Source organism: Rhodobacter sp. SGA-6-6 (assembly GCF_011043545.1).
GTDB lineage: Bacteria > Pseudomonadota > Alphaproteobacteria > Rhodobacterales > Rhodobacteraceae > Pseudogemmobacter.
Genome location: NZ_JAAKGP010000006.1, coordinates 52,464 through 108,248, shown reverse-complemented (window position 1 = coordinate 108,248; position 55,785 = coordinate 52,464). Strand labels below are relative to the sequence as shown.

At 68.4% G+C, this 55,785-nt stretch carries 54 protein-coding genes (2 of these 54 running past the window's edge); 17 read left to right on the top strand and 37 right to left on the bottom strand.

The annotated features are described in order from the left end of the window. The 3 genes from G5B31_RS12820 to G5B31_RS12810 all read right to left on the bottom strand — a co-directional run. Positions 1-984 carry the 5' portion of a tyrosine-type recombinase/integrase gene (locus G5B31_RS12820; protein WP_346763914.1) on the bottom strand. Its footprint begins 30 nt before the window's first position, so 984 of the gene's 1,014 nt are visible here — the first part of the coding sequence; its start codon is at positions 982-984; the stop codon falls past the left edge of the window. A 92-nt stretch (positions 985-1,076) separates the two neighbouring features. Next, complete coding sequence (locus G5B31_RS12815) at positions 1,077-1,265, bottom strand: hypothetical protein (protein WP_165018254.1); 189 nt, start codon at positions 1,263-1,265, stop codon at positions 1,077-1,079. Further along, positions 1,265-1,429, bottom strand: coding sequence for an Arc family DNA-binding protein (locus tag G5B31_RS12810; RefSeq protein ID WP_165018252.1), 165 nt, complete (start codon positions 1,427-1,429; stop codon positions 1,265-1,267). The genes G5B31_RS12815 and G5B31_RS12810 overlap by 1 nt, the downstream gene beginning before the upstream one ends. A 105-nt stretch (positions 1,430-1,534) precedes the next feature. On the opposite strand from G5B31_RS12810, the gene G5B31_RS12805 reads away from it, so the two are divergent. After that, positions 1,535-1,981, top strand: a complete 447-nt coding sequence (locus G5B31_RS12805) for a hypothetical protein (protein ID WP_165018250.1) — start codon at positions 1,535-1,537, stop codon at positions 1,979-1,981. 85 nt (positions 1,982-2,066) lie between these two features. After that, entirely contained in the window at positions 2,067-2,315 is a 249-nt protein-coding gene (locus G5B31_RS12800; protein ID WP_165018248.1) for a hypothetical protein, read from the top strand. Position 2,316: 1 nt separating this feature from the next. Here the strand turns inward: G5B31_RS12800 and G5B31_RS12795 are convergent, their stop codons facing one another. The 18 genes from G5B31_RS12795 to G5B31_RS12715 all read right to left on the bottom strand — a co-directional run bounded on the left by G5B31_RS12795 (position 2,317) and on the right by G5B31_RS12715 (position 17,757). Continuing rightward, positions 2,317-2,505 carry a hypothetical protein gene (locus G5B31_RS12795; protein ID WP_165018246.1) on the bottom strand — a complete coding sequence of 63 codons (189 nt, stop codon included), beginning with the start codon at positions 2,503-2,505 and terminating at the stop codon, positions 2,317-2,319. Positions 2,506-2,507: 2 nt separating this feature from the next. Further along, the gene (locus G5B31_RS12790) at positions 2,508-3,575 is read right to left on the bottom strand and encodes a hypothetical protein (protein ID WP_165018244.1); all 1,068 of its coding nucleotides are present in this window, start codon (positions 3,573-3,575) and stop codon (positions 2,508-2,510) included. Between the two features lies 1 nt (position 3,576). Continuing rightward, a complete protein-coding gene (locus G5B31_RS12785) occupies positions 3,577-4,131 on the bottom strand; it encodes an HK97 family phage prohead protease (protein ID WP_165018242.1) in 555 nt (184 codons plus the stop codon). Continuing rightward, positions 4,131-5,408: a phage major capsid protein gene (locus tag G5B31_RS12780; protein ID WP_165018240.1), complete on the bottom strand. Its 1,278-nt coding sequence runs from the start codon at positions 5,406-5,408 to the stop codon at positions 4,131-4,133. The genes G5B31_RS12785 and G5B31_RS12780 overlap by 1 nt, the downstream gene beginning before the upstream one ends. Positions 5,409-5,412: 4 nt before the next feature. Next, positions 5,413-5,748: an HNH endonuclease gene (locus G5B31_RS12775; RefSeq protein WP_165018238.1), complete on the bottom strand. Its 336-nt coding sequence runs from the start codon at positions 5,746-5,748 to the stop codon at positions 5,413-5,415. After that, positions 5,745-6,083: a phage head closure protein gene (locus G5B31_RS12770; protein ID WP_165018236.1), complete on the bottom strand. Its 339-nt coding sequence runs from the start codon at positions 6,081-6,083 to the stop codon at positions 5,745-5,747. Before G5B31_RS12770 ends, G5B31_RS12775 begins: the two co-directional genes overlap by 4 nt. After that, positions 6,074-7,735, bottom strand: coding sequence for a terminase large subunit domain-containing protein (locus G5B31_RS12765; protein WP_205911930.1), 1,662 nt, complete (start codon positions 7,733-7,735; stop codon positions 6,074-6,076). The genes G5B31_RS12770 and G5B31_RS12765 overlap by 10 nt, the downstream gene beginning before the upstream one ends. 35 nt (positions 7,736-7,770) lie before the next feature. Next, positions 7,771-8,085, bottom strand: coding sequence for a head-tail connector protein (locus tag G5B31_RS12760; protein ID WP_165018234.1), 315 nt, complete (start codon positions 8,083-8,085; stop codon positions 7,771-7,773). 68 nt (positions 8,086-8,153) lie between these two features. After that, positions 8,154-9,200 (bottom strand): bifunctional DNA primase/polymerase, encoded by a 1,047-nt coding sequence (locus G5B31_RS12755; RefSeq protein WP_165018233.1) that lies wholly within the window; start codon positions 9,198-9,200, stop codon positions 8,154-8,156. A 4-nt stretch (positions 9,201-9,204) separates the two neighbouring features. Further along, entirely contained in the window at positions 9,205-10,155 is a 951-nt protein-coding gene (locus G5B31_RS12750; protein ID WP_346763913.1) for a hypothetical protein, read from the bottom strand. Positions 10,156-10,159: 4 nt separating this feature from the next. Continuing rightward, positions 10,160-10,366, bottom strand: a complete 207-nt coding sequence (locus G5B31_RS12745) for a hypothetical protein (RefSeq protein WP_165018231.1) — start codon at positions 10,364-10,366, stop codon at positions 10,160-10,162. Continuing rightward, positions 10,363-10,599 carry a hypothetical protein gene (locus tag G5B31_RS12740; protein WP_165018229.1) on the bottom strand — a complete coding sequence of 79 codons (237 nt, stop codon included), beginning with the start codon at positions 10,597-10,599 and terminating at the stop codon, positions 10,363-10,365. The genes G5B31_RS12745 and G5B31_RS12740 overlap by 4 nt, the downstream gene beginning before the upstream one ends. A 312-nt stretch (positions 10,600-10,911) precedes the next feature. Then, entirely contained in the window at positions 10,912-11,532 is a 621-nt protein-coding gene (locus tag G5B31_RS21085) for a hypothetical protein (RefSeq protein ID WP_205911928.1), read from the bottom strand. Positions 11,533-11,757: 225 nt separating this feature from the next. Continuing rightward, positions 11,758-12,183 carry a response regulator gene (locus G5B31_RS12730; protein WP_165018228.1) on the bottom strand — a complete coding sequence of 142 codons (426 nt, stop codon included), beginning with the start codon at positions 12,181-12,183 and terminating at the stop codon, positions 11,758-11,760. Beyond that, a complete protein-coding gene (locus tag G5B31_RS12725; RefSeq protein ID WP_346763916.1) occupies positions 12,164-15,598 on the bottom strand; it encodes a CheR family methyltransferase in 3,435 nt (1,144 codons plus the stop codon). Before G5B31_RS12725 ends, G5B31_RS12730 begins: the two co-directional genes overlap by 20 nt. 18 nt (positions 15,599-15,616) lie before the next feature. Further along, positions 15,617-15,775 (bottom strand): hypothetical protein, encoded by a 159-nt coding sequence (locus G5B31_RS21080; protein WP_205911926.1) that lies wholly within the window; start codon positions 15,773-15,775, stop codon positions 15,617-15,619. Between the two features lie 38 nt (positions 15,776-15,813). Beyond that, positions 15,814-16,875, bottom strand: coding sequence for a chemotaxis protein CheB (locus G5B31_RS12720; protein WP_165018226.1), 1,062 nt, complete (start codon positions 16,873-16,875; stop codon positions 15,814-15,816). Positions 16,876-17,037: 162 nt separating this feature from the next. Further along, positions 17,038-17,757 (bottom strand): OmpA family protein, encoded by a 720-nt coding sequence (locus G5B31_RS12715; RefSeq protein ID WP_165018563.1) that lies wholly within the window; start codon positions 17,755-17,757, stop codon positions 17,038-17,040. A gap of 146 nt (positions 17,758-17,903) precedes the next feature. Between G5B31_RS12715 and G5B31_RS12710 the strand changes: the two genes are divergently transcribed. From G5B31_RS12710 to G5B31_RS12695, 4 genes are all read left to right on the top strand, one after another. Next, positions 17,904-18,662: a PP2C family serine/threonine-protein phosphatase gene (locus tag G5B31_RS12710; RefSeq protein WP_165018225.1), complete on the top strand. Its 759-nt coding sequence runs from the start codon at positions 17,904-17,906 to the stop codon at positions 18,660-18,662. After that, a complete protein-coding gene (locus G5B31_RS12705; RefSeq protein ID WP_165018223.1) occupies positions 18,662-19,552 on the top strand; it encodes a M15 family metallopeptidase in 891 nt (296 codons plus the stop codon). Before G5B31_RS12710 ends, G5B31_RS12705 begins: the two co-directional genes overlap by 1 nt. A 4-nt stretch (positions 19,553-19,556) precedes the next feature. Beyond that, positions 19,557-21,986 (top strand): ImcF-related family protein, encoded by a 2,430-nt coding sequence (locus tag G5B31_RS12700; RefSeq protein WP_165018222.1) that lies wholly within the window; start codon positions 19,557-19,559, stop codon positions 21,984-21,986. A gap of 192 nt (positions 21,987-22,178) precedes the next feature. Further along, complete coding sequence (locus G5B31_RS12695) at positions 22,179-24,482, top strand: type VI secretion system Vgr family protein (protein WP_165018220.1); 2,304 nt, start codon at positions 22,179-22,181, stop codon at positions 24,480-24,482. Here the strand turns inward: G5B31_RS12695 and tagF are convergent. The 14 genes from tagF to G5B31_RS12625 all read right to left on the bottom strand — a co-directional run bounded on the left by tagF (position 24,469) and on the right by G5B31_RS12625 (position 42,899). Beyond that, the gene (gene tagF / locus G5B31_RS12690) at positions 24,469-24,972 is read right to left on the bottom strand and encodes a type VI secretion system-associated protein TagF (RefSeq protein WP_165018218.1); all 504 of its coding nucleotides are present in this window, start codon (positions 24,970-24,972) and stop codon (positions 24,469-24,471) included. The genes G5B31_RS12695 and tagF overlap by 14 nt on opposite strands. A gap of 63 nt (positions 24,973-25,035) precedes the next feature. After that, positions 25,036-28,590 (bottom strand): type VI secretion system membrane subunit TssM, encoded by a 3,555-nt coding sequence (tssM, locus tag G5B31_RS12685; RefSeq protein ID WP_165018217.1) that lies wholly within the window; start codon positions 28,588-28,590, stop codon positions 25,036-25,038. A gap of 1 nt (position 28,591) precedes the next feature. Then, positions 28,592-30,019 carry a type VI secretion system protein TssL, long form gene (gene tssL / locus G5B31_RS12680; RefSeq protein WP_165018215.1) on the bottom strand — a complete coding sequence of 476 codons (1,428 nt, stop codon included), beginning with the start codon at positions 30,017-30,019 and terminating at the stop codon, positions 28,592-28,594. Between the two features lie 4 nt (positions 30,020-30,023). Beyond that, positions 30,024-31,355 carry a type VI secretion system baseplate subunit TssK gene (gene tssK, locus G5B31_RS12675; RefSeq protein WP_165018213.1) on the bottom strand — a complete coding sequence of 444 codons (1,332 nt, stop codon included), beginning with the start codon at positions 31,353-31,355 and terminating at the stop codon, positions 30,024-30,026. A 21-nt stretch (positions 31,356-31,376) separates the two neighbouring features. Then, positions 31,377-31,820 carry a type VI secretion system lipoprotein TssJ gene (tssJ, locus tag G5B31_RS12670; protein WP_165018211.1) on the bottom strand — a complete coding sequence of 148 codons (444 nt, stop codon included), beginning with the start codon at positions 31,818-31,820 and terminating at the stop codon, positions 31,377-31,379. Further along, complete coding sequence (gene tagH / locus G5B31_RS12665; RefSeq protein WP_165018210.1) at positions 31,807-33,219, bottom strand: type VI secretion system-associated FHA domain protein TagH; 1,413 nt, start codon at positions 33,217-33,219, stop codon at positions 31,807-31,809. Before tagH ends, tssJ begins: the two co-directional genes overlap by 14 nt. Continuing rightward, the gene (tssG, locus tag G5B31_RS12660; protein ID WP_165018208.1) at positions 33,216-34,268 is read right to left on the bottom strand and encodes a type VI secretion system baseplate subunit TssG; all 1,053 of its coding nucleotides are present in this window, start codon (positions 34,266-34,268) and stop codon (positions 33,216-33,218) included. Before tssG ends, tagH begins: the two co-directional genes overlap by 4 nt. Continuing rightward, positions 34,232-36,109 (bottom strand): type VI secretion system baseplate subunit TssF, encoded by a 1,878-nt coding sequence (tssF, locus tag G5B31_RS12655; protein ID WP_165018206.1) that lies wholly within the window; start codon positions 36,107-36,109, stop codon positions 34,232-34,234. Before tssF ends, tssG begins: the two co-directional genes overlap by 37 nt. A gap of 3 nt (positions 36,110-36,112) precedes the next feature. After that, complete coding sequence (locus tag G5B31_RS12650) at positions 36,113-36,829, bottom strand: GPW/gp25 family protein (RefSeq protein ID WP_165018204.1); 717 nt, start codon at positions 36,827-36,829, stop codon at positions 36,113-36,115. Between the two features lie 18 nt (positions 36,830-36,847). Then, positions 36,848-37,339, bottom strand: a complete 492-nt coding sequence (locus G5B31_RS12645; RefSeq protein WP_165018203.1) for a type VI secretion system tube protein Hcp — start codon at positions 37,337-37,339, stop codon at positions 36,848-36,850. A 114-nt stretch (positions 37,340-37,453) separates the two neighbouring features. Further along, on the bottom strand, positions 37,454-38,968 hold the full coding sequence (gene tssC, locus G5B31_RS12640; protein ID WP_165018201.1) for a type VI secretion system contractile sheath large subunit: 1,515 nt from the start codon (positions 38,966-38,968) through the stop codon (positions 37,454-37,456). Then, entirely contained in the window at positions 38,968-39,501 is a 534-nt protein-coding gene (tssB, locus tag G5B31_RS12635; RefSeq protein ID WP_165018199.1) for a type VI secretion system contractile sheath small subunit, read from the bottom strand. The genes tssC and tssB overlap by 1 nt, the downstream gene beginning before the upstream one ends. 3 nt (positions 39,502-39,504) lie before the next feature. Beyond that, positions 39,505-40,647 (bottom strand): ImpA family type VI secretion system protein, encoded by a 1,143-nt coding sequence (locus G5B31_RS12630; RefSeq protein WP_165018197.1) that lies wholly within the window; start codon positions 40,645-40,647, stop codon positions 39,505-39,507. Between the two features lie 89 nt (positions 40,648-40,736). Beyond that, on the bottom strand, positions 40,737-42,899 hold the full coding sequence (locus tag G5B31_RS12625; RefSeq protein WP_165018195.1) for a serine/threonine-protein kinase: 2,163 nt from the start codon (positions 42,897-42,899) through the stop codon (positions 40,737-40,739). Between the two features lie 147 nt (positions 42,900-43,046). Here G5B31_RS12625 and tssH point away from each other — a divergent pair, with 147 nt between their 5' ends. The 5 genes from tssH to G5B31_RS12600 are packed head-to-tail and all read left to right on the top strand — an operon-like array spanning position 43,047 to position 49,813. Next, complete coding sequence (gene tssH / locus G5B31_RS12620) at positions 43,047-45,767, top strand: type VI secretion system ATPase TssH (RefSeq protein ID WP_165018193.1); 2,721 nt, start codon at positions 43,047-43,049, stop codon at positions 45,765-45,767. 5 nt (positions 45,768-45,772) lie between these two features. Beyond that, positions 45,773-46,870 carry a DUF2169 domain-containing protein gene (locus G5B31_RS12615; RefSeq protein WP_165018191.1) on the top strand — a complete coding sequence of 366 codons (1,098 nt, stop codon included), beginning with the start codon at positions 45,773-45,775 and terminating at the stop codon, positions 46,868-46,870. After that, entirely contained in the window at positions 46,867-47,901 is a 1,035-nt protein-coding gene (locus G5B31_RS12610; protein ID WP_165018189.1) for a 3-oxoacyl-ACP synthase, read from the top strand. The genes G5B31_RS12615 and G5B31_RS12610 overlap by 4 nt, the downstream gene beginning before the upstream one ends. Continuing rightward, positions 47,901-48,887, top strand: coding sequence for a DUF4150 domain-containing protein (locus G5B31_RS12605; protein WP_205911925.1), 987 nt, complete (start codon positions 47,901-47,903; stop codon positions 48,885-48,887). Before G5B31_RS12610 ends, G5B31_RS12605 begins: the two co-directional genes overlap by 1 nt. Then, positions 48,884-49,813 (top strand): hypothetical protein, encoded by a 930-nt coding sequence (locus G5B31_RS12600; RefSeq protein ID WP_165018187.1) that lies wholly within the window; start codon positions 48,884-48,886, stop codon positions 49,811-49,813. Before G5B31_RS12605 ends, G5B31_RS12600 begins: the two co-directional genes overlap by 4 nt. A 2-nt stretch (positions 49,814-49,815) precedes the next feature. Here the strand turns inward: G5B31_RS12600 and G5B31_RS12595 are convergent, their stop codons facing one another. Beyond that, entirely contained in the window at positions 49,816-50,169 is a 354-nt protein-coding gene (locus tag G5B31_RS12595; protein ID WP_165018185.1) for a hypothetical protein, read from the bottom strand. Positions 50,170-50,179: 10 nt separating this feature from the next. Further along, positions 50,180-50,605, bottom strand: coding sequence for a DUF6484 domain-containing protein (locus tag G5B31_RS12590; protein ID WP_165018183.1), 426 nt, complete (start codon positions 50,603-50,605; stop codon positions 50,180-50,182). Positions 50,606-50,780: 175 nt separating this feature from the next. Here G5B31_RS12590 and G5B31_RS12585 point away from each other — a divergent pair, with 175 nt between their 5' ends. The 6 genes from G5B31_RS12585 to G5B31_RS12560 form a co-directional block, all read left to right on the top strand. Then, entirely contained in the window at positions 50,781-51,572 is a 792-nt protein-coding gene (locus G5B31_RS12585; protein WP_165018559.1) for a lytic transglycosylase domain-containing protein, read from the top strand. Between the two features lie 67 nt (positions 51,573-51,639). Beyond that, the gene (locus tag G5B31_RS12580; protein WP_165018181.1) at positions 51,640-52,320 is read left to right on the top strand and encodes an HAD family phosphatase; all 681 of its coding nucleotides are present in this window, start codon (positions 51,640-51,642) and stop codon (positions 52,318-52,320) included. Then, positions 52,317-53,270, top strand: coding sequence for a sugar-binding transcriptional regulator (locus G5B31_RS12575; protein ID WP_165018179.1), 954 nt, complete (start codon positions 52,317-52,319; stop codon positions 53,268-53,270). The genes G5B31_RS12580 and G5B31_RS12575 overlap by 4 nt, the downstream gene beginning before the upstream one ends. Positions 53,271-53,375: 105 nt before the next feature. Beyond that, on the top strand, positions 53,376-54,686 hold the full coding sequence (locus tag G5B31_RS12570; RefSeq protein WP_165018177.1) for a sugar ABC transporter substrate-binding protein: 1,311 nt from the start codon (positions 53,376-53,378) through the stop codon (positions 54,684-54,686). A gap of 132 nt (positions 54,687-54,818) precedes the next feature. Continuing rightward, on the top strand, positions 54,819-55,691 hold the full coding sequence (locus G5B31_RS12565) for a carbohydrate ABC transporter permease (protein ID WP_165018176.1): 873 nt from the start codon (positions 54,819-54,821) through the stop codon (positions 55,689-55,691). Between the two features lie 71 nt (positions 55,692-55,762). Beyond that, a protein-coding gene (locus G5B31_RS12560) for a carbohydrate ABC transporter permease (protein ID WP_165018174.1) crosses the window boundary here: on the top strand, positions 55,763-55,785 show its start. It continues 808 nt past the right edge of the window; 23 of the gene's 831 nt are visible here — the first part of the coding sequence; the start codon lies at positions 55,763-55,765; its stop codon lies beyond the right edge, outside the window.

The following is a 55,785-nucleotide window of genomic DNA, read 5'->3' as shown; positions in this document are numbered from 1 at the left end:
CGCGGTGCGATTGTCTAACCTGTCAGAAAGGTTAGACAACTTCTGTTCCGCTTTCACCCCAGACACTCGTGACAAACCTCGGTCGGCAAGCTTCGCTCGCCCAGCCTTTTTCGTGTAGGTCGCACCCTCCTTCGGGGTCGCGTGAGCAAGGAAGCTCATGACCTCCAATTCGGTCCCGCCTTCCTCTGCAATCCTCGTCGCCTGCCCCTTGCGCAGGCCATGCGCAGAGCAATGCGGAAGCCCTGCCGCCTTGCACTGATCCTTGAACCAGTTGCCGAACGTTTCGGGCTTGTATGGCCGCCCCTCGCCGTGGGTGAGGAACAGCATCCGGTCGGCAGGCACTTGCCGCAATTCGTCGGCCAGATCGGGCAGAATAGGATAGTCGCCGCCGATCTCGGTCTTGTGCCGCCGGTATCTGATCCGGTCGCCCTCGATGTTCTGCCAGCCGAGGCGGATCACATCTTGTCGGGCCGCGCCGGTGTTCATCATCAGCAGCGCCGCCAGCCGGGGCTTGGTGCCGGGCTGATGGAACGCCAGAAACTGCGCAATCTCGGCCTCGGTCCAGGTGTGGTATCCGTCGGGGTTTTCCTTGCGCCGGTCGGCATACTTGGCCGGGTTGTGCTTCAGGTCGGCCAGCGAATACTTGATTGCGAAGTTGAACAGCATCGAAAGGTTCTTCTTCACCGTGTTCGCAGCGGTCGGCCCGGCTTTGCGCGCCATGATCGCCTCGACGTGCCGGGTTTCGATCCGCCCGGCCTGATACTGCCCGACCTCGCCCCGCAGCCAGTCCAGTTCCCGGCGGATCGTCTTGCGGCGAATGTCCGACAGGTTCAGGTGTTTCGGGCTGCGCAGGTAGTTCTCGATCAGCCAGGCGATGGTGCCATAGCTGGAATTGCTCCGCGTCACTGGCTCGGCGGCCCCAGCCACAGCAGCCTCATAGGCGGTGCGGAACTCGGCAGAGCCATAGGGGCCGGGCAGATACACGTCAGCCCTCCCCTTCCGGCGGAAGCGCCAACGCACCTTGCCGTGCCGGTCCAGAAACCGGGAGACGCCGGGAAAGGGGTTGCGGGGCTTTCTCATCTGCGCAGCAGCTCGTCGGGATCGGGGCCGACACCGGCAGAGGGTGCCGCGCCCATCGGGAAGATGATGACCTTGCCCGTGATGTGATCGACCTCGATCCGGCCAATGGCAATGCCACCAGCCACGGCACCCTTCACGGAACGCCTGATTTCGGTCTCGGTCACAGTCGCGGGACGGTTCGCCATCAGGCCGCGGCCTCCTGACGCTCGGTCGGCTGATAGATCGCCCGCAGGTGCTGGACGATCTGCGCATTCATCGAACGGCCCTCAGCCTTTGCGGCCTGCCTGATCTGCTCGCGCATCCCCTCAGGCAGGCGGAGAGGGAAATTGGGCTTCTGCGCCTTGGTCATCGTCAACTTACCCCTTGCTGTGCACATTGTCGTGACATTAGACGTGCACTTGACGCCAGTCAAGCGTAGCCTTAGCCGTGCCATCAGCGGTGACAGGAGGAAGACATGGCCAAGGAACCGGAGGATGAGCAACCCTCGGGCAACGAGAACATCCGGCGCGTGTATGCGCTTCCCGCTGAAATGGTGGAGCGGATAACCAAGTTTCAGAAGGACAAAGGTTTGGCGTCAGAGGTTGAGGCCGCTCGTCGTCTGATAGACGAAGCCCTAAAGTCGCGCGACAACATGCAAACGATCATCAACCGACTACTGGCAAGGCTTGGTCAGACAAAGATTGCTGCAGAAGCAGCTCGTGACGTTTTGGTCGGACACCCTCTAGTGGTATCGGTGACCTTCAAAGCCGATAGCGTTGCCTTTACCCTGAAAGACGGTGGCGACGCGACAGTGTATGAAAGTGGTCATGTATTCGCAAAGCCAGGCGACTATTCCGGCGAATGGGTCTTTGACGACAACGAAAACAAATATGCAGGAGGAAACTTTGAGGTGCCTTTCTGAGTCTCGAAGCAGCCCTACACCCTTCTGATTGCCAGACAAGCACCGCCGCGCGTATGATCAGCCGGGACCATTCTGGGGGAAAACCATGTTCTATATTCGCCTGTCGCCGTCTTTCGATGTGGACGATTGCGTTGAAGATATTGAACTGCCGGAAGTCCCGGCGGTCGGCGACACGATCATGATCGACTCGGGCGAAGGGGTGCCCGTCACCTATCGCGTCAAGGCCCGGCGGTTCCGGGTGGACTTTCTCAAAGGAAAACAGATCGAGCTTGATCGCCCTCGCGCCCTGCTGCACGTCGAAGAAGTGACCGAACCGACCTACCAAATCCTCTGATCTATGCCTTGAGCAACATGGCATCCTGCCGGAGCCTTTCGGCCAGCCCGGCAAGATCCTCGATAGACATTGCATAGTGGGTCGTCTCAGTGCCGGAGCGGATCGCAAGGATGCACTCGCCCGGCATCGACGGGGCCGTGAACACCCGCGCCTCGGCAAAGCTGTAAATGGTCAGGGTCTTGTCGGTCATGGTCATTCGTCCTGCCAATCAATGAAAGACAGTGCATCTTGCAGGGTCGCGCCGTCGATATTTGCCTCCTTGGCTTGCGCCAGCGCCTGCAACATTGTCGCCAGCGCCCGCGCCTTGCCGCCCGCGTCGAACGCCTGCATGGGCCGCACCACGTCTATTTTTACGGCCTGCCCGAATTTCTCTGTCGCTTCCTCGGCCATCAGCCCGGCAATGGGTTGCAGGATCAGCTGCGCCAGGTGTCGCTGCGCCTCGCGCACAAGCGGGCCGGTGGTCGCCGGGTTCTGTAGCCCCGGCAGGATGCCGAAGGCGGAGAAGACCGCGCCCTTGGCTTCGCGCAGCAACTCGCCCGCCAGCGTCCGGGACAGGTCCGGGGAGAGCTGATCGGGGCTTTTGCCGATGTTGGGATTCATTCCTGCGGCCGTCGCCTGGGCCACACCCTCGATCACCAGCGCGGCCCCCCTGCGCCCCCGGAAGCCCTGCCGCAGCTGTTCCATGTCGTCGGCAGAGCCTTCGGGCACCGGCACGATCTGCGACCCCAAGGGAGCATCGCGGAACACATCGCGGATCGCAGTTTCCAGCTCGGCCAGGAGCTGCGCCGAGAGGCTGGACCGCCGCAGCGGTGCCGTGCCCGCCCATGGCATGACAGCATCGGAGCCGATCCTGAAATGCAGCACCTCGCCCGCCAGCGCGATTTCCGAGCGGCCACCGCCTGCCTCGCTGATCTGCAAGCGGTAGGAGCGCGGTTCACCGTCCCGCGTGGTCACGTCCCAATCCGACACCGGCACCAGCCGATCCCGGATCAGGAACACCGCCTCGCCCCGCAGCGCCAGAGCGCGGGCCGTGACGGCCAGGGTGCGCCGGGTCAGCAACTCGGTGCCCGACACATCGGCCAGGCTCAAACCGCCCTCCCAGAGGCTTACACAGCCCTGCACCGTAGCGGTCAGCTCCCCAAGGCCAGCCGTGCCGCCAAGGTAGGATGCCCGCGCCGCCATGATCTGCGCCGTGTAGCCGCTGCCCGAGGATCGGGTTTCAGCTACGGGCTTGCGCCGGAAGATGTCCATCAGCCCCATGTCAGGCCCTCCACCGATTGAGCGGGTGCCGCCTGCCGCCCAGCCATGGCCCCAGATCGGCGAAGGCCCAGGACCGCGCCTCGATCTGCGCCTCGGGATAGGCGGGAACCGTCACCGCCGAAACCTCGAACAGCTGCGCCCGCGTCACGGTGCGCACCAGGTCATCCCCGCGCCCCACAACCCGATCCCCGCCAGGCGGAACACGAAACCCTGGCGACAGGCCCCTGATCAGGCCCGAGGCATGGGCGGCAAGGAAGTCCCGCGCCCAGCTGGTGCCGCCGTCGATCCGCGCTTCGATCATCACCGCCGCATCGGTATCCGTGACGGTCAGGGTGCCCGCCGCCCGGGAGGCGAGGGGCTTTTCATAGTCGTGACCAGCCAGCAGGTGAATGTCCTCGCCCGCTTCGATCCGGTCAGCGAAGGCCCGGGCGGCGATAACCTCCCGCCGCCCGGGTGCAAGCTCGGTTTCAGCGCCATAGGGGAACGTCGCCCGAAGGCGGGTTTCCCCGCCCTCGCTGCGAAGCTCAAGCCCGCCGAGAGACGCGCCCCACAGCATCACGAACCGCTTTCGGCCAGCTCGAGGCCGGTGACGATTTGCAGCTGCGAACCCCGCGCCACGGTCAGGTCAGCCGTGGTCAGGGCCGTGAGCCGCAGCCCGCCCGACTGGGCATCGCTGTAGGGATCGCGGATCAGATCCACCGCACCCCAGAGGCCGACGAAGATCGGGGCCACGCCGCCCGCGGCCGTGGTCAGCAGCACCGAGGTTTCCAGCGGGGGACCGCCAGCCGGAGCCGCCAGCGCATTGGCGCTCTGCACCACACCACCGAGCTGCGCCGCGATGCGCGACCATTCGGTGATGCCGGTTCCCGCGAAGGCTTCCACGCCGTCGAGGAAGTCCCACAGCTCGGGCCGCACCAGCGCCTTGACCGCACCCGGCCCCGCCGCCGCATTGGCGGTCATGAACCGCACCACGGCAGCCCGCAGCGCCGCCCAGGTCGCTTGCCCGCCCGCATCGGTCGTGGTGATGCCATAGGTGGCCGGGGTCGTCATGACGCCAAGGGGCTGGCCGGTCGCGCCGGTGCCGAGGAAGATTGCCTTGTCCAGCTCGGCCGCCATCGTGCCCGACATGTCGCGCCGGATCGCCTGTTCCAGCGCATCGCCCGATTGCAGCAGCGCCTTGCGGCTGATCCGCATATGGATGCCGAGGGTCTGTTCCGGTTTCAGGGCCTTGTCGGTCGTGGCATAGGTCGTCGGGCCGGCCACATTGGCAAGCTCGCCGTTCGCCCAGCCCGCCGTCACCGCCGAGGTGGTGACAGGCCATTCCACCGCGCCGGTGCCGATCTGGATCAGCTGCGCGCCCATCTGCGCCGCCACCGAGGCCGGGAAAAGCCGGTCGATGATCGGGCGCGTCTGGATCGGGTCCGGGGTGCCCGAGGCGATGGTTTCGCCCGCCCGCTGTTCCAGCGCCATGAGCGGAACCGGGATGCCGCGATAGCCGCCAGCGTTGCGCAACTCCTGCACCACTTCGGCGGTCTTGCCCGACAGAGCCTTGCCCTCGTCCAGATGCAGCACCGCCTGCCGCAGTTCGAAGCCCGCCACCAGATCGGCGAACTGCCGGTCGGAGCGGGTTTCCAGATCGCGGCCAGCCTCCCGCCGCTCGCCATCCTCCGCGATCAGCGCCGCCCGATAGCGGGTTTCGACGGTCTGATACTCACGGTCGAGGTCGCCCATCTGGCGGATTTCGTCTTCGGTCGGGGTATCCTTCCCGGCAAGAGCCGCAAGGGATTGGCGGATTTCGGACTGCCGCCGCATCAGTTTCACAGATTCCAGCATTGTCTTACTCCATTGCCGGGGTTGCAGGGGCCGCAGCCAGATCGACAACGGCATCGGCCCACGCTTTTCGCGCAGGGGATTTCTCTTTGTGCCCGCACTCGAGGCGGGTCTTTTTGGTGTGACAGCCGGGGGCGAGGGCTTGCAGATTGGCCGGATCGAAGGCCAATTCCGGGTGCGTCCGCACGGGCTTGATGTGGTCCACCTCGAGCCTGCGCCGCTCACCGCAGCCGCAAGCACAGGTCCAGCCGTCACGCTCGAGGATCTGTTGCCGAAGCACTCGCCAGCGGGCGGTCGAGGTCACGCGCTTGGAGTGGCGGGTATGTTCCTTGCGAGAACTCATGTCGCGGTGCCCCCCTCTGCCTCGAGGGTCAGGAAGGCAGGGCCGAACCCCTCGCGCCGGATGCCGCGAATATTCAGGACGCGCCCGCGCCACCTGATCCGCATTGTTTCGTCAAGGTCGGAGCGGTTGCGGATGATGAACAGCGTTGTGAAAGTCGCGGTCAGCCGGTCGGCCACGACAGACTCGGTGCCCGCCTTGGCAATCACCTTGGCCGGAACACGGGCCGCACCGGGCAAGGTTGCCCAGGTGGTTTCAAAGCCGCCGCCGCCGTCTGAAACACGGGTCAGCTTCTCGATTGCGATATGCTCGCGCAGGTCGCCAGAGGTCACAGCCATAGCGCCCTCGCTTTCCGGGCCGGGGCCGCCTTCATCCGGGCACCCTGCGCCACGGCCAGAACCGCAGCCGCCGCCGCGTCGATGCGCCCGAGGCTGCGCGCCTTCGCCAGTTTGGCATTGCCTGCCGGGTCAATGAGCGTGATTGCATCCGAGAAGGCAGAACGCAGAAGCATGGACGGGGTGCAGATCACTTCCCCGTCGAACAGCGCCCGCCGGAACCGCTCGATGTCCTCGGAGCCGTCTTTCCAGCCGAAACCCCGCCAGATGAACGGCACCCGCGCCAGCCCCGCCGCGTTCATGGCTTCGGTGAATTCGGCATGGCGGAAGCGGTCGCCGACGATGCAATCCGGGGTGATGCCGTCCAGGTGCTTCACGACAGCCGCCAGCCACGGGCCAGGCGGCACGGTCGCCTCGCCCATCGTCAGCAACTCGCCCCGTTCCTGCATCTGCACATAGCGGTCAGACACGCCGTCAGCCGCGCCACGGTCGGCAAGGCTCGGGGTGCTGGGGAAGGTGCCCAGAGCCTCGAGCCGCCCCGTGTCGGGCCAGTAGAACGCCGCTGCCGACATGCTGCGAGAGCCGCCGAGGTCAACGCCCAGGACACAGGGGCCGGAACGCTCGGGAAGCTGATCCGGGGCAACCTCTGCCGCCAGCCATTCGTCAACCGTGACCAGCACCGACCTGTCTTCGGTCGAAACCCGCTCGTTGCGGTTGAGGTTGCGGAAGCTGGACAGGGCAGAGCCGCCCCGTGCAATCGCCCGTCGCGCCTGCGCCACCAGCCAGTCGGGGGTCGAGCCGATGCCCTCGGTCGCGCCGGGGTTGGCTTGCAGCAGGCTTTCCAGATCGTCAGCAGGCAGGCCGAAGGCGGGCCGGTGTTCCTGGACAAAGGTTCCCGGCGGCGGATCGTCCAGCCAGCGGGAGAAGGTGTTCGCATCATCCGGGGCAGAGGTCGAGATAATCAGCGCCCGGCCATCGCGCTTGCCGAGGCCGGAGAGGATCGCGTTTTCCAGCGCATCGCCCTTTTCGGCCACCCACGCCGCCCGCTCGTCCAGAATGGCAAGGGTCGGGGCACCGCCGAGAATGGACTTGCCGTCAGCCGCGATGACGCGCGCCAGCCCGCCGCCGTTGCCCTCGAACTCAACCTCGAGCTTGGAGCCGCGCCGGATCGTGAAAGCCGCCTGATCTTCCTCCGGCAGCCCTTGGATGTAGCCCAGCAGGAAGTTGAACGCCGTCCGCGCCTGATCCCGGTTCCGGGCCGCAAACAGGATTTCCCGCTTCGGCTGCGGTTCCCGGTGCAGAGCGCCGACCAGCTCGGCCAGGGCAAGGCCAGCCGAAAGCGCCGTCTTTGCGTTGCCGCGACCGATCGACAGAACGCCGACCATGACGCCGGGGGCCAGCGCGCCGCGAACGAAAGCCCTCTGAAACCCGGCCAGTTTGAGAGGCTTTCCGGCGGTGCGCCCCTCGGGAACCGTCAGCAGCTCGAGGAAGGTCAGCGCCCGGTCGGCCTGGCTTTCCCCCGGGATTTTTCCCAGAAGCGAGAAAGCAAGACCCCCCCCGCCGATCCCCGCCCCCGCAGGCCCCCGGGCATTGGCACCAGAACCGGCCAGCGCCTTGCGCCGGTCAGCCGCCTTCGCCTCGCTTGATCCGGGCATCAGGCCATCATGGCGCGGTCTGCCCCTCGGGCGCTTCACTCGGTCGCTGGCGGTGGCAGGCATAGCCGCACCCCACGATAGCGGGCCGTGATCCGCGCCGCTGCCATCGACAAGCCCAGAGGCCGGTCAGTCTCGCCGCCTCGCGCATCGAACAGCATGGCCGCCTGGTCGATGATTGCCAGCTTGATGTCGTCGGGCAGATCGGCAGCAGCAGGGGGCAGCGTGTATTCGGCTGCATGGGCCACATCACCGGCAGCCGCCGAGAGGATCAGCAGCATGTCGGGGTCGTCGTCCGCATGGTCAATGCGGGCGTGGAGCTTGGCAGCGGTGAGAAGATCGGAAACGTTCATGGTCCGTTCTTATCACACAATGGGGTATTATGCTACCTCAGTGAATTTGAACATAATCCGAACACCCGCTACTGCCCCCTCTCCCCCTCATGCAGGGGGGGCGGTGTATTATGATCTTTGCCGGAATCTGCCATTTGCCCGAAGCGGTATTGACCGGCTCGCCGCCCTCGGATTGGCGCCTGCACCTCGATGATGAACCCGCGCCCCAACAGCACGTCGCGGGCCGCCTGTATCCGGGTTCGATGCCACGGCGGACTCCCTGCGGCGCTCATGGCGGTTGGCGCAATGGCAAAGCTCGGCCGCCCCCGGTGCCAGCGTCGGAACATCTGGAACAGCACCAGCGCATCGGGCGCGTCTATCAGTGCATCCATGATCCGATCCGCCTCGGTGACGGCGGGCTTGCGCAGGCCGAGGAAGTTGCGGCCCTGCACCTGATAGCCCCATGCGCTGCGGGCGCAAGCTTCGGCCTCGGGACTGGCGAGAGGATCGGGGAAGGCCTCGTTCCACGTCGCCGCCACGTCGATCAGCGCCTCAACATCATCGCAGTGCCGTGCCTGTGTCATGCAGTATCGCCAGAGTGCATTGTTGCGCTCGCCCACATGGACGCCAGCGGGCGCCCGCTCGAAACTTTCGGCCCGCAGGCAGGGCAGCCGGTGCAGATCATCCAGCCCGCCACGCTCGAAGACATAGGCCGCGCCCAGATCTTCCCGCCATGACGGTGGCGCGATGGTGAACCCGGCGCCCAGCACATCCACCGGCAGCCCCTCGAAGGGCCGGATACGCCGCCCCTCACCATTGTGCCGAAACCAAAGTTTGCTCTTGCCGGTCGCCGTGCGGATCGTGATCGGGGTTTCGCCGAAGCGATCCACCGCCGCTGCGGTCCACGCCTCGCCCACCGCGTCAACGTCGATCTCCACCAGCCCGGACGGCGGCCCCATGACGATACCGATCCCGTCGCACGCCGCCAGCTTCGGCGCCGATGCCCATCCGCGCGCCCGCCGGGCATCCGCTGTCTGCCAGCCCTTTACCGCCGGACGCTTGGTCCTCGCATCGACGGGAAACACGGGAAGGCCAGCCGCCAGATAGGCGGACAAGCTTTTGTCATACACGCCCATGCCGTCACCTCGGCCCCGGCAGAAGCAGGCGGGAAACTTCCTCGCGCTCGCGTTTTTCGCTGGCCTCGTCCATGCCGTATTGAACGAAGTCGATATGCCGCTCGATGGCCTCACGCAGGATTTGCGCGATGATGTCAGGGGGCAGCGCCTCAAGCTGGCAGGTGCCGCCCGTCCAGCCCTTGGACCGGCTGTCGGTGGCCTTGGGCGGGGCGGTCGGCAGATCGTAAATCCGAACCTGCGAAGCGGTCAGCGCCACCCGCTCAAACTGAACGGTGATAAGCCCGTGCCTGCGGTCAGCTTCGACAAAGGCAGCCACGTCCTCGGCCACGCTGTCAAAGATGGATTCGCCGCTCGGGTCGTAATCGCCCAGGTGCAAGATGACGGTCGGCTTTTCGATCCGGCAAATGCGGTCGGCCAAGTCCTTCTTCGCAGTCAGGCTATCAAAGCCGCCCGATGAATAGACCTGCACTGAATAGGGGCTGGCAGCGTCGTGGAGCTGCGGCAGCATCCCCGCCGCCTCGCACCACACCTCGATGTGGTATTCCTGCCCGGCCAGCTTGTCGCGCTTGTAGTTGCTGCTGAGGTAGCGCAGGTGCGCAATGAAGGCGTCCCGGTCATCCCAATGCAGATTGTATTTCGTCGTCACGCCATCGTCGCGGATCGCGGCGAATGGGATCATCCGTGCCCGCCGGGCATTCGCAAGGTGGTGGCAGAGGCGACCATAGGCCGCCTCCGTCTTGTCATAGCCATGCGCACCAACCAGCCGATAGAAGATCTGGCGGCAGGTCAGGGGCCAGTATTGGCGGTATTCGTCCAGCACGGCCTGAGCCTGCGCCAGAAGCTCCCGCGTCTTGGCTTGGGGGTTGTAATGCTCGATGTAGCCACGGGGCCGGGAAGTTTTCGGGCAGGCCGTAAATTCCCCAGCGCCGGTTTTACGGCCTGCTGGAATATTCACGCTGTCAGCCCTCAATCGCCCGCGAAAGGCTCATGATGTCGAGGCCATTGTTCAGATCGTCCGCAAGGGCATGGATCTTCTCAAGCAGGGCCACCGCTATGTCATGGTGTTCCCGGTAGTCGATCACCGCGTTCAGGGCTTCCGACAGGCAGGAGGCTTGCAACGCTTTCGTTTGCAGGTCCGATAGGTGCTTTTTGAGAGCCGCGTTCATTGCGCCGCCCCCTCGATCAGGTCCAGCGCCTCGGCCAGAGCCGCGCGGGCTTCCAGCCGGTTCCGGTCGGTCATGTCGGGGGATTCGGTCGCGTCCAGTGCGATCAGGATCAGGTCGCGGATCAGATCGGCGGAATGGACTTCGCCAGTGAAATCTGCGATGATGCGGGAAGCAAGCTGGACCGCTTTGCCATTCGCCCCGTGTGCCGCTCCAACGGCAGCGGGGCTTTCCATTTCCGGCCCCGATTCCGGGTTAGCCAACGCGCCGGTTTCCCCAATGTTTTCAATGGGGGGATGAGGGGCGGTTAGACAATCGGAAGTCGTTGAATTGTCAGGAGACTTTACGCCCCCTACGGGCTGCCACTTCTTCCTGCAAGCTATCCGCATGGGGTATTTCCTCATCCTCGTCCAAACCCTGACGGGATGGACGATTTACCGGGGTGTCCGAAGCCGCTGCCACGAATGCCTGCTCTTCAAGCCGCGCAGGCGAGCCGCCCGACGCGAACTCAAGGACATAGGTTGCCGGGCCGGTTGCCGTGACCGGCCTCAGTGCAGGCGCTGCCGCAGGCTTTCCACCCAGGCCTGTTCGACCAGCCCCGCCAGCCAGCGCAACCGCGATGGGTGGCGGGCCAGGGAAGCCGGCGCAGAGATCGCCCGCTCCAGCGCCAGGGCGACCAGATCGTCCGCCCGGGCCTGGTCGCCCGTCAAGAGCCGCGCCATCAGCCGCAGCGGCGGCAGCAGCGCCGTGCCGCCGGCAAGATCCGCCTCGTCGGGGCCCAGCATGGCGGTGGCCTCGGCAATGGCGCGTTCGGCGAGGATCGCCCGGACGATCTCGTCCAGCCCGGCGACCTTGCTCACGCGGCGGATATCGCGGAACCGCTCCGGCAGGCTCAGCTCGTCATAGGCGCTGTAGAAGACGAAGGGCACCAGCCGGTCGGCCAGGGCATCGGCCACCGGGAAGACCAGTTCCCGCCCCAGCCGGATGTCCAGCACCGCCACGCTGATGGCGTCGCTGCGGGAGATGTGCTCGATCGAATCCCGCACGGTGCCGACCGGCCCCAGCACGATGGCCCCGGTCCCCTCGAACCTTTGGGCCAGGTCGTCGGCCAGGAAATATTCGTCCTCCACGATCAGGATGCTGTAGCCCCGCAGAAGCCGCGCCTGCATTCCGCCGGAGCCGGTCGCAGGGCTTCCGCCCGGAGGCGGAGATGAGGGGGCCAGCTTCATTCCGGCAATGTTCCCTCGTCGGTGCCTTCGCCGGCCCCCCTGTTCCGCGCCTCCAGCGCCAGGGTCAGTTTCAGGGCCAGGGCCTGCAGCCTGGGAGAGGGCGGCATATCCTCTTCCGATGCCTTGCCCGCCCCTTCCCCGGAGAAGAGACGGCCGTCTCCCGGATCATTCCCGCTCATCCTGCCTTCCTCCCTCCGACGTTTCTACCTGGCGTTGTATCATATCCACCAGCTGCCGGGGATGGAACGGTTTCACCAGCCGCGGCACGGCGGCGAATTCCTCCGAAATCCCTCCGGCCTGGTAGCCGGTGATGAAGAAGAACGGCACCGACTTGGCCGCCAGGATGCGAAGGATGTCGTCGACCGGCTTGCCCCGCAGGTTCAGGTCCAGCACGGCGCAGTCCAGGTCCTCGTCGGCCCAGGCAAGCGTCACCGCCTGTTCGACCGTTCCCGCCGGTCCCACGATGCCGGCGCCTTCGCTGCGGAGGCATTCGCAGACATCCTCGGCGAGGAGGAAATCGTCCTCCACCACCAGGACCCGCAGCCCGGCAAGCGCCCCGCCGGCATCCGGCTCATCTCGGGGGGTCTCCATCGGTCCGGTCGCTCCTGTCCAGCTGCATGTCCTCGGAAAGAGGCAACTCGATGTTGCACCTCAGACCTTCGGAACCCAGATCGAGCCGCCCTGTTCCATTGAATTCGTAAGGCACCACCTTTTCGATCAGGTCCGAGCCGAAACCGCGCCGCTTCGGCGGCGGCACCTCGACGCCCTCCTCGACCCAGGAAATGACCAGCCGCGGCGAGGTTTCGGGGTCCGCGACCTGCCAGGACACGGTCAGCCGGCCCTGGTCGGATGACAGCGCACCGTATTTTGCGGCATTGGTCGCAAGTTCATGGATGGCCAGGCTCAGGCTCTCGGCCGCCTTGCCGGACAGGGTGACATGCGGGCCTGCAACCGACACGTTGCCCGGAATCCGGGCGCCCTGCGCGATCAGTTCGTTGGTGAACAGCTCGGCCAGGTCCAGCCGCGCGCCGGGGGCGCTGGTCAGGATGTTCTGGGTGCGGGCCATGGCGGTGATGCGGCCGCCCAGTTCGCGCTCGTAATCCTCCACCGTCTCGCTGGTGCGGGCGGTGCGGGTGGCGATGGAGCGGACCAGCGCCAGGATGTTGCGCACCCGGTGCTGAAGCTCGTGCAGCAGCATCTCCTGCCGCTGCTGCAGCGCCAGCAGTTCGTCCACGTCGGTGGCGGTGCCGAACCATTCCACCGGCTGGCCGGCATCGTTCCGCACCGGGCTGGCCCGCAGGCGGAAGCTGCGCCAGTCGCCCGCGTCGGCGTTCCACAGCCGGTGGTCGACTTCCAGCTTTCCGGTCTCCGCCGCGGTCGCCCATGCCTCGCGCACGGTGTCGCGGTCGTCGGGATGCACGGCCTCCAGCCAGCCCTGCCCCAGCGAGGCCTCTTCGGTCTGGCCGGTGAACTGGGTCCATTGCGGGCTGCTCCACGTCCATTGCCCGCCGTCCACCGCCCGCCAGACCAGTTGCGGGATGCCCTCCACCACCGACCGGAAGCGGGATTCGCTTTCGCGCAGCCGCTGTTCGGCCCGCGACAGCGGCGTGATGTCGAGGAAGGTGATCACCACCCCCTCGATGACATTGTCCACGCTGCGATAGGGCAGGATCCGGGTCAGGAAGCGCGAGCCGGATTGCGGGCTGGCGGTTTCCCGCTCGATGGTGCTGAGCGTGCGGATCACCCGCCGGGCGTCGCCCTCCAGGTCGTCATAGGCGATCTTCTTGGCGATGTGGTGGATCGGCCGGCCCACGTCGCTGTCGATCAGGTGCACGATGTCGGTGATGGCGGGGGTGAAGCTCTTGATCCGCAACTCATTGTCCAGGAACACCGTGGCGATCTGGGTGCTTTCCAAGAGGTTCTTGAGGTCGGAATTCGCCCGCCCCAGTTCCTCGACCCGATGCGCAAGCTCGCCGTTGACGGTCTGAAGCTCCTCGTTCAGCGACTGCAATTCTTCCTTCGAGGTCTCCAGTTCCTCGTTCGAGGATTGCAGCTCCTCGTTGACCGACTGGTATTCCTCGTTCGAGGCCTTCAACTCCTCGTTGGTGCTTTCCAGTTCCTCTATCGTCGCCTGAAGCCGCTCGCGGGTGATCCGCAGTTCCTCTTCCAGCCGGCGGACAGTCTCGTCCTCGGCGCTGGACAGGCGGGCGCTGGCGAACTGGTGCGCCTCGTCCTCGTCCGAGACGACATGGCCGTCCTGCAGGATCACCGCATGGCGCCGCGGATGGCCGGGGCCGCCGTCCAGGGGCTCGATGGTCAGGGTCACGAACATGGTCTTGCCGTTCTGCCCCACCCGCAGCCCGTTGACCCGCACCGGCTGGCCGTCGGTCTCGATCCTCAGCAGCGCGGCGCGCAGATCCATCCGCAGGTCGCGGTGGATCAGATTGAACACGTTCAGCGTGGCGATCCCGGTCGGCGGATCGAGATAGCGCCCGGTGCGGCCCGAGAAATGCAGCACGTCGTGGTTCTCGTCCAGGATCAGATAGGCCGGCGCATAGCGTTCCATCAGCCGCTCGGCCTGCTTGGCGACGGCCGAGCCGTTGGTGAAGGCCGGCCGGGGCAAGACCGGGGCATCCATCGGCGGGCGCACCCCGGTTGCGGCCGACAGCGGAAACTGCGGCAGCACGCGGTTTATCGTCTCGACCTGGCGGAAGATGCGGAACCGGCGGTCCACCGGCGCAAACAGCTTGCCGTGGCGCGAGACGTTCTCGGAATTGCCGAGGAACAGGAACCCGCCCGGCTTCAGCGCGAAGTGGAACAGCGGGATGACCCGGTTCTGCAATTCCGCATTCAGGTAGATCAGCAGGTTGCGGCAGGACACCAGGTCCAGCCGCGAGAAAGGCGCATCCTTGATCAGGTTGTGCTGCGAGAAGATGCACATCTCCCGCAACTCCTTGACGATGCAATAGGTATTGCCCTCCTTCACGAACCAGCGCGCCAGCCGCTCGGGCGACAGTTCCTGCACCGCCGAGGCGGCATAGCGGCCGACCCGGGCCTGCGTCAGGGCGCGGCTGTCGATGTCGGTGGCGAAGATCTGGATATGCGGCACCGCGTCGATCCGCGACATGTGCTCGCGCAGGAGGATCGCCAGCGAATAGGCCTCCTCGCCGGTGGCGCAGCCCAGGACCCAGACCCGGATCTGGTCGCCTGCGCCCTTGCCCTCGAACAGCCGCGGGATCACCTCGCGTTCCAGCGCCTGAAATTCCTTCTGGTCGCGGAAGAAATGGGTGACGCCGATCAGCAGGTCGTTGAACAGGTTCTGCGCCTCTTCGGCATCGGTGCGCAGCACGTCCAGATAGGCCTCGACCGTCTCGGCCTGCGTCACCTGCATCCGCCGCTGCACGCGGCGGAAGAAGGTGTTGTGCTTGTAGCCGTGGAAATCGTGGCCGGTGCGGTTGCGCAGCACGGTGGCGATCTTCTTCAGCTGCGGCCCGGCCTCGGCCACCATGTCCTCGAAGCTGTGGGCGGCCTGCTGCCGCCGCCGCTTCAGGTGATGCGCCAGCACGCGGCCGGCGACCTCTTCGACCGGGCCCAGGAAATCGGCGATGGCTGCGGCCGTCCGCGGCGACTGGTCGTGAAGCTCTTCGGCATCCTGCGCCCCGCTCCGCTCGGCCAGGGTGAAGCCGCCCAACTCCTTGATGGCGGTGGTGCCAAGGGTGCCGTCGCCGTGGGTGACGCCCTCCATGATGATGCCGACCGCACGGTCCTTCTGGTCCTCGGCCAGCGAGACGAAGAAGCTGTCGATCGTGCCCCGTTCGCCGGCCGGCTCGGGCGCCGCCCGCACCCGCAGCCGCCCGCCGCTGATCGTCACCCGGGCGCCGGCGGGGGCCAGCCAGATGCCGCCGGGCTCCAGCGCCATGCGGTCCCGCGCCGCGGGCAGGCTGCCGCCCGCCGCCGCGGTCAGGGCGGCGAGATCCTCTTCGGCAAGCGCCTCGCCCTTTTGCAGCAGGATGACGGCGGCAAGCTAGTCCAGCCTGCCCGCCATCTCGCCGATCAGCCGGGCGAGGTTCCAGGTCTTCAAGGCCGAGGCGCCGATGCCGATGATCCCGCGCAGGACTGTCCCTTCGGCGGCGGTGCTTTCGCCTGAACCTTCCCGGCCGGTCTCGCCGCTGTCGTCGTTCATTCGCCTCTCCAGCCCGCGATCCCCTGCTTCGCCCTTCCTTATACCGCGCCCGGCTCCATGGGGCCACGACGTTCCGCCTCGTCCCCGTCTTCCGTCTCGAAAGCCGCGCGTTTCTCGATCTGCCGCAGTACGGCCGTCCGCAGCACGTCGGCGTAAGAGCGGTATTCGGCCGCCCGCGTCTCGTAGGTCTCGGCCATGCCTGCCCGCCCGGTGGTGGAGGCATCGCGGCCCATCCGCTCCACCAGCGCCGCCCGTTCCTCGATGATCCGCAGCGCCACCCGCATCGCCTCGTCCACCTCGTGCTCCTGGCGGGTCATCAGGGTCTTGCCGTCATAGGCATGTCCCACCTGGCAGCGGAAGCGGACCGACTTGTCGCCCAGCATCTCGGACAGCACGCCGCCGCAGTCCGGACAGGTCAGGGCCGTGGGTTTCGACAGCCGGGCGAAGGCCCCGCGGTCGACCGCGCCGCCCGCCGCGATCTCGACCTCCAGCGCGATGTCGGCCGGCGGCGGCTGCGGCGGACCCGGCGGCTGCGCCACCAGTTCGCGGATGGAAAAGGCCAGGTCGGCGGCGTGGGCACTGCGATCCACCGGGGCGGCTTCCAGCGCGGCCAGCGGCATTTCCCGCGCCTCCGCCTCCTGCGGGGTCTGCACCAGCGCCATGCCGCCGCAGCGCTTGATCGCGGCCAGCCCCGAGGCGCCGTCGTTCAGCATCCCGCTGAGGATGACGCCGATCGCCCGCGGGCCGTAGGACAGCGCCGCCGAGCGGAACAAGGGGTCGATCGCCGGCCTGACCAGATTCTCGCGCGGCCCGGTGCCCAGCCTGATCCGCCCCTCGAGGATCAGCAGATGGCGGTTGGGCGGCGCCAGATAGACATGGCCATGCCGCACCTCCTCGCCCTCCTCGGCATGTTTCACCCGCAGGGCCGAGACGGCCGAGGACACGGTGACGAAGATGCCGGTGCTTTCCGCCGGAATGTGCAGGACCACGGCGACGGCGGCGGGAAGGTCCGCGGGCAGCGCGGCAAGGATTTCCTTCAACGGCCCCACCGCCCCGGCAGAGCCGCCGATCACCACGAGATCCCGATTGGCGAATACCATGGCCGTCTCCTCCTGCAGACCGATCAGCGGCCGGATGGTCGCGGGGTCCGGTCAGGACAGGGTCAGGCTGCCCGGAAGTGAACGCCGGAAAGCGCCATCTGTTCCAGCCCCCAAACGCAAAAGCGCCCCCGGAGGGGCGCTTTTCCGAAGATCGGCAGGGGGTCAGCTCAGCGCCTGGAATTCCACCCGGCGGTTCTCGGCCGCCTTGGGGTTGTCCTTGTCGATGAGGAAGCGCTTGCCCAGACCCATCGCCTCCAGCCGGTCCGGCGCGATGCCGCAGTCCGAGACCAGCCGACGCTTCACCTCTTCGGCGCGCATGAACGACAGCCGCTCGTTGTAGGCGTCCGAGCCGGCGGCGTCGGTATGGCCCATGATGCGGAACAGCTTGATGTCCGAGGCCTGCATCACCCGGCACATCTGGTCCAGCACCGGCTTCTGGTCGGCCTTGATCACCGCCGAGTCGTAGTCGAAGCTGATGCGGACGTTCACCTGCAACTCCTCGGGCAGCACGCCGACCTGGGTCGGGTCGATGCTGGGCGGGGTGTCGTTGCCCGCCACCTCGACCAGCCCGCCGGAAGTGTCGGTGCCCGGCGTGGTGTCGTCGGTGCCGGCGACGATGACGGTGCTGTCCTCGCCGCCGGGATCGCCCAGTTCGGGGCCGGTGTCCGCGACGTCCACCCCGGCGGGGGCGTTGTCCAGGTCCTCCACCGTCACGATGGAAAGGCCCCGGGTCGATCCGTTGCCGGTGCGGACCGCGGTATAGGCCTCGCGCTGGACGAGGAAGCGTTGAAGGATCTCCTCGTCCGTCAGCCCCTGGGCGGTGACGGAAAGGGATGAAGCGGCCAGCGCGACGGCGGCCAGCAGAAGGGCCCGGCAATGCATGTAATACACCCTAAAATTCCAGTTAAACGCCTTGCCATCCTATGCTAGCCTGAAGCTGTTTTCAATTGCCGCCATTCCCGCAGGCCGTTCACAATGACTTGGGATTTCAGACTTGCCTTGCATGGGCCGGGGCGGGAGAGGGCGGGATGAACCAGCCCACGACCGTGGTGCCGAAACCCTGGAACACCGCCATGCCCCTGCCGAAGGGCCACGCGCTGACCCACCGCGGCTGTGTCCGCCCCGCCAACGAGGACGCGATCCTGGCCGATCCGGCGGGCATCCTCTGGGCCGTCGCCGACGGCATGGGCGGGCATGAGGGCGGGGCGATGGCCGCCGATCTGGTGGTGGACAGCCTGGCCGCCATCCGCGACGACGCCCCGCCGGCCGAGGCGCTGGAAGCCGCGATCGAGACCGCCAACGCCCGGGTGCGCGAGGCCGCCGCGGCGCGGGGCGCGCGGACGATGGGGGCGACGGTGGTGGCGCTCTTCATCCAGGGCGGCATCGCCCATGTCGCCTGGGCGGGCGACAGCCGGGCCTATCTGATGCGCGGGCGGCGGCTTCGGATGCTGACCCACGACCATACGCTGGTGCAGGACATGGTGGACCGCGGCGAACTGGCCCGCGATGCCGCCGAGGGCCACCCGGAGGCGCATATCATCACCCGCGCCGTGGGGGCGGCGGACGAGATCGAGGTCGATCACTCCGCCGTGCCGCTGCTGGCGGGGGACCGGCTGCTGCTGTGCTCGGACGGGCTGCCGCGTTGCGTCTATGAATCGGTGATCGCCCAGCTGACGGCCGAGGGGCCGGATGCGAAGGCGGCGGCCGAGGCGCTGGTCCGCCGGGCGCTGGACGAGGGCGCCCCCGACAACGTGTCGGTGATCGTGGTCGATCTGGTGGCGGGCTGATGGGACGCGGCACGCTGATCGGCCCGGTGATCGTCGCCATCGGCGTGGTGGTGGCGGCCATCGCCTTCGCCGTGGTCACCGTGCTGATCGACACCGCCGACAGCGGCACCGACCTGCGGCTGCAGCGGCTGGAGGAGACCGTGGCGCGGCTGGAGGCGGCGGCGGTGGAGGACCGCGCCCGCATCGAGGCGCTGACCCAGGACCAGACCCGCCTGCGCGAGGACATGAGCCTTCTCGCCAACCGAGCGCCCGTCCAGACCGTGGCGCCGGTCGAGGACGGGCAGGAGGTGATCACCACCGACCCCGCCGCGCTGCTGCCCGACGAGGATTTCGAGAACCCGCCGACCGAGGACCTGACCGAGCAGATGATCCTGGCGAAGACCCGCTTCAACAAGGGCATCACCCAGCCGCGCAACAGGACCATGCTGGAAATCCTCGGCCAGCCGCGCGAGGGCTACAACACCGAATGCCAGGGCGTCACCAATCCGCGCCTGAAGGCGCTGCTGGAGACCCGCCAGATCGGCCCGATCAAGGTCACCATGCTGAAGCCCGCGCTGGACAGCCTGGAGCGGGTGATGAACCGGCTGAAGGAAACCGATCCCGACATCTATGCCAAGGTCGGCACCGCCGGGGCACTGTGCGTCCGCTTCATCCGCGGCTCCTCGACCTCGATCTCCAACCATTCCTGGGCCACCGCCATCGACCTGACGCTGGAGGGGCAGCTGGACGGCTTCGCCGATGGCGGCACCCAGTTCGGCCTCTTGATCCTGGCGGAATATTTCAACGAGGAAGGCTGGTTCTGGGGCGCGGCCTACAACCGCGAGGATTCGATGCATTTCGAGGTGGGCGAGGAAACCCTGCGCAAATGGCAGGAAGAAGGGAAGCTCTGACCCCATGGCGGGGGAAGGCATCATCGACCGCGCGGCCGAGCCGGTGCTGGCCTTCGCCGACAGGCTGGCGGGGGTGCGGGACGAAAGGCAGTCCGACCTGCTGAAGCATTCCGCGGTGCTGCTGGACCGCTTCACCGTCACCCTGCAGCGCGCCGGCATCCCCGGCCCCGCGGTGCCGCCGGCCCGCGCCGCGCTGGCGCTGATCCTGGACCAGAAGGCGCGGGAGAACCGGCAGATCGACGTGACCCGCTGGGGGCCGGAGGCGCGGCGGCTGCTGTTCGAGGGGCGCGAGGTCTCTTCCGCCGACCTGGCCGAATACGTCCGCCGCGCCGGCGAGGCGCCGGAGCATCGCCAGAGCGTCGCCTTCGTCACCGCCTGCCTGGCCCGGCTGGACAGCGGGCGGCGGGCCTTCGACACCTCGCCGGTGGCGGCGAACTGGACCGGGATCGTCGCCGTGCTGGTGGCGGCCTACCTGCTGGCGGTGGCGGGATGGGGGGCCTGGGTGGAATGGCGCTTCCACCGCGACCTCGCCGCCGCCTTCGACGCCCGCGTGCTGGAGATCGGGCTGGACCGCGCCGGCCCCTTCCCCGACCTCGCCCCCCGGCTGGACCGGCTGGCGGCCGTGACGCGGAACGCAGCCGGGACACGGGAGAAGGCGCCGATCAGCCTCTTCGCCGGGGTCCTCGGCTACGACGCGGCCGCCCATGCCGAAGCCGCCTATCAGGACGCGCTTCAACGCCATCTGCCGCCGCTCCTCTCCGCCGCCATCGACCGGGCGCTGGCCTCCGAGGGCGAACCGGCCGCCGCCTACGACACGCTGCGGGCTTGGTCGGTGCTGTCGGGGCAGGCCGGATGGCAACCGGACTGGCTGGCCGGATGGGCCGCCGACCGGGCCGGGGCCGACCCGGCGCTGGCCGGCCTCGCCCCGCATCTGGCGGCGCTGGACCCGCCCGCCGCGCCCCCTGCCCCGCCGGATGCGGAACTGCTGGAGCAGGCCCGCGGCATCGCCGCCGAGGCGCCGGAGCCGGACCGCGCCTATCTGGAACTGCGCCGCTCGGCCAATGCCGCCGCCCTGCCCGGCTGGCGGCCCGACACCGCCGTCCCCGGCCTCTCGGTGATCCTGCGCCGCAAGTCGGGCCTGCCGATGGAACTGCCGATGCCGGGGCTCTATACCCAGGCCGGCTGGGACCACGCCCGCAACTTCGGCGCCGGGCTGGCGGTGCAGGCCGCCCGCGACCAGGCCGCGAGGCTGTTCCCCGCACCGCCGAAACCGCAGAACGACACGCCGGACGTGCTGATGGACCGGCTGCAGGACGACACCCTCGCCCGCTGGTCGGACTATCTTGCCGACCTGCGGGTGCGCGAATTCACCACCCCCGATTCCTCGGTCCGCATCTCGGGCGAACTCGCCCGCCGCTCCTCGCCGCTGGAGGCGCTGCTCCGCGAGGTCTGGCTGCAGGCCGGCGGCACCGACCGCCGCCGCAGCCACCCCCAGCAGATCGAGATCGCCGCCGTCTTCGGCCCGATGGTCCAGTATGTCGAAGCCGGCCGGATGCAGGAGATCGCCACCCTCTTCGCCGGGCTGAACGTCGCGCTGGCCGCGCAGGACCGCGACGACGAACGCGGGCAGCAGCGGCTGATGTCGGTGCAGGACCGCGCGGCCTCGGTCGCCGCCCTTGGGGTGGCGCCGAGGGTGGTGGTGCAACTGGTCGAGGACACCCTGGCCCAGACCGGCGCCGAACATGCCGACCTCTTGTCGAACAACCTGACCCGGATCTGGCAGACCGAGGTGCTGGAAAGTTGCCTCGCCGTCACCCAGGGCCGCTTCCCCTTCGGCGACGGCGCCGATGCCGACCCCGAGCAGGTGCAGCGCCTTTTCGCGCCGGGCGGCACGATCGACCGTTTCGTCAAGGCCCGCGCCGCGCAGATGCTGGACATGACCGACACCCCCTGGCGCTGGAAGCCCGAGGCGCGGTTCGAGGGGCTGAACCCCGACTCCGCCGTCTTCCTGCAACGCGCCACCGAGATCGGCACCGGCCTCTTTCCCGACGGCCGCGCCGGGTCCACGCTGACCCTCTCGGCCCTGGCCGAGCGCGGCCGCGCCTTCGTCAGCCTCGGCGGCAACGGCGGGCCGGTAGAGGCGGCGACCGACAGCCTGGTGCTGGCCTGGCCCGGCGCCGACCCGCAGGCCGGCATCGAGGTGGTGTTCAACTCCGGCGCCGGCGAGGCGCGGCTGGCGCAGCCGGGCTACTGGGGCCTGTTGCGGCTGCTGGCGCCCCTGCGGTTGCGCGACCGCGACAGCGGCAAGCGCTTCCTGGTCGACCTGAAGGCCGACCAGTCGCGGCTGTTCCTGGAAATCCTGGTCGACAAGCCGCAGAACCCGATCGCGCTGCGCAAGCTGATGCAGGGCTTCGCCTGCCCGCCCGTCCTGTAGTTCCTCGTCCGTCTTCGACGGCTCGTCGCGGGCGGCGTCCTGCCGATGAGCCGTCGAAGACGGGCGAAGAGGCCGCAACAGGCCGGAAGGACCGGAATTTCACACGCGCCAAAGCCTGCGAATCCGTCTATACTCCCCCGGTATTTGCACCGCCCCCTTTTCGACGGCCCGCTTCATCCAGGGATCATCGCCTTGCCGCTTCATCGTCATATCACCGTTTCCGTTCCCGCCATCGAAGCCGAAGTGTTTTTCGCCCGGATGGAGGGCTGGGACGAAATCTCCCGCCCCTTCGCCTACAGCCTGCTGATCTCGACCAAGGACATGGAGTTGGACCCGCTGAAGGTCCTTGGCACCAAGGCCGAGATCAAGGTCGAGGGCGAGACGCCGCGCACCTTCCACGGCCATGTCGCCGACATGGCGCTGGAGGACATCCGCGACGACCTCAGCTTCTACCGCCTGACGCTGCGGCCCTGGCTGTGGTTCCTGTCCCTGGACAGCGACAACCGCATCTTCCAGGAGAAGACCACCCCCGACATCATCGAGGAGGTGCTGAAGTCCTGGCCCGAGGCGAAGTTCAAGCTGAAGCTGCAGGCCCGCTACGAGAAGCGCGAATATTGCGTGCAATACGGCGAAAGCGACATGGACTTCATCCAGCGGCTGATGGAGGACGAGGGCATCTTCTACTTCTTCACCCATGACGACGACGGCCACACCATGGTGATCGTCGACGGCAACGAGGCGATGCAGCCGGCCGAGGGCGGCGAGACCGTGCCCTACGAGCCCGACAGCCGCATCGCCTATGACGAGGGCGACTTCATCACCCAGTGGATCCCGAAGTCCACGGTGCGGTCGGGCAAGTTCACCCAGACCGACTACGACTTCAAGAAGCCGGCCTTCGACCTGATGACGCTGACCGAATCCCCGGTCGGCCATGCCCAGGACAAGGGCGAGGTCTACCATTACCCCGGCCGCTACCTGGAGCTGTCGCCCGGCGACGCCATCGCGGCGCGGCGGCTGCACGAATTGCAGGCCGACAAGCACCGGATCGCGGCCAAGGGCACGGCGAGGCACCTGCGCTCGGGCAATGTCTTCAAGCTGGAGCTGTTCCCGCGCGAGTCGGAGAACCGCGACTATTTCGTCATCCGCGCCGACTACAGCATGTGGGACGAGGAGCTGCGGGCGGGCCAGGGGCAGGAGGGCTCGGGCTACGAGGTGCGGCTGGACCTGGCGCCGAAGGACGTGACCTTCCGCCCGCCGCGCCGGACCCGCAAGCCGCGGATGCAGGGGCCGCAGACCGCGGTGGTGGTCGGCCCGGCGGGGGCGGAAATCTTCTGCGACGAATTTTCTCGCGTGAAGGTGCATTTCCACTGGGACCGGCTGGACAAGCGCGACGAGAACTCCAGCTGCTTCGTCCGGGTCTCCGCCGCCTGGGCCGGCGCCGGCTGGGGCTTCATCCAGATTCCGCGCATCGGCCATGAGGTGATCGTCGACTTCCTCGAAGGCGACCCGGACCAGCCGATCATCACCGGCCGGGTCTACCACGCGCAGAACACCGTGCCCTACGGCCTGCCCGACAACGCCAGCCAGTCGGGCTGGAAAAGCTGGTCCACGCCCACGACGGGCGGCTACAACGAGCTGCGCTTCGAGGACAAGGCCGGAGCCGAGGAGGTCTATTTCCAGGCCGAGAAGGACCACAACGAACTGGTCAAGAACGACGAGACCCGCACCATCGGCCACGACTGGGTGGAAGACGTCGGCCATGACGCCACCCAGTCCATCGGCCATGACCGCACCGAAAGCGTGGCCAACGACAAGGCGGTCAGCGTCGGCAATAACCGGACCGTCTCGATCGGCGTCAACGACGACGAGACGGTGGGGTCGAACCGGACGCTGACGGTCGGCGTGAACGAGACGATAAACATCGGTTCCAATTCCACCGAGACCATCGGGGCGAACCACAGCCAGACCGTCGCCATCGCCCAGACCATCACCGTGGGCGCCGTGCGCACCGACACCGTCGGCGCGGCCGAGATCCGCACCGTGGGCGCCGAGCAGGTCAACACCATCGGCGGAAGCCGCATCGTCACCGTCGGCAGCGACCAGACCCATACCATCGGCAGCGACGACAAATGGACCATCGCCTCCAACCAGTCGGTCGGCATGGGCGGCAACCAATCGGTCAAGATCGGCGGCGGCCAGACCCTGGATGTCGCCAAGGACCAGACCAATACCATCGCCGGCGGGCAGACCACCAAGGTGGCGAAGGACACGCTGCACGACATCAAGGGCGCGCTGGCGGTGAAATCCGGCAAGTCCATCATCATCGAGGCGGCCGATTCCATCGTGATCAAGACCGGCAAGGCCGCCATCTCGATGAAGAAGGACGGCACCATCAACATCGAGGGCAAGGACATCACCCTGACCGGCTCGGGCAAGATCAACGTCAAGGCCAGCAGCGACGTGACGGTTAAGGGCTCGAAGATCAAGAACAACTGAAGAGGCGGTCCAGCGCCTCCTGCGGGTTGCCCGGGTCGCAGGCCGCGGCGGGCCGGCCGCGGGACCAGAGCTGCATCGACCCCGAGGCGGAGCCTTCCCCCGCCGCATCGGGCGGCGCCAGCCCTTGCAGCCTTTCGTCCAGTTCTTCCGGCATGAGGCCGTCCTCCTGCGCCCTGCGCAGCAGCGCGAAGGCGGCGTCGCACCAGGGATCGAGCCCCGGCGGGCCGGGCAGGTCGGCAGCGATCAGGAAAGCCGCCAGCGGAAAGCGCCGCCCCACCCGGTCGGCGCCCGGCACCGCGACGCCGGCCGCGACCCGGCCGCCCGAGGCCAGCCGCAGCCGCAGGCCACCCTCGGGCCAATCCTCGCGCCGCGCCAGATGACGCGCCGCCCAGCCGTCCCAGAAGGCGGCGAAGCCCGAGGGCAGGCCGCGGGTCAGGAAATCGCCGGCGACGGGCAGCTTCCCGTGGAAGCCGGTCATCCCCTCAGCCATGGGAGGCCCGCAATTTTCCTGGAAGAAAATTGCCAAATTCCTTCCAAGGAACTTGTGCTGGCCCTAGAATCCCTGCGGGCATTTGAAGTTTCCGAACATCGTCAGGTCGAACGGGTTCTCGACCGAGGCCGCCCGCAGCTCGAACCGCGCCGAGAAGCCGCCGGAGGACAGCGTCAGGCTGAACAGCTCCGGCAGATCGGTCTTCTTCAGCTTGCCGCTGATCATCCGCAGCCATGCCCAGGCCCCGGTCTCCGAGGTCAGGATCTCGCCGGTGCCATCCACCGGCGAGAACGACAGCGAGATCAGGTTGGTGCCGTCCTTGCCCGGCCAGGTCATCGCCTGCGGGCGGGTGGCCGAGTTGAAATAGACCAGGTTCTGACCGTCGAGGTTCAGCGTCACCCGCGCGGCATTGGCCGACAGGTCCTTCGGCTCCAGCGTGAAGGCCATGATCGGGCCGGCGCCGCCGGGGAACAGGGCCTCTCGGATCGACCGGGCCTGCTCGAAGGGTTGCAGGCTGGCGGCGGGCAGGCCGAAATCGGCGCGCCAGCTCCATGGCCGCACCGTGGTGTCGACATATTGCAGCAGGTGGGTGTTGGTGAATTCGTCGATCAGCCCGCCCGGCCCGAACAGCCGCTGGAAATCCGCGGTGTTCACGTCGATGGCCGAGCCCCTCTCGAACGGATAGCGCCCGGCGGTGGCGCTGGTGCAGAAGGGCAGCACGTCGGCCTTCCAGCGCGCGTTCAGCTGCGCCACCACCGCATCGCGGGTCACGGAGATGGTGTCGCCCGCAAGGCCGGTCAGCCAGTCGTCCACCGGATCGGGCAGGATCGCCGCCACATTGGCCAGCTGCCCGGTCAGCTGCGGCAGCCCGCCCCGGGCCAGCAACGCCGCCTCCGGGTCCGGGCTGGCGGCCACGGTCTGCAACTCGTTCGCCAGCGCGCCGAGCGCGGTCTCGGCATCGGTGATCAGCGGCGGCACCCCGTCGACCTCGTTGATCGTCGCCTTCAGCGGCGCGAAATGGTCGGCGATGGTCTTGCCCGGTGGGTCGGCGGGCGGGCCTGCGCTATCCTTGCCGACGCCGATCTTGTCCGCCGCCTTGTCGGCCTTCGAGATCAGCGACCCCAGCTTGCCCAGCCGTTTCGTCGCCGCCTTGACCAGCCCGCCGGTATCGGCGCCCTCCTCCGGCTCGGGCGGCACCGCCATCAGGTCGGTCTCGGTCACCACCGCCCGCAACAGCCGCTTCAGGGTGCTGTCCGGGCTGGCGAGGTCCTTCAGATTCGCCGTCGCCACCGTCAGGTCGGTGATCGGCGCCAGCCTGATGTCGCGCAGGAAGCCGTCCCATTGCGCGATGAAGTCGTCGGAATAAAGCTTCAGGATATCCTGCTCCAGCGCCTCGACCGAGGTGTCGCTGCTTTCGGCGCAGCCGCCGGTGAACACCGCCCGGTCCAGCGCCGCCTGCGCCGCCACCTCGGGGATCAGCGGCAGGATGACGCTGTGGAAGCCCTCGTAGGTATAGGCCCCCGGCAGGCCGATCCGCAGCGTCTTGCCCGACAGCCGCGTCAGCACCTTGGTCGCGTTCGGCCCCGCGGTCTCGGCCGGGATCCATTCCGGCAGGCCGGTGACGTTCGGGTCCTGCATCAGGCTGTTGTAGGCCCGGACCGACAGCGGCACGGTGCAGATCGCCTCCAGCGCCTTGGCGACCAGCAGATCGTCGGGCTGGATGCGCTGCGCCGCCTCGTCGCCGCCCGCCCGGTCGATGGCGGCCAGCTGGTGCGCCAGCGCCGCCTCGGTCGGGAAGGGCGGGATCGGGGCGTGACCGGGCAGTTGCTCGGTCCACCAATAGGTCAGGAACTCGCGGTCGTAGGGGGCCTTGCCGGTCAGCATCAGGTAGGATTTCAGCGCGCCCAGCAGGAACTCGGGGTTCCTGATCTCGCGCCACATCGTCGCCTCCAGAAGCGCGACCATCCGCGGCTCCAGGATCGTCTCCAGCCCGTGTTCGTAGGCGATCCGCTGCGCCCGGTCGAGGTCGGTCCGCGCCGAAGGGCCGACCAGCGTCAGCACCGAGCCCTGCGCCGGGGTCCGCGCCGCCTCGATCTCGGCCATCGCCTCCAGCGCCACGTCCAGATCCAGCGGATCGGTCGGCGCCTGGCGCGAGGCCACGTTCGCCAGCCTTTGCGACAGGTCGGCGGTCAGCCGGGCCTGGTCGGCCACCACGCCGGACTGGTTGAGGTAGGAATAAAGGAACCCGAGCCCCGCCAGCGTGACCGCCAGCGCCGCGGCGGCGGCCGAGCCGCGCCAGATCCAGACCCGCCGCTCCTCGGCCGCGCGGTCGAACTGGCCGAGGCCGGCCTCGGGGAAGATCACCCCGGCCAGCAGATCGTGCAGGAAATAGCTGCGCTGCTCGCCCGCGGCGCGGCGCGGCGGCGGATCGGCGCGCAAGCCGTAGGCGCCTGCCATCTCGACCAGCATCCGGTCGATCGGGCTGCCTTCCTGCGCCGCCGAGGTGAAGTAGAAGCCGCGCAGCCAGGGCGCCTCTTCATAGCGGCTTTCGCCGAAGACGGTCTCCACCAGCAGCTTCAGCGCGCCTTCCAGGCTTTCGACCTGCGCCGGGAAGCGGAACACCTCGGCCCGCCAGGGCAGCGCCGCATCCTCGGCCATGCGGCTGGAGAGGCGGCTTTCCAGCCGGGCCAAGAGGCCGCGCAATTCCCGCGCGATCACGGTGCCCTCGGGGCGGGCGTCGGTGGGCAGCGTCGCGCCCCAGACCTGCTCGCGGTCGCGGCTGGTCAGGTCGGCGAAGAAGGCCTCGAAGCCGGGCACGAGGTCGGCCTTGGTGATCATCAGATAGACCGGCAGCTGGATTTCCAGCTTCTCGCGCAACTCGGCCAGCCGCTTGCGGATGGTCTTGCCGTGGGCCCGCAGCGCGGCCTCGTCCCCCAGCAGCTCCTGCAGGGACAGCGTGACGATCACCCCGTTCAGCGCGCGCTTGCCGCGGTGCTTCTTCAACAGGGCAAGGAAGCCGCCCCATTCCACCGCATCCACTTCCGGGTCGGAGGCCTGCTCGACATAGCGCCCGGCGGTGTCGACCAGCACCGCGGTGTCGGTAAAGAACCAGTCGCAGTTGCGGGTGCCGCCCACGCCCTTGATGTCGTCGGAAAGGTCGATGGGGAAATGCAGGCCGGATTGCCGAAGCGCCGTGGTCTTGCCGGTGCCGGGCGGGCCGATGATCACATACCAGGGCATCTCGCGCAGGAACTTCTTCGCGCCCAGCCGGGATTTCTTCATCTGGCCCAGGATTTCGGCGAACTTGGTGTTCATCGCCGCCAGGTTGGCCTCGCCCGGCCGGGCTGCCGCCACCTGCGGGGGCGCCGCCAGCTCGGTCACGAACATCCGGTTCTTCCGCGCCGCCCGCAGCTGCGCCAAGAGGATCGAGAACAGCCACAGGATCACCACCACGCCGATGGCGATCAGCCGGTTCAACTCCTCCTCCAGCGGGTGCAGGTCGCCGAGCGCCAGCAAGGGGCCGAACTGCCAGATCAGCGCGCAGAGCAGGATCACGCCGATGAAGACCCACAGCTTGCGGGAGATCAGGAAACGGAACAGGCTCTTGATCAGCCGCATCTCAGAGCCTCTTTTCGATCTTGATCTCGATCCGCCGGTTCTGCGCGCGGCCTTCCTTGGTGGCGTTGTCGCCCACCGGCTGGGTGTCGGCGCGGCCCTCCGACACCACCTGATCGGCCGGGACGCCGGCCGCGACCAGCAACTTGGCGATGGTGGCGGCGCGGGCCTCGCTGAGGCCCTGGTTCGACTGGAACGGATTGCTGGCCTGCACGGGGACCGAGTCGGTATGGCCGACCACGGTGATGCGGCCGATCACCTCGGCGTTTTCAAGGATCACCTGGGCGATGGCGGCGATCAGCGGCTGGTATTCGTCGCGCAGGTCGGCCTTGGCGCTGCGGAAGACCTCGGGGTCGGTGCCCTGCACCACCAGGACCGCCATCGACACGTCCTCGCGCCCCTTCAGGGCGGAGGCGGTCTCGGCCGGGGCCTTTTCCTGGAACAGGGGCAGCAGCTCGAAGGTCACCATCGGCTCCACCACCGGCACCGGCTCGGGCGGGGCATTGGTGTCGCGGACGGGGCGGAAGATGCCGGCGCGCTCGGCCGGCGGCAGGGCGGCGGCAGAGACGAACAGCTGCTCGGCCTTGTTGCCCAGTTGCAGCGACAGCCCGGTGTAGATCGCGGCGATCAGCGCCACCGCGGCCAGCCAGATGGTCCAGATCGGCACGGCGAAGCGGCGCGGCTCGTCCGGCACCTTCACCCCATCGGCATGGGGCGACAGCGGCGCGGCCAGGGTGTCGACGTTGCGCAGGGCCCGGGCGATCTGGCCGCGCAGCGCGGTGATCGTCGCCTCGCCGGTCGGCCCCTGCGGACGATACTGGCCGCGGAAGCCGAGGCCGAGGCAGAGATAGGCCAGCTCCAGCAGGTCCGGGTCGCGGTTGGGATGGGCGACCAGCTCCTCCAGATGGCGGAAGAAGCGGGTGCCGGCATCGACCTCTCCGGTCAACTGGGTGACGATGGGCTGGCGCGGCCAGTCGCTGTGCCCGCCCCAGGGGGTGTTCAGCGCGATGTCGTCGATCAGCGCGGCCACGAACCACGCCCCCTGATTGGCCCGGGTCAGCGGCTGGCCGAGCGCCACCGCCGCATCGCGGGCGTCGATCAGGCTGCCCTGCACCCTCTGCCGCAGCACTTCCGGCTGGGCCGGGGGATGCGCCCGTTCCAGTTCAGGCGCCAGTTCCAGCAAGGGCGCGAAGGCCGCCACCAGCGGGTTGGCATGGGGCCGCTGCCCGCGCGGCCGGGCCGGGGCCGAGGGAGCGAAGCCGGGACCGCCGCCGAAACTGCCGAAAGCCGGTTGCTGCGGCGGAGGCGGCGCCCCCCAGGTCTGCCCGCCCTGCGGCGGCATCGGCGGCAGCGGACGCGCCCCCGCCACCGGGCGGATGCGGGTCCGCCCTGCGTCGGAAGACAGGCCGAAGGGGTCGTCCTTGTCCGTCATGTCCTCACCTGCTGACCGCATAGCAGTCGATCTGCGGCTCGCTTTCCAGCTGGCCGGAGATGCCGATCACGAAGCCGGGGGCGTTCATCAGCTGCGCCCAATGCTCGGATTTCTGGTTCAGCTCCAGGCACAGTCTTTCGCCGTCGTAGGGAATTTCCCGCGGCTGGGAATGCAGCGGCTTCAGGGCGATGCCGGGCAGCCGCGACTTCCACAGCATCTCGAAGGCATCCGCCGCGCCGACCGTGGCCTGGTCGACGAACAGCTTGCGCAGGGTTTCTTCCGACAGGTTCGACCCCACCCGCAGCACGATCCGGCTGGTCTTCAGCAGTTCCGGGTTGTCGATCCGCACCTTCCAGATGTTCTGGCTGTGCTTCGCCACCGGCAGCGCCCGGCTCTTCGGCTCCACATGCCGCAGGGACAGCATCAGCGACCGCAGCGTGTCGGCCAGCGCGGAAAAGGCCGGCTGCGGGTCGGCGTGGTCGTAGACCGGCATCTCGGTCAGCCGCCGCGACGACGACCCGTAGGTCGCCATCCGCCCGGCCAGCGCGCCGAGTTCCTCGTAAAGCGCGCAAGGATGGATCAGGTTCTGCGCCAGCAGATGGGCGAAACGCGGGCGGGCGGAATTGGCCAGTTCCAGGATCAGCAGGTTCTCGATCGACCGCCCCGCGCCGCCGAGGACCATCTGCCCATGCGCCTCGGCGATGCGGTCCAGCCCCGTCACCACCTCCTGCAACAGCCCGGCATACCAGGACGCCGCGGCCACGGTCAGCGCCGGCGGCAGGTCGCCCTCGCGGATCGCGACCGAGCCGTCGGCGCGCAGCCCCTCCAGCTGCGCCAGCGGCAGGGTGACGAAGCCCGCCACCGCCTCGCCGGGGCCGAGGAGGCGCAGGTTCAGCTTCGCCACCTCGACCTCGGCCGGGTCGGCGCCGTTCCTCACCGTGTCGCGGACCTCGGAAATCTCGCCGCGGTAGCGCGCGCCCGAAGGCTCGGCATGGGCGGCGTCCATCGTCGCCACCCCCGGCTGCTCCACCGGGATCGCCAGATGCGCCCGCCCCGCCGTCCCCGCCGCCACCGGAACCGGCGGCGGCGGCGCGGCGGTTTCCGGCACCCGGAACGGGGTGCCGTCGGGGAACAGCCCCTCGGCCGAGCGGATCGCCAGTTGCCCGGCATCCAGCGCGGCGCGGTCGAACTCCAGCCGCGAGAACCCCCAGGGCTGCCAGGGCGCGGCCTGAAGGCCGGCCCGCATCAGCGCCTCGGCATGGCGGTCCTGCTGCTGGAAGTGCTGGGTGCGAAGGTAAAGCCCCTCGGACCACAGGACCCTGTTCGATCCGCTCATTCCCGTCTCCCGTCCCGGCCGTCAGGCCGCACTCATCGTCACGCCGCTTCTGGTCACCGTGACGTTGAAGGTAACACTTTCCGTGGCCGACACGGCGGCTTTCGCGCGGAAATTCTTGCCCGCCGGGTCGAGGTAGCCGGCGATGACGCCGATCACCGTGGTGCCGGCATCCAGCCCGATCGCCAGCGTCTTCGCCGCGCCGGCGGTCAGCACGATCTGGTCGGCCTTGATGAACTCGCCGCCAAGCGCGGCCTGCGGGTTCTGCAGCGCGAAGAAATCGGCGCCGTCGAAGGCGCCCGCGCTGCGCATCTGCACGATCTGCAGCGTCAGCGGCCGGTCGCCGCCGGAGCCGGCGTTCATTCCCGCCGCCCCCTGCGCCACGATGGTCACCACACCCGGCCCCGAAGGCGCGCAGGCGGTCAGCCCGAGGGCCATGCTTGCAAGCAGAAATTCACGCCGTTCCATTGTCCGTCCTCCTGGTTTCACTTTCGTAGGCTTCGCGGAAATCGGCCCCCACCTCGCCAAGGAAGCGGTCCTCCGCCGCCCGGGCGATCTCGCGGTAGCGGTCGGCATAGAGCTGCCAGAGCCGGGCCGGGCGGCTGCCGGCAACCAGCGCCTTCAGCATCCCCACATCCTCGACCTCGGCCTCGAAGACGGCGGGGTCGAAGCGGTCCACCATCCGGCGCAGCGCGGCCTGCAAGCCGCTCCAGCTGCGCTTGTGGTGGTCCATCAGGTCGCCGACCGAGGCGGCGATGGCGGCATCCGGGTCCAGGTAGCCGGGGCCCTTGGCGGCGACCAGCGCGGCCACCACCTCGTCGGCGCCGGCCAGGAATTTCAGCGGGTTGACGTTGGCGGCGCCGATCACCGTCTGCGCCACCCGCGCCGCCCCCTTCTCCTGCGCCCGCATCCGCAAGAGCTGCACCAGCCCCTCGGCCATGGCGCGGTAGCGGCGGCCGATGGCCTCGATCTCCTCGGGCGTGCCGCGGAAACCGGGCGGCGGAGCGATGCCCATGCCCTTCAGCAGCGCGGCAAGGGCATCCGGGTTCGCCGCGCCGGGCAGGGGAGGAGGAGGGGCGACAAAGGGATCGGGCGGCGGAGGCGCGACGACAGCGGCGGCAGCCGCCGGAGGAGCCGCGGGCGGCGGTGGAGGCGGCGGCAGGTCCGCGAAAGGATCGGCCAAAGGAGTGACCTGGGGCGGCGCGGCCGGCGGGGCGGCGGGCGGCGGCGGAGGAGTCGGCGCGCCCAGATCGGCGGGCAGGCCGAAGTCGCCGAAGTCGAAGCCGCCCGCCGGCGCCGCCCGCGGCGCGGGATCGGGCGCCGGCGTCACCGGGCGCGGCCCGTGTTCCATGGTGAAGGGATCGTCGAAGAAGGCGGGCGCCGCAGGCCGGGGCGCGGCCTCCGCCGCCGGCTCTGCCGCACGCGGCGCGTCGAACGGGTCGGGCAGCGAGGCCGGGCGCGGCGGCGGCGGCGCCTCGGGCCGCGGAGTGAAGAAATCGTCGCCGAAAAGCGCATCCTTCGGCGGCGGCGCGGCGGCGACCGGGGCGGCGGCGCCCTCGACCTCGACCCGGATCACGAAGTCGCCCAGCTTCAGCCGCATCCCCGGCGACAGCACCGCCGTCACCCCCTGCCCCAGCGGCGCGGGCGCGGCATCGAGGAACAGCCCGCCGCTGCTTTCGTCGGTGACGCGATACTGCCCGCCCTGCCCCATGACGACGCAATGCCGGCGCGAGACGAACATCTGCGGGTCTTCCAACTGCCAGCCGCAGTCCTCGCTGCGGCCGATCACCAGCTGGCCGTCGGCCAGCCGCACCTCGGTCCGCTTCTGCGGGTGGGAGAAGCTTTCCAGAACCAGCCGCAGCGTCATGTCGCGCCCTCCGTCATCCGGGCCGAGAAGCCGCGCATCACCCAGTCATCCGCCCGCCCCTTCGGCGGCCCGCCCAGCCAGCCGGTGCGCCCCAAAGCGGCCTGCCCCAGCCGCGGCTCCGGCACCTCCTCGCGCGCCAGTTCCAGCCGCAGGTCGTATTCCACATCCGCCCCGGCGACGAAGCGGATCGCCCGGCGGATCGCCGCCAGAGCCTTGCCGTCGCGGATCAGCGCCAGATAGCGCGGCAGGCTCAGCGGCCCCAACCTCAGTTCCGCCCGGTCCTGGCGCTGGAACACCCGCGCCCCGACCATCGCGCCGCGGCCCAAGCCGCAATGCGCCTGCCCGAGGCGGGTCTGCAACGGCGCCGGGATCTCCATCCAGTGGCCGACGAATTCCCTTATCCTGACCGGCACCTGCAAGAGGTCGGTCAGGTAGCCGGTCAGCCGCTCCACCCCGTTGACCTGATGGCCGAGCGAGGTCGCCTGCCGCAGCGCCAGGTCGGGGTCGGCGGTGCGCCGGTTGGCCTGCCGCAGGCCCGGCAGGCCCACGCCCGCCAGCGTCTCCAGCATCGCCATCACCCGGCCGCCGCCGTCATGCTCCACCCCCACCTCGGGGTGCAGGTCGCCCCAGGCGCGCCAGAAGAAGGCGATCTGCCGGTGCTGCAGCATGTTGACGAAATCCAGGAAGGTGGTGTCCGCCGTCACCCCGGCCGCGCCTTCGCCGAACCAGCGTTCCGACTGCCGGGCCATGATCCAGCGGGTCATGTGCAAGGGCATCGCGCCCTCGGGGCCGAGAAGCCCCAGCACCTCCACCTCTACCTTCGCGGGGGTCTTGTCGCCCGGCGGCGTGAAGCCGGCGACATCGCGCGTCGCCATCGCCAGCCGGGCGCGCTGGCCCAGCCTTGCGGGTTCCTTGTCCGGCCCGCCGGCGCGGCCGAAGCGCAGGCCCTCGCGTTCCAGCCGCCGCAGCAGCTCGAAGAAGCCGATCTCCTCGGGGTCGGGGCTGGCGAAGCCTAGATCAGGTCTCGGTTGCCCGGGCACATCGGCCATGACACCTCCTCCTGTTTCTGTTGCAGCCGGGTCTTCGTGCGGACGAAGGCGTTGATGCTGGCGTGGCGGGCGAAAAGCCGGCTGAGCAACGCCGACAGCAGCAGCACCGACCCGCCCGACAGCGGCCCCTCGTCCACATGCAGCGTGATCTCCACCCCCTTGCCGAGGCAGAGCGGGCCCGGCAGGTCCAGCCGCTCGATGATCTGGCGGCTGGTGACGCGGGTCAGCGACCGCACATGCCGGGCCAGCGCCGGATCGCCGCGGTCGGCGTAAAGTTCCAGCATCGCGCGCAGCGGTTCGGCGCCCCTGCTTTCCTCGGCCAGCGACAGGTGGTTCAGCGACAGCTGCCCGACCAGGCGCCAGGTCAGGTCGTCGAAGGCGGCCTCGCCGTCGCGGCCGACCTGCGGCAGGCCGGCGACCAAAGACGGCCGCGGGCGGCGCACCGCCGCCACCAGTTCCACCCGCGCCACCGGATCGCCGGTGTCCACCGCCAGCTTCGGGGTGTCGTCGAAGATCGGCAGGTCGCGGTTCGACACCAGTGCCCGGATGTCCAGCCGCTTCAGCGGCTTGACCTGCTGCACCCCAAGCGGCCGCGCGACCGAGACGAAGAGGTCGTCGCCGGTGTAGGAGGTGCGGGTCTGGCCCCGGCGCAACTCGTCGCTGCCCGGGCGGCGCGGGCGGCGTTCGGTGGTGTAGACCAGCCCCGAGCCCGCCGTGGCGGCAGGGGTGTAAAGCGGATGCAGGTCGGCCTGCGGCCCGTCGGCCTCGGCGTCGGACACCCGCAGCAGGCGGTGGATCTCGAAATCCAAGGGCCTTGTGCGGTCGGCATGGACCACATGCGCGGTGGCGCGGGGGTCCATCTCGACCACGTTGCATTCCTTCTCGAACAGGTTGACGACCGGCGTGGCGAACAGCCGGAAGTCCTTGGCCGAGACCTCGGAGATCGCCGGCGCCGGGCGGCCCATCGGCAGGATCACCTCCAGCTTCATGGCGCTGGCCTTCACCGCCGGCTGCAGCCCGGTCAGCCGCAGGGCGTGGAAACGTTCCGGCATCAGGAAATATTCCCGCATCAGCCGGTAGCCCTCGAACGAGGGCCGCAGGCGGGGCAGCAGCGCCTCGTCGTCGCGGATGCCGGTCAGGCCGGGCGGCGACGCCGGATGGAAAGGGGCGGCGGGCTCGGCCTTGCGGGCGATCACCGGCAAGGGCGCGGCGAAGACCGCATCGAAGATCGCGCCGGAACGCGCGCCGCCCGAGAACTCGATGTCCAGCCGGTCCAGCGACAGGTCCGACAGCGGCCCGGCCCCGACCCGGCGGAACACGAAGCGCAGCCCCGCCTCGGCGCCCTGCATCAGCCGGTCGGGCACCCCGGCCGCCGACAGCGCGCCGCGGTCCTGCAGGTAGTCCACCGCCTCCAGCGCTACCGGCCACAGCGTCACGTCCTGCGCGGTGGAATAGGTGACCCGGGTCGACACCCCCTCGCGCAGCGCGGCGACCAGCCTTGTGCCGCGCTTGACCAGATGGCCGTCGGCCATGGTCTGCACCTGCGGCCCGGGATGCAGCACCACGGTGGACATCGCCGGCGCCGGCCCGGCCAGATCGGGATAGAGCGCGTCGAGGATGCCGCGGACATGGCGCTGCCCCTCGGCATCCAGCTTCAGCCGCGTGCGCGCCGCCAGATAGGCCACGCCTTCCAGCAGCCGCTCGACATAGGGGTCCGGGCAGGGCACCGCGTCCAGCGACAGGTTGCGCGCCACGGTCGGGTGCAGGCCGGCGAATTCCTTCGACAGCTCGCGCACATGGGCAAGCTCGGCCTCGTAATAGCTCAGGAAGGCCCGGTCCATGGCTCAGCCGTCCTCGATCCGCGTCGCGGCGAAGCCGTTGTCGAGGTTGATCGTGGTCGACAGCCGCAGCCTTTCGGGCACCGGAGAGAGCATCAGCACGCCCTCGATCCGGACCTTCAGCCCGTCGCGGCCGCCGGTGTCCACCGTGACCCTGATGGTGTCGCGCTTCAGCCGCGGCTCGAAGGTGGCGACCACCTCCTTCAACTCGCGGCTCAGCACCTCGGGGTCGAAATCCTTGGCCCGGCGGCCCGAGAAACTGGGCACGCCGTAGTTCAGCACCGAGCGGCAGACGTGGGGGTAATCCGCCAGCACGTCCTGCAGATCCTCGGTGCCGCCGCGTTCCATGTCGGTCCACAGGAAGCGGGCCTGCAGGCGCTCCATCCCGAACAGCTCTTCCAGGTCGCGGCGCACCGCCTCGCGCAGCACGTCCGCCGTGACCACGATGCCGCGTTCCTCCAGGAAGGCGCGGCGTTGCAGGGCGGTCAGGAACTGGACGATCTCGCGCCGCTTGTCCTCGGGCAGGTCCTGCGCCTGTTCGACGGCGCGCACGCCGCCCTGCACCAGCGCCTCCAGCCGTTCGGCGCCGATGTCGGCGCCGATTTCCCGGCGCCGCACTTCGGTTTCGGAGGTCAGGCCCGGCAGGTCGTCGACAAGCCGGTCCCAGAGGCTGGGTTGAACCGCCTCGCGCCGTGCCGTGACCGTGACCGGACCCTGTGCCAAGCCCGTCTCCTTCCGGGCTTACTTCGCGGCCACCAGATCGTATTCGACCTCGTGCTCGTCGCCGGCCGAGTGGTCGTCGGCCTGCACGACATACTTGAAGTTCACCTTCTCGTAGGAGATCGAGATTTCCTCGGAGACCAGCTCGTTCGAGCTTTCCTCCGGGGCGTTCTGCGCCATCTTGTAGGAAGAGATGATGCAGTTCTCCAGCGTGATGATCAGGTAGTCGAGATGCGCGTCGCCCGAGTCCTTGCGGGCGGTGAAGACGATCTCGGGGAAGGACTTGCCCTTGGCGCAGGCCAGCATCAGGTAGGGCGAAGCCGCGTCGAGCCATTTGTTGAAGGTGAAATCCGACAGCGTCGCCCGGCCGCGGGTGCGGCCCGAGCCGACCGAGGAGGACGACATCTGCTGCGCGTTGAACTGGACGCCGAAGACGTCGATCTCTTTCTCGTGGTCGGCGCGGCGGGATTCGCCGTCGATGCCTTCGATCTTCAGATAACCGGTGAAAGCCATTGTCTTGCCCTTTCAAATGTTGGGGTCGGTTGGAAATTTCCCCCCGCCCTGCGGCGGAAGGCCTTGAATGCCTTGCCTGCGGCCCCAGGCACGGGGCCGCGGGTCCGGGGCGCGTCAGACGCCCTTCACCGAAGGCAGCTCGGACACGAGCCGCAGGCTCGCGTTGATGCCTTCCAGCTGGTAGTGTGGCCGCAGGTAGAAGCGGGCGTTGTAATAGCCCGGGCGGCCCTCCACGCTGTCCACCCGCACCTCGGCCATCGCCAGCGGACGCTTGGCCTTGGCCTTGTCGTCGGCCATGGCGGTGTTGGCCAGCACGTAGCGGTTGATCCACTCCGACAGCCAGACCTGCATGTCGTTGCGTTCCTTGAACGTCCCGATCTTGTCCCGCGCGATGGCCTTCAGGTAATGCGCGAAGCGGCAGACCGGGAACAGGTAGGGCAGGTTCGCCGACAGCCTTTCGTTCGCCTGCGCGTCCGGGTCGACCAGCCGGCCGGCCCGCGCTTCATCGTCCTGCAAGGAATGGGCGCCGATGAAGGCCGCAAGGTCGGTGTTCTTGCGGTGCAGGATCGGCATCATCCCCAGCTTCGCCAGTTCCGCCTCGCGCCGGTCGTCGATGGCGATCTCGGTCGGGCATTTCATGGCGATGGAGCCGTCGTCGGTCGGGAAGGCATGGACCGGCAGGTTGGTGACGGTGCCGCCCGATTCAACGCCGCGGATCTGGGTGCCCCAGCCGTAAAGCTTGTGGCTGCGGTTGATGTTCACCCCCATGGCGAAGGCGGCGTTCATCCAGACATAGTGGTCGTGCTTGCCGTCGATGGCTTCCTCGAAGGCGAAGCCCTTCACCGGCACGGTGTTGGCGCCATAGGGCAGCCGCCCCAGCACCCGCGGCATGGCGAGGCCGATGTAGCGGGCGTCCTCCGACTCCCGCAGCGACTGCCAGCTGGCGTATTCCGGCGAGGAGGTGATCTGCTTCAGGTCCTGCGGGTTGGGCAGTTCCTGCCAGCTTTCCATGCGGAAAAGCTGCGGCGCCGCCGCGGCGATGAAGGGCGCATGGGCCGAGGCCGCGATGCCCGAGATATTGCGCAGCAGCCCCACGTCGCGGGGATGGTGGCTGAACTCGTAGGCGCCGATCAGCGCGCCGTAGGGCTCGCCGCCGAACATCGAGTATTCCTCGGAGTAGAGCTTCTTGAACATCGGGGACTGGTCCCACATCTGCCCCTCGAAGTCCTCCAGTTGGTCGGCCAGCTGATCCTTGGTGATGTTCAGCACCCGGATCTTCAGCTTGCTGTCGGTCTCGGTGTTGTTGACCAGGTAGTGCAGGCCCCGCCAGGTGCCCTCCATCTGCCGCACCTCGGGCGCGTGCAGAATCTCGTTCATCTGGGTGGTCAAGAGCTGGTCGATCCCGGCGATCAGCGACTTGATCGACTTCACCGCATTGCCGGAAATCGTCGCGGTGCCCGACCGCTCCTGCGCCGCCAGCGCCAGGTTCTGCACCAGCTTCTTCAGCTTGGCCGAGCCGTCGTCCTTGACCCGGAAGTCCTTTTCCAGAAGGTCGTTGAATTCGCCAAGGTCGATGGCCTGGGCCTCGGCCACGCCCGCCGCGCCTGCGGCCTTTTCCGTGTCGGCCATTATTCGGTGCCTCCCTGATCCTTCATCGCCTCGGTCGCCACCTGCTGCAGCAGCGGCTCGTTCTGCAGAAGCTGGGCGATGCGCTTCTCGGCATTCACCTTGCCGTCCATGTAGCTGAGCAGTTCCTCCAGCTGCTTGCGCATCGCCAGAAGTTCGGCCAGCGCCGGCACCTGCTCGGCCACCTTGTCGGGGGCGAAGTCGCCCATCGACTTGAACGAGAGGTCGACGAACATCTCCTCGTCGCTTTCCTCGCCCTCCTTGCCGGGCAGGGTGTTCTTGACCCGCGCCTTCACCCGGGGCGAAAGCGCCTCCATGAACTTGTTGAAGCGGCCCGCGTCCACCTCGACGAAGTTGCGGTCGTTCGGGGCCTTCTGGGCCTCCTTCGTCTCGGACGACCCCGCAAGGTCCGCCATCACCCCCATCACGAACGGGAGCTCGATGGTGGTCGGGCTGCCGTAATGTTCCACGTCATAGGCGATCTGCACGCGGGGCGCGCGGTTCCTCTCGATGACTTTTGCCTTGCTCTCGCTCATGGCTCATTCTCTCCCGGGCTTGTTCTTTTCATCGAATACCCCGGCGACATTGCGGAATTCCTTCAGGCCGCTGGGGGCAATCTCTTCCATCAACTGCATGAAATTCATCGACACCATCTTCCGCATCCGGCGGGCCAGATGCGGCAGCGGCGACGAGGGTTCGGTCCGTTCGTAAAAGTCGATGATCAGGTCCAGCATCCGCTCCACATCGCGGCGGCTGTTGACCTGGCCGGGCAGCGCCGGCGCGGCGGCGGCGGGCGCGGGCGCCGTTGCAGCAGGGGCGGATGGCATCGCTTGGGCCTCCTGTGCAGGGGCGGCGGTTGCGGCGGTTGCGGGGGCCGACACGCCGTCCAGCGTCTGGCCGATCCGGGTCAGGAACTTCTCCAGCGCCGTGAAGCGCACGCCCATGTCGTTCTCGGTCACGTGCGGGGCCAGCGCCGCCTCCAGCGCCGCCAGCGCCGCCCTGGCCGCGGCCAGCGATTCCTTCAGCGCCGCCATCTCCTCGGGCCGTTCGGCGGCGGTCGCCCGGCAGCCCGCCGTCACCCGGTTCAGCCGCGCCTCGTGCGCCGCCACCAGCTCGGCCAGCTCCTTCTCGCCCAAGCCGCTCGGCGCCTCGTTCAGGAAGGCGGAGCGGGTCAGCGCCCCGGCCGCCAGGTCGCCGCCGGTGATCGGGCCGATGCCGCGCGGCGACAAGAGCGTGACGAATTCCAGATCGCCCAGAACCCCGCCGTCGGGGTTCTCCAGCTGGAACAGCGCGTTCACCCGCCGCAGCGCCGCCTCGCGCTTCGAGGCCGAGGGCCGCAGCGCCGGATGCAGCGTCTCCCAATGCCGGGCGACGTTCTCGGTGATCAGCTTCAGCCCCTCGGCCACGCCCTGAAGGCCGTTCTCGTTGGCCCAGAGCCGGGCGACGATCACCAGGAGCCGCAGGTCCCGCCCGGTGGCGGCCAGCGCCTGCGCCTCTTCGGCCAGATCGGACCAGTCCAGCTCCACCGCGCCGGTGCCGCCCTGCTCGACCAGCTGCAGCCGGGCGGGGCGCGATGCCGCCTGCAGCCGGTTTTCAAGTGCATGGAACCGCGCGTCGTTCCGCAGGTCCGACCCCGACGGAGAAGACGGGTCCACAGACGCAAGGAAAGGTGCAATGTCCATTCAACAACGCCGGTATAAAACTATCGAAATTAAGCCAAAGACTGGCAGAGCCATACGATTCTTGCAACCTACACCTGCCCCCCGACCCGTCAAGGTCGGGATTCGAGTATGCGGGAGGCGAAGCCCAGGATGTTCCCCGGACGCTCGGCCTGCACCGCCGCCAGCGCCTCGGCCAGAGAGGCCACCGACTCCTGCCCCGGGCGGCGGGTGTCGAACAGGTCCTTCCGCGCCACGAAGGCGATGATCTCGCTCTTGCCGTAGTCGGTGTCCTTGATCTGCATGGCGATCCGCTTCGGCTCGGCCCGCTTCTCGTCCGGGCTGAAGATCACCCGGACGCGGCGGGTGCCGCCCTCGACCACCCCGATCCTGGCGATCTCGTTCTCCTCGTCGTTGACGTTCGGCAGCAGGTTGTAGACCGAGCCGTCGGTGTCCACCGCCATCACCCAGAGTTCGCCCTCGGCGATGCTGGCCGGGACCAGCACGTCGACGACCGGGAAGTCGCCGGTGTGGAACACGCCGGTCAGGTTGGCCTCTCCGGTCGCGCCCTGCCCCATCCAGATCGAGATGCTGTTGCTGGCCAGGTCCGGCAGGGCGCCGCGCACCCGGCAGAGATGGTCGTTCAGCACGTTCAGCGCCACCTGCACCTTGCGGTCGCCGATCACCGGCTCCAGCGCCGCGGTGATGCCGTCGCCCAGGCCCGAGGCCACCGCATCGCCGGTGACGGTGATCGTCGCCCCCATCGGATAGCCGCCGGAGGGCGGGTCCAGCTGCGACAGCGGCCCGCAATTGCCCAGGGGGTCCAGCACCTGCTGCACCACCGCCGGATCGAGAAGCTTCGGCCCGGCCAGGATGTCGGTCTTCAGGGTGAAGCCGTAGGTGGCGGCCCAGGAGTCCAGCGCCGCGCGGATCGCCTGCGCCTCGGCCGTGCCGGGGGCAAGGCCGCTGACCCCGGCGGCGGTGTCGGAAATCTCGATCCGCCAGCCTTCCAGCCCCTTGGCCGCGGCGAAGGCCGCCGCCGCGCCGCTGGCCCAGGTCTCGGTCGGCATACCGTCGGCCAGCGTCACCGCATCCGCCTCGGGCTCCGCCCCCGCCAGGGTGGCGAAGCCCAGCCGGATCGCCGCCGCCGCCGCCTCGTCCGGCGCATGGGCGGTCAGCCGCGGGATCGCCAGCCCGCCGCCCGCCGTGGCCGCCATGGCATAGGGCGAGACGACCGGCAGCGGCTCCTCGAACAGGGCCGCGATCCGTTCCTTCACCCCGTCCAGCATCCCCATATACCAGGCCCCGCCGCCGCCCGCCGCCAGCAGGAGCACCAGCAGCAGGACCACGAAACCGCCGCCGCCCCGCTTCTTCGGCGCGACCATCTCGTGGCGGGTCGGCGTCCTCGTCGGCGGCGCGGCACGGGTGGCCCGCTCCGGCGCCGGACCCTTCAGCACCTTGCCCACCTGCTCCACCACCGCCGCGGCCGAAGGCGCGCGGTGCGGCAAGGCCGGTTCGGTCAGCCAGTCGATCAAGCCCTTCAAGGGCTCCGGCACCCCGGCGGTGTCCAGCTTCTCCTGCTTGCGCCGGATCATCTCGCCCGGGGTCATGCCCGCAAAGGGCACCTGCCCCTTCCAGGCCGCCAGCAGCAGCGCGCCGAGGGCATAGAGATCCGACCGCGCCTCGGCCTTGCCCTCCATCTGCTCGGGTGCGGCGTATTCGTATTTGCCGGCGAAATCGTTGCCGACGATGGTCCGCGCCCCCGCCCCGGTGTCCTTGGCGATGCCGAAGTCGATGATCGTCGCCTTCTCCGGGCTGCCGTCGCGCAGGATCACGTTGTCGGGCGACAGGTCCCGGTGGACGATCCCCTGCCCATGCGCCGCCACCAGCCCCTCGGCCACCCTGTGCGCGATGATCATCAGCTCCCGCGGCTCCAGCCGCCGCTTCAGCATCTCGTCGGCGATGGAGGGGCCGGCGATGTAGTCCATCACCAGGAAGACATGGCCCTGGTCCGAGCGCGAGCATTCGGTGTAGCGCACCACCGCATCGTCGCGGATGTCGCGCATCTGCTCTTCCCGTCGCATCAGCTCGATATAGCCTTCCTGGCCCGAGAACTGCGCGTTCAGCGCCTTGATCGCCACCACCCGGCCGGAAATCAGGTTGCGCGCCCGGTAGACCTCGCCGGTGCCGCCGCGGCCCAGCACGCCCTCGATCTCGTAGGTGTTGTTCAGGATCTGGCCCCGGTGGAAGATGTCGCCGGGCAAAGCATCAATCATCGTCTTCAACCTTCCGGGGGCGGAAAACCCGACGCCCCTCGCAAAACTGTCGCAAAATGCCTGGGCCTAGACTAGACTGAGTCTCGGCGGAATTCCTGCCCTTTTTTGCTCGTCTTCTTGAACTCTCGAAATTTGAAAGGGCGCCCAATGGCCCAGCGCGGATCTCCCGAAACCGTCAAGCGCAAGGAACTGGTCGGCAAGCTGAACCCGACCTGCCTGAAAGCCTTTTCCGAGGCCGCGGGGGCCGCGAAGTCCCGAGGCAACCCTTACGTCGAACTCGCGCATTTCATCGACGCGCTGTCCCGCACCGAACGCACCGATTTCGACATCCTCTGCCGCTCGGCCGGGATCGACGGCGCGCGGCTGGAGGGCGACATCCAGCGGTCCCTCGACAAGCTGCCGCATGGGGCTTCGGCGGTCGAGGAATTTTCCGACCACATCTTCCACGCCATCCGCGAGGGCTGGACCTACGGCAAGGTGGAACACGACGACGATCAGGTCCGCTCCGCCTGGGTGATGATCGCGGCGATGAAGACGCCGGTGCTGGAGGGCCTGCTCCTCAAGATCAGTCTGGAATTCGACAAGATCGACCCGGAAAGCCTTGAGCCGGCGCTGAAGGACCTGCTGCAGGACTCGGTGGAATCCCCTGTCTCCCCCGCCGCCGCCGCGCCGGAGGCCGGCGCGAAGCCGCAGGGCGGCAAGTCGGCGCTGGCGCAATATGCCACCAACCTGACCCAGCGGGCGAAGGACGGCAAGATCGACCCGGTGATCGGCCGCGACATGGAAATCCGCCAGATCATCGACATCCTGATGCGCCGCCGCCAGAACAACCCGATCCTTACGGGTGAGGCCGGGGTCGGCAAGACCGCGGTGGTGGAGGGCTTCGCCCTGCGGCTGGCGCGCGGCGACGTGCCGCCGCAGCTGCAGGCGGTGGACCTGCACATGCTGGACATCGGGCTGATGCAGGCGGGCGCCAGCGTGAAGGGCGAATTCGAGAAGCGGCTGAAGGCGGTGATCGACGAGGTGCAGTCCTCGCCCAAGCCGATCATCCTGTTCATCGACGAGGCGCATACCCTGATCGGCGCCGGCGGGGCTGCAGGCACCGGCGATGCGGCGAACCTGTTGAAGCCGGCGCTGGCGCGCGGCGAGTTGCGCACCATCGCCGCCACGACATGGGCCGAATACAAGGAGCATATCGAGAAGGACCCCGCGCTGACCCGCCGCTTCCAGGTGGTCAAGGTCGAGGAACCTTCGGAAGACGCCGCCATCCGCATGGTCCGCGGCATCGCCGCCGTGCTGGAGAAGCACCACAAGGTGGAAATCCTCGACGAGGCGATCCAGTCCGCCGTCCGCCTGTCGCACCGCTACATCCCGGCGCGGCAACTGCCGGACAAGGCGATCTCGCTGCTGGATACCGTCTGCGCCCGCGTCGCGGTCAGCCAGCACGCCACCCCGGCCGAGGTGGAGGACATCGAGCGCCGGTTGCAGGCGCTGGAGGTCGAGGCCGCGATCATCGCCCGCGAACAGGCGGTCGGCATGGACACCGGCGACCGCGGGCCGGAGACCGAGGCGGCGCTGGAGGCTGCCCGGGCCGAGTTGGAGGCCGCGAAGGCCCGCTGGGACAGCGAGAAGGCGCTGGTGGACGAGGTGCTGGACCTGCGGGCGAAGCTGCGGGCCGAGGGGCTGGCGGTCGATGACACCGCCGACCCGCCCGCCGAGGAGGGCGAAGCCGAAGGCGACGCAACCGACGAGGCCCCGCAGCACATGACGGCCGAGGAACGCGCCGCCACGCTGGAAACCCTGAAAGCGAAACAGGCGGAACTGTCGAAGCTGCAGGGCGAGCGCCCCCTCATCCTGCCCTCGGTCGACCGCATCGCTGTGGGCTCGGTGGTGCAGGACTGGACCGGCATTCCCGCCGGGCGGATGCTGGCCTCGCAGGCCGAGCAGGCGCTGAACCTCGCCTCGATCCTCGCGCAGCGGGTGGTCGGGCAGGACCATGCCATGGGCATGATCGCCAACCGCATCCAGACCAGCCTTGCCGGCCTCGGCGCACCGGAGAAACCCGTGGGCGTGTTCATGCTGGCCGGGCCCTCCGGCGTCGGCAAGACCGAGACCGCGCTGGCGCTGGCCGAAACGCTGTTCGGCGGCGAGCAGAACCTGATCTCCATCAACATGTCGGAATTCCAGGAGGCGCATACCGTCTCCACCCTCAAGGGCGCCCCCCCGGGCTATGTCGGCTACGGCAAGGGCGGCATCCTGACCGAGGCCGTCCGCCGCCGGCCCTATTCGGTGGTGCTGCTGGACGAGGTGGAAAAGGCCCACCCCGACGTGCACGAGATCTTCTTCCAGGTCTTCGACAAGGGGATGATGGACGACAGCGAGGGCCGCCGTATCGACTTCAAGAACTGCCTGATCCTGCTGACCACCAATGTCGGGTCCGAGGAGATCATGGCGATGACCGAGGACGGCCGCAGCGGCGCCGACCTGGAGGAGCTGACCGCCAGCCTCCGCGCGCCGATGCTGAAGACCTTCCCCGCCGCCCTCTTGGGCCGGATCGTGACGATCCCCTACTACCCGCTCTCCGACGCGATGATCGAGGCCATCGCCGGCCACAAGCTGCGCGGCATCGCCCGGCGGCTGGAAAAGGGCCACGAGGCCGAACTGGTGATCGGCGAGGGCGTGATGGACCAGATCAAGGCCCGCTGCACCGAGCTGGAATCCGGCGGCCGGATGATCGACGCCATCCTGACCAACACCCTGCTGCCCGAACTGTCGCGGCAGGTGCTCAACCGCAAGCTGGAGGGAACGCCGCTGACGCGGGTCACCGTCACCGGCACGCCGGACGGTTTCGCCTACGCCTTCGAGTAGCGGCCATGCTGATCCGCACCTCAACCCGCTACCTGTCCCAGTTCACCATGGGGATGGACGGGACGGGCCGCGAATACCTGTCGCTGGTGGTCAAGGGCACCTTCGACTTCCCCGAGCCCGGCGGGGTGGCGAAACGCGCGAAGGAGCAGCGGCCGCTGGTCTTCGCCGACGAATACACCGGCGCCCCCGGCTTCTCCGCCCCGCTGTGGGAAACCGACTTCGCCTTCCGCAAGGCCCGTTGCGACGTGGTGGCGCAAGGCGCGGCCTATGCGCCGAACGGCCAGCCGGCGGAACGGGTGCGCGTCGGGCTGCGGGTGGGCGACTGGGTGAAGCAGTTCGACGTGGTGGGGCCGCGGCAATGGCGCACTCTCGGGCCGTCGATCACCGCCACGCGGCCCTATCCCTTCACCCGTCTGGCCTTCGGCTACGACACCGCCTTCGGCGGGCCGGACCGCTCGATGGAGGGCAAGGGCACGCCGCCGGTCTTCGCCGAGAACCCGGTCGGTCTCGGCTATGCCACGGCGCGGGCGGGCAGCCGGATCGACGGGCTGGACCTGCCGCTGACCGAGGACCCCGCCGATCCCGTCGCCTCGCCCTTCGGCGCGCATCGCCCGGTGGCGCTTGGCCCGATCGGCCGGGCCTGGCCGCAGCGGACGCGCTTCGCCGGCACCTATGACGACAACTGGAAGGACAACATCTTCCCTTTCCTGCCGCCGGATTTCGACGAGCGCTATTACCAATGCGCGCCCGAGGACCAGCAGATCCCGCCCCCGGCGCCCTTCACCCCGGTGGTCGTCGTCGGCCTCACCCCGCGGGGGCGCGAGGAATTCCGCCTGCCCGACACCGACCTGCCGGTGAAGATCTTCCGCGGCCGCGACCTGGCGCTGGACACCAGCCTGCGCCCCGACACGCTGGCCTTCGACTGCGAGGCCCGGCAGCTCTGCCTGACCTGGCGCTGCGAGGCGCCGATCCTGCGGCATCTGACCGAGTTCTCCGAAGCCTGGGTCGGCACGCCCTCGCGCGGCCTTGCCCGCGCCCATGCCGCCGGGAAGGCCTATCGCGTCCTCGAACCCGCGCTGCGCCGCGAGGGAGAGGCGGCATGAGCAGCCTGCATCTCCGCGCCGCCGGCATGGTCACCTGCGTCGGGCTGGACGCGGCCTCGTCCTGCGCGGCGATGCGCGGGCGGCTCGACGGCTTCGCCGAGACCCGCTTCATGGGGCCGGACGCCGAATGGCTGGTCGGCGCCGCCGTGCCGCTGCCGCGCAACTGGATCGGGCTGAAGCGGATGGCGCATCTGGCCGCGGGCGCGCTGTCGGACCTGCGCCGCCAGCACGCCGCCGCGCTGGAGGGCGCGCCGATCCTGCTGTGCCTGGCCGAGGAGGCCCGCCCCGGCCGCCCCATCCCCGACCCGGCGGCGCTGGCCCGGCTGGTGGCCGAGATCCTGGGCCTGCCGGCCCTGCCCCGGCTGCAGGTGATCGCCCACGGCCGCCCCTCGGGCTTCGTCGCGCTGGACCGGGCGCGGCGGCTGATCGCGGCGGGAGAGGACCCGGTGGTGATCCTGGGCGTCGACAGCTACCTGACCGCGCAGAGCGTGGCGCATTACCTGGCCGAGGGGCGCCTGCTCGGCCCCGGCAATGCCAACGGCTTCATCCCGGGCGAGGCGGCGGCGGCCGTCCTCTGCACCGCCGCGCCGGGGCCGCTGCGGCTGACCGGCCTCGGCCTGGCGCGCGAGGTGGCGCATATCTACAACAAGGCCGACAAGGACGGCCTGGACCTGCCGCTGCGCGGCGACGGCATGACGCGGGCCTACCAGATCGCTATGGACCAGGCGCAGGTCGACCTCGCCCATGTCGAATACCGCATCTCCGACCTGATCGGAGAGCAGTATTTCTTCAAGCAGGCCGCGCTGGCCAGCCTGCGCCTCGAACGCGGCCGCACCCCGTTCCAGGACCTGTGGAGCCCGGCCGAGAACCTGGGCAACATCGGCGCCGCCGTGGTGCCGGTGATGCTGGCGCAACTGCTGACCGCCGAGGCCCGCGGCTATGCCCCCGGCAGCCCTGCGCTGATGGAGGGCTCGGGCGACGACGGCGCCTGCGGGGCGGCGGTGTTCCATGCTGTAAGGAGGGCTGCCTGATGGCCGATGTCTATGCCAACGGGCTGGAAATCTCGGGCAAGGCCGTCGATGCCAAGACCATCGCCGCCTTTCCCGACGTCTGCTTCACCCCGCCGCAGACCCCGGCGACGCCGCCGGGGGTGCCGATCCCCTACCCCAGCTTCGGCATGGCCTCCGACACCGAAAGCGGCACCTCGACCGTGTTCATCGGCGGCAAGACGGTGAACATCAAGAACAAGTCGGACGAGAAGAAGACCAGCGGGACCGAGGCCGGCTGCGCCCCGAAGAAGGGGGTCGTCACCTCGAAGAACACCGGCAAGAAATACTTCAACAGCTGGTCGCCCGACGTGAAGTTCGAGGGCGAGCCGGTGATCCGCATGTCGGACCTGGCCACCCACAACCACGCCTCGCCCATCGGGAACACGCCGACCTGGCCCGAAGTCGCCAAGTTCTCGCCCAGCAACCTGGATTGCGAGAAGATCCTTGCCGAATTCACCCCGCACCGGCACGGCAGCGGGACCTGCCCCGAAGGCCATGAATCCGAGCATTTTGTGCAGAACGAATATCTGCAATACGAGCGCGGCGTCGAAACGGCGCCGCAGTTCGAGAACTACACCACCAACGATGCCCCCTGTATCTGCATGGAATCCTACACCAAGCACACCTCGGGCAAGAAGAAGGGCAAGTATACCGGCAAGAAGACCGGCTCGCCGCACAATCTGAAGACGCGCCAATGCAACGCCGCCATCCGCGCGCGCAAATCGACGCCGACGCTGGGCGAGGTGGTCAAGGATTGCTGCAAGGCCGTGGTCGAGAACGATCCGCGCTGCAAGGACGACAAGAAGAAGCAGAAGGAAGTGGGCGAATGCCTCGAAGCCCTGTTCATGGCCTATATGGACAAGGCGGTGAAGCAGAAGGACCCGAAGAACTCGGCCAAGAAAGCGGCGAAAGAGCCGATCGCCTGGGAAGTCAACCCTGATCCAACCAAGATGTGGGTGCGCGCATGACACGAGGACCGAAATACGCCAGGGCCACCGACCTGCCGGACGAGCTGAAATCGGTCGGCGCGATCAATGCCTACGAGATCGGCCCCGATCTGGTGCGCGTCGCCTGCCAGCTGTCGGACGAGGACGAAACCGTCGGCCAGCTTGCGATCCTGCATGTCTCGATGACGACCGGCGCGGTGGCGATCGAGAAGATCTTCGACGACATCTACATGTCCTTCCAGTCCGACCGCGGATTGCGCGACATCCTTCTCGTCGTCGGCAACATCGTCCAGGTCCGGGCCGAGGGGGGCTGGGATTTCAACCTGCTCGAGTCCCGGTTCCTGATCGAAGCCTTCACGCTTGCGGATCAGGCCGACTTCGCCTTCGGCAGCGACGGCGACATCTTCCGCCGCCTGCCGGGCGGGGTCTGGCTCAAGGACCCGGTGCCGACGGACAACCGCATCATGGCCATGCACGGCACCTCGCTGGCCGACCTCCACGCCGTCGGCGGTGCCGGCACCATCCTGCGCGCCGAGGGCGCCGGCTGGCGGCAGATCGACGCCGGCCTGGGCCGGGAATTGCGCTGCGTCCTGGTCGAGGGGGATGCGGTGACGGTCGCCGGCGACCGCGGCGTGGCGGGGCAGTTGCGCGGCGACGAGTTCGTCCATTTCGAGACCGGGATCGAAAGCGACATCCTCTCGGTCTGCCGGTTCCGCGGCGATCTCTATTTCGCCGATTCCGAATTCGGCGTCCATGTCCTGAAGGGAACCGCCTTCGAGCCGGTGCTGGAATACGGCTATGTCTACCGGCTGCAACCCGGCCCGGAGCGGATGACCGCAACCTCGGCCGAGACGATCCTACAATTCGACGGCACGGGCTGGCGCGCCATCGAGCTTGGCCATTCCGCAACCTACACCGCCGAACCCGTGGATCTGGAGGAGGAATAGGATCAGGCGGAGGGCGTCCCCCGCTTCTCCGCCAGATATTCCCGCACCTTCGCCAGGTCCAGTTCCGCCACCCGCAGACGCTCGGCCCCCGGCTGCAACATGCGGATCACGAACAGCTCCCCCGCCTCGGGATATTCGGCGAAACGGTCCCGGGCCAGTTTCATCCCCTCGGCCCCGGCGAGGCGCAGCCCGTCCAGATGCGCCTCCAGCCGCTCCAGCAGGCGGGAGAGGCGCAGTTCGTCCATCTCCGGGTTCTCCTCGGGGTGGAGCAGCGCCTGGTCGTAGACCGTCCACAGGAAGGCCGCCTGCTCGGCGTGCTGGCGCAGGATATGGGGCAGGACGGGGACAGCGGACACGGCGGCCATCTCAGTTCAGGTTCACCGATCCGCCGCGGATGCGGTTCGACCGCGCGGCATGGCTGACCAGATCGGTGCCGCGGATGGTGATGTGCCCGTCCGCCTCCATCACGATGGAGGACCGGCCGACCCGCAGCTCGATCCGTTCCTTTGCGGTCAGCCGCAGCATCTGGCCGTCCGCCACCACCAGCGGCGCGGCGTCGTCGCGTGCGGGCTCCACCAGCTTGCCGACGATCAGCGGGCGCATCCGGTCGCCCTCCTCGAACAAGAGCGCGACCTCGGCCCCCACGTCTTCGCCGGCCAGCCGGGCCAGGCTGCGGGCGGGGATCGCCTCTTCCTTCGGGTTGCCGGGGAAGACGACCAGCGGCGCGGCGCCCCGGAAGCCGAGGATCATCCCGATCACCACGCCGTCCACGGTCTTGTGTTCTGCAATCATGGCGCCAATCCCTCAATCAATGCCGGCATCCTACACCGGAATGGTGCGGCGGGCGACGGTTTTGCGTGCATCCGCGCAAATCCCCCGGAATTCCCGACCCCGCGCCGCTGCCGCTTGTATTCGGCCCGGCCGGCCCTATTCTGCGGGCAACAACCCTCATCAGGTGCCCATCGTGCTGCGCAAGACCCTTCTCTCCGGCCTCTTCCTCTCGCTGTCGCTGCCCGCGCTGGCGGCGCCCTGCTCCGATACCGGCGGCAAGTATGAGGAATGGAAACCCGTCATGGCCGAGGAGGCCCGCGCCGCCGGCGTCGGCGACAGGGGCATCGCCGCGCTGATGGCCTCGTCCTATTCCAAGGCCACCATCGGCGCCGACCGCAACCAGAAGAGCTTCAAATACAGCCTGGAGAAGTTCATGTCGGTGCGCGGCGCCGACACCATCGTCAGCCAGGGGCGGTCGAAACTGAAGAAGAACAGGGCCTTCTACGACGCTCTTGAAGCGCAGTATGGCGTCCCCGCCGGCGTGCTGCTGGCGATCCACGGCATGGAGACCGGCTTCGGCGGCTTCATGGGCGACACCAATGTCGTCTCCGCCATCGCCACCCTGACCTACGACTGCCGCAGGTCCGAATTCTTCAAGCCGCACCTGATCGGGGCGCTGATGCTAGTGGATCAAGGTTCGATAACGTCAAAGACAGTGGGCGCCAAACATGGCGAGCTGGGGCATACCCAGTTCCTGCCCGGCAATGCGCTGCGCTATGGTGTCGACGGCAACGGCGACGGCCGGATCGATTTCGCCAATGTCACCGATGCGCTGGCCTCGACCGCCAACTACCTGCGCCAGAAGGGCTGGAAGCCCGGCAAGGGCTATCAGGAGGGCGAACCGAACTTCGCGGTGATCAAGGAATGGAACGCCGCCACGGTCTACCAGCAAGCCATCGCCATCATGGGCAAGCGGATCGACGGCTGATCCCGATAAATTCCTGTGCCGACAGGGGGCTTGACCACCGCCTTCGCCGCGGACAAGCCTTCCGCCCATGGCCCCCGCCCCCTTCCAGCTGATCATCTTCGACTGCGACGGCGTCCTGATCGATTCCGAGATCATCTCGGCGCGGATGCTGATCGCCGCGCTGGCCGACCGCGGGGTGCGGATCGACCTGCCTTATGTCGCGCGCCATTTCCTCGGCCGCAGCTATCCGGTGGTGATGCAGACCATCCGGCAGGACTTCGGCCTCGACCTGCCGCCCGCCTTCGAGGAGGACTATCGCGAACGGCTGCTGGAAGGCTTCCGGCAGGGGCTGAAGGTCATTCCGCATGTGGGCGCGGTGCTGGACGACCTCGGCACCCCCTGGTGCGTCGCCACCTCCTCCTCGCCGCGGCGGGCGGAGATGTCGCTGACGCTGGTCGGGCTCTGGCCGCGGGTGGCGGAGCGGCTTTACACCGCCAGCCAGGTCGCCCGCGGCAAGCCGGCGCCGGACCTGTTCCTGCACGCCGCCGCCCGGATGGGGGCAGACCCGGCCCGCACGCTGGTGATCGAGGACAGCCTGACCGGGATCGAGGCCGCCCGCGCCGCCGGGATGCAGGTCTGGCGCTTCACCGGCGGCAGCCACATGGGCGCCGACCTGCCGGAGGAGCCGCCCGAGGCCCGGCCCCACTTCCGGTTTGCATCCTTCGCGCAGTTCTTCCAGATTGCCCCCGACCTTCGGAGACAAGGATGAGCCGCGACAGCGACCCCAGCCCGCAAGACGAGGCCGCCCGCGCCGGCTGGCTGTCCTATGTCGGCGGGCTGACGCAGGACCAGATCGCGGCGGAGCTGGGGATCAGCCGGCAAAGGGCGCAAAGGCTGGTCAGCCGCGCCCGCGACGAGGGGCTGATCCATGTCCGGCTGCACCACCGCATCGGCGCCTGTCTCGACCTGGAGACCGCGCTGAAGGACCGTTTCGGCCTGCAACGCGCCCGCGTCATGCCCTCGCTCGGCCCCGGCGCCGATCCGGTCCGCGCCATCGCTCCCGCGGCGGCGGCGGAGCTGGAGCGGTTCCTGAACATGGAGGCGCCCTTGACCATCGCCCTCGGCACCGGCCGCGCCCTGCGCGGCATGGTCGACGCGATGGAGGCGATGGACGCCCCGCGCCATCGCCTCGTCAGCCTGATCGGCAACATCGCCCCCGACGGCTCGGCCTCGTTCTTCGACGTGGTGATGCGGCTGGCCGACAAGGTGCAGGCGCCGCATTACCCGATGCCGGTGCCGGTGATCAGCCCCACGCCCGAGGAACGCGCCGCCTTCCATGCCCTGCCCCCGGTGGCCCGCGTCGCCGACCTGGCCCGCAACGCCGATGTGGTCTTCGTCGGCGTCGGCCAGATGTCCGACGACGCGCCGCTTCTGAAGGACGGCTTCCTGACCCGCAGCGAGCTGGACGAGATGCAGGCCGCCGGCGCCACCGGCGAGGTGGCGGGCTGGATCTTCGATTCGGAGGGCAATTACCTGGATGTCGGCACCAACCGCCGCACCGGCGGGGTGCGCGTCGCCCCGGGGCTGGGCCGCCCCGCCATCGGCATCGCTGCGGGCGCATCCAAGGTGCCCGCCATCCGCGCCGCGCTGAAATCCCGCATCATCAACGGCTTGGTGACCGACGAACCCACCGCCGCCGCCCTGCTGTCGCTGTCCTGACCGCTGCACCTGCGGCGGAGATGGGGGCTTGACGATTCGGGGGATGATATGAGCATTTACTCATTCAGTGATGAATTGCTCATTCACTCTGAGGGAGGACTACCAATGACGCTTTCGCTTCGCGCGCTGCTCGGCGCGACGGCGCTTGCCGCTTTCGGCAGCGCCGCGCTGGCCGAGACCACGATCACCGTCGCCACCGTCAACAACGGCGACATGATCCGGATGCAGGGCCTGATGGACGACTTCTACGCCAAGCACCCCGACATCAAGGTCGAATGGGTGACGCTGGAAGAGAACGTGCTGCGCCAGAACGTCACCACAGACATCGCCACCGGCGGCGGCCAGTATGACGTGATGACCATCGGCACCTACGAGGTTCCGATCTGGGGCAAACAGGGCTGGCTGGTGCCATTGGACGACCTGCCCGCCTCCTACGACGTGGACGACCTGCTGCCGCCGATCCGCGGCGGGCTGACCGTCGACGGCAAGCTGATGGCCGCGCCCTTCTACGGCGAGTCGTCGATGGTGATGTATCGCAAGGACCTGATGGAGGCCGCCGGCCTGACCATGCCCGATGCGCCGACCTGGGCCGACATCGAGAAGGCCGCCGCGGCGATGACCGACAAGTCGAAAGAGCAATACGGCATCTGCCTGCGCGGCAAGGCCGGCTGGGGCGAGAACATGGCCTTCCTGACCGCCATGTCCAACAGCTTCGGCGCCCGCTGGTTCGACGAAAACTGGGTGCCGCAGTTCGACCAGCCGGAATGGAAGGCGACGCTGGACACCTACCTGCACCTGATGAACGAATACGGTCCCCCCGGCGCGTCGAACAACGGCTTCAACGAGAACCTGACCCTGTTCCAGCAGGGCAAGTGCGGCATGTGGATCGACGCCACCGTCGCCGCGTCGTTCGTGACCGGCAAGGATTCCACCGTGGCCGAGCATGTCGGCTTCGCGCTGGCGCCCGACAACGGCCTCGGCAAGCGGGGCAACTGGCTGTGGGCCTGGTCGCTGGCGATCCCCGCCTCCAGCCAGAAGCAGGACGCGGCCAAGACCTTCATCGACTGGGCGACCAACAAGGATTACCTCGCGCTGGTGGCGGGCAAGGAAGGCTGGGCCAACGTGCCTCCGGGCACCCGCACCTCGCTCTATTCCAACGAGGAATATGCCAAGGTGCCCTTCGCCAAGATGACCATCGACTCGATCAACTCGGCCGACCCGAATGCGCCGACCGTCAAGCCGGTGCCCTATGTCGGCGTGCAGTTCGTGGCGATCCCCGAGTTCCAGGGCCTCGGCACCACGGTGGGCGAGATCTTCTCGGCCGCACTGGCCGGGCAGAAGACGGCGGACGAAGCACTGGCGGAAGCCCAGGCCGCCGTGGCGGATGAAATGACCGCCGCGGGCTACATCCAGTAAGCTCCCACGGGCCCGGCCTCCTCCAGGCCGGTCCCGCACCTTGACGGGGGCGCCCGTTCCTCACGTCCGCGCCCCCGTTTTTCCGCAAATCCCCCGACCCCGGCGCCCGCCCCGTTCCCGGAGACCCGCCCGATGTCCACGCATTCCACCCGCCTCGCCTCGCGGCTGATGGTGGCCCCCTCGGTCCTGCTGCTGTTCGTCTGGATGGCGGTGCCGCTGGCGATGACGCTGTATTTCTCGTTCCGGCTGTATCGCCTGCTGTCGCCGGACCGCACCGGATGGGTGGAGATCACCAACTACAAGTGGTTCTTCAAGGCGCCCGACTTCTGGCTGGCGCTGTTCAACACGCTGGCGCTGGTCGGCGGCGTGCTGGTGATCACCGTGGTTCTGGGCACCCTGATCGCGCTCTTGATCGACCAGCCGGTGAAGGGGCAAGGGGTGCTGCGCATCCTGGTCATCGCGCCCTTCTTCGTGATGCCGCCCGTCGCCGCCTCGATCTGGGAAAACCTGTTCATGCACCCGCAGAACGGGCTGTTCGCCGCCGCCGCCAATGCCCTTGGCGCCCAGCCGATCCTGTTCCTGGAGAAATACCCGATGTCCTCGGTCATCGGCATCACCGCCTGGGAATGGCTGCCCTTCGCCACGCTGATCCTGCTGACGGCGCTGCAATCGCTGTCTTCCGAGCAGCTGGAGGCCGCCGAGATGGACGGCGCCGGGGCATTCAGCCGCTTCCGCCACATCATCCTGCCGCACCTGACCCGCGCCATCACCGTGGTGGTGCTGATCGAGACCATCTTCCTTCTGGGCATCTTCGGCGAGATCTACACCACCACGCAAGGAGGGCCGGGATCGGCCTCCACCACCCTGCCCTACATGATCTTCAAGCAGGCCATCGTCGCCAAGGACATCGGCCGCGCCGCCGCCGGGGGCATCATCGCGGTGATCCTGGCCAATATCGTCGCCTATTTCCTGATGCGCGGCCTGGGGAGGAATCTCGATGCGTGAAACGAACCGGATCGCGCCGCTTCCCGCATCGAACCCCGCCCCGGACCTGATCGGGACAGAAAGGAACTGACATGGCCCGCGCCGTCACCCCGCA

Excerpts from the sequence above, each read along its gene's own strand:
- G5B31_RS12815 (WP_165018254.1), bottom strand. The coding sequence starts at position 1,265 with ATGGCGAACCGTCCCGCGACTGTGACCGAGACCGAAATCAGGCGTTCC.
- G5B31_RS12810 (WP_165018252.1), bottom strand. The coding sequence starts at position 1,429 with ATGACCAAGGCGCAGAAGCCCAATTTCCCTCTCCGCCTGCCTGAGGGG.
- G5B31_RS12805 (WP_165018250.1), top strand. The coding sequence starts at position 1,535 with ATGGCCAAGGAACCGGAGGATGAGCAACCCTCGGGCAACGAGAACATC.
- G5B31_RS12800 (WP_165018248.1), top strand. The coding sequence starts at position 2,067 with ATGTTCTATATTCGCCTGTCGCCGTCTTTCGATGTGGACGATTGCGTT.
- G5B31_RS12795 (WP_165018246.1), bottom strand. The coding sequence starts at position 2,505 with ATGACCGACAAGACCCTGACCATTTACAGCTTTGCCGAGGCGCGGGTG.
- G5B31_RS12790 (WP_165018244.1), bottom strand. The coding sequence starts at position 3,575 with ATGGGGCTGATGGACATCTTCCGGCGCAAGCCCGTAGCTGAAACCCGA.
- G5B31_RS12785 (WP_165018242.1), bottom strand. The coding sequence starts at position 4,131 with ATGCTGTGGGGCGCGTCTCTCGGCGGGCTTGAGCTTCGCAGCGAGGGC.
- G5B31_RS12780 (WP_165018240.1), bottom strand. The coding sequence starts at position 5,408 with ATGCTGGAATCTGTGAAACTGATGCGGCGGCAGTCCGAAATCCGCCAA.
- G5B31_RS12775 (WP_165018238.1), bottom strand. The coding sequence starts at position 5,748 with ATGAGTTCTCGCAAGGAACATACCCGCCACTCCAAGCGCGTGACCTCG.
- G5B31_RS12770 (WP_165018236.1), bottom strand. The coding sequence starts at position 6,083 with ATGGCTGTGACCTCTGGCGACCTGCGCGAGCATATCGCAATCGAGAAG.
- G5B31_RS12765 (WP_205911930.1), bottom strand. The coding sequence starts at position 7,735 with ATGCCCGGATCAAGCGAGGCGAAGGCGGCTGACCGGCGCAAGGCGCTG.
- G5B31_RS12760 (WP_165018234.1), bottom strand. The coding sequence starts at position 8,085 with ATGAACGTTTCCGATCTTCTCACCGCTGCCAAGCTCCACGCCCGCATT.
- G5B31_RS12755 (WP_165018233.1), bottom strand. The coding sequence starts at position 9,200 with ATGGGCGTGTATGACAAAAGCTTGTCCGCCTATCTGGCGGCTGGCCTT.
- G5B31_RS12745 (WP_165018231.1), bottom strand. The coding sequence starts at position 10,366 with ATGAACGCGGCTCTCAAAAAGCACCTATCGGACCTGCAAACGAAAGCG.
- G5B31_RS12740 (WP_165018229.1), bottom strand. The coding sequence starts at position 10,599 with ATGGAAAGCCCCGCTGCCGTTGGAGCGGCACACGGGGCGAATGGCAAA.
- G5B31_RS21085 (WP_205911928.1), bottom strand. The coding sequence starts at position 11,532 with ATGCAGGCGCGGCTTCTGCGGGGCTACAGCATCCTGATCGTGGAGGAC.
- G5B31_RS12730 (WP_165018228.1), bottom strand. The coding sequence starts at position 12,183 with ATGGAGACCCCCCGAGATGAGCCGGATGCCGGCGGGGCGCTTGCCGGG.
- G5B31_RS21080 (WP_205911926.1), bottom strand. The coding sequence starts at position 15,775 with ATGAACGACGACAGCGGCGAGACCGGCCGGGAAGGTTCAGGCGAAAGC.
- G5B31_RS12720 (WP_165018226.1), bottom strand. The coding sequence starts at position 16,875 with ATGGTATTCGCCAATCGGGATCTCGTGGTGATCGGCGGCTCTGCCGGG.
- G5B31_RS12715 (WP_165018563.1), bottom strand. The coding sequence starts at position 17,757 with ATGCATTGCCGGGCCCTTCTGCTGGCCGCCGTCGCGCTGGCCGCTTCA.
- G5B31_RS12710 (WP_165018225.1), top strand. The coding sequence starts at position 17,904 with ATGAACCAGCCCACGACCGTGGTGCCGAAACCCTGGAACACCGCCATG.
- G5B31_RS12705 (WP_165018223.1), top strand. The coding sequence starts at position 18,662 with ATGGGACGCGGCACGCTGATCGGCCCGGTGATCGTCGCCATCGGCGTG.
- G5B31_RS12700 (WP_165018222.1), top strand. The coding sequence starts at position 19,557 with ATGGCGGGGGAAGGCATCATCGACCGCGCGGCCGAGCCGGTGCTGGCC.
- tagF (WP_165018218.1), bottom strand. The coding sequence starts at position 24,972 with ATGGCTGAGGGGATGACCGGCTTCCACGGGAAGCTGCCCGTCGCCGGC.
- tssM (WP_165018217.1), bottom strand. The coding sequence starts at position 28,590 with ATGCGGCTGATCAAGAGCCTGTTCCGTTTCCTGATCTCCCGCAAGCTG.
- tssL (WP_165018215.1), bottom strand. The coding sequence starts at position 30,019 with ATGACGGACAAGGACGACCCCTTCGGCCTGTCTTCCGACGCAGGGCGG.
- tssK (WP_165018213.1), bottom strand. The coding sequence starts at position 31,355 with ATGAGCGGATCGAACAGGGTCCTGTGGTCCGAGGGGCTTTACCTTCGC.
- tssJ (WP_165018211.1), bottom strand. The coding sequence starts at position 31,820 with ATGGAACGGCGTGAATTTCTGCTTGCAAGCATGGCCCTCGGGCTGACC.
- tagH (WP_165018210.1), bottom strand. The coding sequence starts at position 33,219 with ATGACGCTGCGGCTGGTTCTGGAAAGCTTCTCCCACCCGCAGAAGCGG.
- tssG (WP_165018208.1), bottom strand. The coding sequence starts at position 34,268 with ATGGCCGATGTGCCCGGGCAACCGAGACCTGATCTAGGCTTCGCCAGC.
- tssF (WP_165018206.1), bottom strand. The coding sequence starts at position 36,109 with ATGGACCGGGCCTTCCTGAGCTATTACGAGGCCGAGCTTGCCCATGTG.
- G5B31_RS12645 (WP_165018203.1), bottom strand. The coding sequence starts at position 37,339 with ATGGCTTTCACCGGTTATCTGAAGATCGAAGGCATCGACGGCGAATCC.
- tssC (WP_165018201.1), bottom strand. The coding sequence starts at position 38,968 with ATGGCCGACACGGAAAAGGCCGCAGGCGCGGCGGGCGTGGCCGAGGCC.
- tssB (WP_165018199.1), bottom strand. The coding sequence starts at position 39,501 with ATGAGCGAGAGCAAGGCAAAAGTCATCGAGAGGAACCGCGCGCCCCGC.
- G5B31_RS12630 (WP_165018197.1), bottom strand. The coding sequence starts at position 40,647 with ATGGACATTGCACCTTTCCTTGCGTCTGTGGACCCGTCTTCTCCGTCG.
- G5B31_RS12625 (WP_165018195.1), bottom strand. The coding sequence starts at position 42,899 with ATGATTGATGCTTTGCCCGGCGACATCTTCCACCGGGGCCAGATCCTG.
- tssH (WP_165018193.1), top strand. The coding sequence starts at position 43,047 with ATGGCCCAGCGCGGATCTCCCGAAACCGTCAAGCGCAAGGAACTGGTC.
- G5B31_RS12615 (WP_165018191.1), top strand. The coding sequence starts at position 45,773 with ATGCTGATCCGCACCTCAACCCGCTACCTGTCCCAGTTCACCATGGGG.
- G5B31_RS12610 (WP_165018189.1), top strand. The coding sequence starts at position 46,867 with ATGAGCAGCCTGCATCTCCGCGCCGCCGGCATGGTCACCTGCGTCGGG.
- G5B31_RS12605 (WP_205911925.1), top strand. The coding sequence starts at position 47,901 with ATGGCCGATGTCTATGCCAACGGGCTGGAAATCTCGGGCAAGGCCGTC.
- G5B31_RS12600 (WP_165018187.1), top strand. The coding sequence starts at position 48,884 with ATGACACGAGGACCGAAATACGCCAGGGCCACCGACCTGCCGGACGAG.
- G5B31_RS12590 (WP_165018183.1), bottom strand. The coding sequence starts at position 50,605 with ATGATTGCAGAACACAAGACCGTGGACGGCGTGGTGATCGGGATGATC.
- G5B31_RS12580 (WP_165018181.1), top strand. The coding sequence starts at position 51,640 with ATGGCCCCCGCCCCCTTCCAGCTGATCATCTTCGACTGCGACGGCGTC.
- G5B31_RS12575 (WP_165018179.1), top strand. The coding sequence starts at position 52,317 with ATGAGCCGCGACAGCGACCCCAGCCCGCAAGACGAGGCCGCCCGCGCC.
- G5B31_RS12570 (WP_165018177.1), top strand. The coding sequence starts at position 53,376 with ATGACGCTTTCGCTTCGCGCGCTGCTCGGCGCGACGGCGCTTGCCGCT.
- G5B31_RS12565 (WP_165018176.1), top strand. The coding sequence starts at position 54,819 with ATGTCCACGCATTCCACCCGCCTCGCCTCGCGGCTGATGGTGGCCCCC.